The sequence below is a fragment of the Chitinimonas sp. genome (genome assembly GCF_036568685.1).
In the GTDB taxonomy this organism is placed as follows: Bacteria; Pseudomonadota; Gammaproteobacteria; order Burkholderiales; family Chitinimonadaceae; genus Chitinimonas.
Genome location: NZ_DATCSC010000018.1, coordinates 1 through 42,065, shown reverse-complemented (window position 1 = coordinate 42,065; position 42,065 = coordinate 1). Strand labels below are relative to the sequence as shown.

The following is a 42,065-nucleotide window of genomic DNA, read 5'->3' as shown; positions in this document are numbered from 1 at the left end:
GTCGATCTGCCCAGGCTCCAGAAACATCTCCGCATACTGCAGATAGACCTTCTCGCGCACAAAGACCTCGAACAGGTCGGCGTCCACATGCTGGTCGCGGGTCATGCGGGCGAGGATGCCGAGCGATTCGGACAGCGTCTTGCCCGGTTTATAGGGACGGTCGCGCGCGGTCAGGGCCTCAAAGATGTCGGCGATGCCCATCATCCTCGCCTGCACGCTCATCTGTTCGCGCGTCAGGCCACGCGGGTAGCCCTTGCCGTCCATCCGTTCATGGTGCCCCCCGGCGTACTCCGGCACATTGAGCAGGTGCTTGGGCCAGGGCAAGGCCTCCAGCAGCCGTATGGTCACTTCGATATGGTGGTTGATCACCTGCCGCTCGGCGGCCGTCAGCGTGCCACGGGCAATGCTGAGGTTCTCCACTTCGTCGGCACTCAGAAACGGCATAGGCTGACAATTTGCGTCAGTCCAGCCGTAGGCCGCAATCTGGCGTACCCGCTCCTGGTCCTCTGGGCGCATGAATTCGCCACCTATATTGGCTCGGCGCAGAAAAGCCTGGTCGTCGGCATAACGCGCCAACAGCGCAGCATGGCCCGGTTCGTCCAGCTCCCCCTTCAGCCGGGCAATCTCGGCATCGCGCCGCAATACCTCAAAGCGGGTGTCGAGCAGCGTCATGCGGTCAAAGATGGTTTCGAGCTTGGTCGCCTTGTCCACCACATGGACCGGGGTGGTGATCTTGCCGCAGTCATGCAGCAGGCCGGCGATCTTGAGCTCGTACCTGTCCTTCTCGCTCATTTGGAAGTCCTGGTACGGTCCCCAGTCCACACGGCTGGTCGCCTCGGCCAGCAACATGGTCAACACCGGCACCCGTTCGCAGTGGCCACCGGTATAGGGGCTCTTGTCGTCGATGGCGGTGTTGATCAGATTGATCAGGGCTTCGAACAAGCTTTCCAGCTGGTTGATCAGCTGCCGGTTGGTAAGCGCAATGGCCGCCTGCGAAGCCAGCGATTCCACCAACTGCTGGTCCTCCGCGTTGAAACCCTCGATCTGTCGCTCGGCATCAAGCGCATTGATCAGCTGCAGCACGCCGATGATCGCGTTCTCGTGGTTGCGCATCGGTACCGTCAGAAAAGACTTGGAACGGTAACCATTGGCCGCATCGAAGCGCCGCGTGCCCGAGAAGTCAAAACCAACCGCTTCGTAGGCATCCGGGATATTGATGGTCTGTCCCAGCAAAGCCGCACAGCCGACCACGGTACTGGTATTGGGCGTACCATCCGGCAGGTGGAGCGGAATAGGTGGCATGGGCGGGCGCTTGCCGGTACTGCCGCCCAGGGCGATGCCCAGGGTATCGGTACGGACGATCTCGAACTCGAGCTGGTCACCGTTCACAAGGTAAAGGGTGCCGGCGTCGGCATCAACCAGGTCCTTGGCCGCGCAGAGGATCAGCTCCACCAGCCGGCCGATATCACGCTCAGCCGACAGCGCCACCCCCACCGCATTGAGCTTGTCGAGCCGCTGCATCAGCTCCGTGGCGTTCGCCATGGCACTCCCATCCCTGGTGGGCCACGTCCTGGCGTGGCCTTATCTATATCATCGGTGCAATATCACTTGATGCACACCGCCCGCACCTGGTGCAGGTCGGTAATGCCTTGCATCACCTTCTCTATACCATCCTGCTTGAGCGTGCGCATCCCCTCATCCAGCGCAACCGCCAGCAATTCCGCCACCCGGGCGTGTTCCTGAATGCGTTTCTTGACCAGGTCGGTCCCAACCAAGAGCTCATGCAGGCCCACCCGGCCCTTGTAGCCGGTCTGGTTGCAGGCCTCGCAGCCCACCGGGCGGTAGAGCGTGAACCGACCGTCCTTGTCGGCAAATTCTTTTTTCCATTCCTCCAGCAGCAGCTTCTGCGCCGCCGCCGGGTCCTTGGCCCAGCTGGCCGTGTGCTTAAGCTCCTCGGCATACTCGGCCAGGATCAACTTCAATTCATCCGCCGCAGGCTGGTAGGCCTCCTTGCACTTGCTGCACAGCCGCTTGGCCAGCCGCTGCGCCAAGATGCCCAGGAGCGCATCCGAGAAATTGAACGGGTCCATGCCCATGTCCAAGAGCCGGATGATGGACTCGGGCGCCGAGTTGGTATGCAGGGTCGCCAGCACCAAGTGGCCAGTCAGCGAGGCCTCGATGCCAATGCTGGTGGTTTCCTTGTCGCGCATCTCGCCGACCATGATCACGTCCGGGTCGGCACGCAGGAACGACTTCATCGCCGTGGCAAAGGTCAGCCCCGCCTTGGGGTTCATCTGTACCTGCCGCAAGCCCTTCTGAGTAATCTCGACCGGGTCTTCGGCGGTCCATATCTTGGTCTCCGGCGTATTGAGGTACTTCAGCACCGAATGCAGCGTGGTGGTCTTGCCCGAACCGGTCGGCCCGCAGACGAAGAACAGCCCATAGGGCTTGCTGATCACCGACTTCAGCGTCGCCTCGTTGCGCTTGGAAAAGCCCATCTTGTCGAGCGGCAGCGGCTCGCCGGAGGCAAGTATCCGCATTACCACGTCTTCCATCCCGCCCGCGGTCGGCACCGTCGCCACCCGCAGTTCGATATCGAGCGGGCCGTACTTTTTGAACTTGATCTTGCCGTCCTGTGGCTTGCGACGCTCCGAGATATCCAGATCGCACATGATCTTGAGCCGGGTCACGATAGGATCGCGGTAGGCCGCCGGTACCTCGATATAGGGCTGCAAGGAGCCATCACGGCGAAAGCGCACTTCCGTCTTGGCCTTGCCCGGGAAGGGCTCGATATGGATATCCGAGGCCCCTTGGTTGTAGGCATCGACGATGATCTTGTTGACGAGCTTCACCAGCTCGTTGTCCTGTGCCGCCGACAAGGCTTCGTGGCTGATCGCCTCGCTTTCCTCGCTATCGTCAGCCATGCCAGAGAGGATGTCGCCAATGGAGCCGGCGTCATAACTACCCTGGGCACCGAAGTAGAGATCCAGCATCTGCGCAAATTCCAGCTGGCTGCAGACCCGGTACAGCACCTTGCGGCCGGGCAGCACCTGCCCGACCATGCCATTGCTGCGCGCCCGCTCCGGGTCCGGCGTCACCACCAGGAGCCCCTCCGGCACTTCTTCCAGCGGCAACCATTGCGCCATCTCGGCAAAGTCGCGCTTGATGGTCTTGAGCAGATCGGTGGGCTTGAGCCGTTCCGGCTTGTAGGGCTCGTATTCCACGCCAAAGAAGCGCGCCAGCGATGCACCGACTTGGCTGGCCGCCACCTTGTACTCCTTGAGCAGCACCTCCTCGATCTCGCAGCCGCGCTCGCGCGCCCCCTTGATCGCGAGCTCCAGCTCGGCCGCGGTCAGCACCCCATCGAGTACCAGGTGGTCGTACTTGGTCCGAGCCAGCAACGGCCCCCCGGGCGAACGCTGGCGCAGCGCGATCGCCAAGGTCTTGCACAGGTCCACCGCCCCCTTCTCGCTCAGTGGCGGGAAAGGCCGGCCAGCACGGTTATTGATCAGCTGCATCACCCCCACCAGCTCGCCGGATTTCTCGTCGACGATGGGGGCCACCATCATCTGCTTGGTGCGGTAACCGGTGCGTTTATCCACCTCCTGCAAAAACGCCAAATGCGGGTGGATGGCCTGCAGCTCGTTCAGATCGTACACATCCTTGATATTGAGCAGCCGTTTACTCATGGCCACGAAGCCCGCCACGCTCTGCTCCGACAGCGGCAGCTTGATGTCCTTGAAGGAGTGCAACCCTGTCTTGACCTTGGAGACAATGGCGTTGCGATCCTCGTTGAGGACATAGACCGTCAGCCGGTCGGCATTGAACAACTCGCAGATCGGCTGGCTCACCTCCAGCATGATCTCATCGAGGTTGCTGGTGGCATGGATGCGATTGGTCACCGCCTGCAGATCGCGGATCAGTTGCAATTCCAGGGTCAGTTCCGGCGCACCGGCCGCAGCTTTGTTCATGATGGTCCGCTTAACTCGTTTACGGTCTTGGGTAATTGAAGTAATTCAGCCAATTCAAAGCACTTACGAGCGTCAGCGAGGCTCCCCGCAGCGGCGGGGCGGGGGTGGATTAAAACAGGGGAGAGCTACTGGATCAGCCATCCCTGTCGCCTGTACCGCCCTACACTACCCGTCACTGACCCAAGTTCATAACAGGCTCTCGCTCTCAAAATTCCAGGATCTGGCCGTTCTTGAGCATGCGGGGGTGGAAGGCGGCGGCATCCTCGCCTATCTCCTGCATGGTCAATTCGACCTCGCCAGGCTTGAGGTGGGTGATATAGATCTCGGCCGGCCGGGTCATACGCGAGAGCTCGCTCGCCAGCATGGCCGGGCAGAGGTGGCGCGAAGCTTCTGCCAGCGCGCGCTCGCGGTTGCAGAAAGCCGTTTCGATGATCAGCGTCTTGAGGTTGGCTATTGCATTGAGCGCCGGCCAGAAGTCGTCGTTGATGGTGGTATCGCCCGAAAACACCAGGCTGTGCTGGCCCGAATCAAGCTGATAAGCCACCGCCGGCACCGTGTGCAGGGCCGGTAGCGCGGTCACCGTCAGGTTGGTCTCCACCTGCAGCGTATCGCCCAACTCAAACGGCACAAAGCGCATCCAGGGCGAGGCCGGGTCGGGAATCTCGCGGAAGTCGGGCCAGATGTGCCAGTTGAAGACATGTGCGGTCAACATCGCCAGTGTGGCGCTGGTCGCGTAGACCGTCAGCGGCTTACTGCGCATGGCACCGACCGTGTCCACCATCAAGGGCAGCATCGCCACATGGTCCAGATGGGCATGGGTCAGAAAGACCTGGTCGATCTGGGCCAGTTCAGCCACCGACAGGTCCCCCACCCCGGTACCCGCGTCGATCAGGGTATGACGGCCGACCAGGAAGGAGGTCGTGCGCATCCCCGCGCCTATCCCGCCGCTGCAGCCCAGTACTTTCAGACGCATCGCCATGGTTCCGCCTCGCGCCCTACTTGCTGTCGAACTCGTGGACACCATCCCAACCGGGCGGTGGCGGTACCTTGCGGAACTGGGCGATGCGCTCCAGATAGACCTGGTACAGCCGGCTCGGTCCGGCCTGCTTGCTGAGGTTGATCAGCTGCAGCTCAGCCAGATCCCAATCCTGCGCCCGGTAGTGCTTAAGCGCCATATGGAATAGCTCGACCGAATTGCGTAGCGGCTTCTCTACCGCGCCGGTTTCGCCTATGGGTTCATAGATGGTGACGGGGTCGTCGCGCCCCTTGACCTTTACCCGGTCCAGCTCGCGGAACAGCACCCCGTCCTTGACCGCCTGGCGAGTATGCTCGCCCACGATCATACCCACACCGTAGTGCTTGGTCAGGCTCTCCAGCCGGGCCGCCAGGTTGACCGAATCGCCCATCACCGTATAGGCCTTACGGATCTGCGACCCCATATCGCCCACGGTCATCCGCCCAGTATTCACTCCCACGCCGATAAAGACCTCAGGCCAGCCCTTCTCCTTCATCGCCGGGGCGATCTCACGCATCGCCCGCTGCATATCAAGGCCGGCGAGCACGGCATTCTTGGCATGGTCGGGGTCGTGGATGGGCGCGCCCCAGAAGGCCATCACGCAGTCGCCCATATATTTATCGATGGTGCCGAGGTAGCGGGTACGGATCACATTGGACAACGTGGTCAGGAACTCATTCATGAAGCGCGTCAGCTCCTTGGGCTCCATGCTCTCGGAGATGGTGGTGAAACTGCGCACGTCAGAGAACAACACGGTCAGCTCCCGGCTCTGCCCCTCCATGGAATATTTTTCCGGCTCCTCGCTCATGCGCTCCACAAGCTCGGGCGGCACGTACTGGCCGAACAGGCTGGCCATCTGCTTCTTGTTGCGCGATTCGAAGAAATAGCCGTAGGCCATCGAGATCGCATATAGCAGCATGATAGTCAGCAGCGAAGCCGCCAGCGGCAACGCCAGCCGTGAATATTTCCACAGGGCAAAGTCGGCCAACGTCACCAGCAGCACGAGGCTGGCTGCCAACAGGGTCGCCGGTAGCGGATTGAGCCTGATCAGCGCCACTGTCATGACACCGCCCAGGCAAATCAGCAGCAGAAATTCCGCCCCGATCAGATAGTCCGGCTTGCCCGGCAGCGTGTCGCCCAGCATGCCAGCGATCAGGTTGGCGTGAATCTCCACCCCAGGATAGACCGCATCCACCGGTGCCACCCGCAGGTCATTCAGACCTGGCGCCGTCGTACCTACCAGTACCATGCGGCCGGCCAGATCCTCAGCCCGCACCCGGCCATTGAGCACATCGCTGGCCGAGAGGTATTTGAAACTGCGCTGCCGGCCACGGAAAGGCACCAGAGCGCTGACCTCCTCGTCCACCGGCAGCATCAAGGGCCCGACCTTGAGCCACTCCAAAGGCGCATAAGCTCGGAGCGGCGATTCCACATACTGTGGTTCGATCTTGGGGAAGTTCAGATAGGCCCGCACCATGGCCAGCGACAAGGACTCGTAGTACTTGCCATCATGTTCCACCAGCAGCGCCACCCGCCGGGTCACGCCGTCCGGGTCAGGGCGCGGATTGAAGTGTCCGGCCGAAGTCGCCTGGGCCATCAGTACCGGCAGATTGGCGCCAAAGCCGGTGGCCTGCACCGGTCGCACATTGCGGCCCTTGAACATGCCGGCCGGCAATACCGCTTTGGGCAAGACGCCAGCACGCGGTGCATTGGGCTCAAAGCTGAAGTAATAGCCCAGCACCACCGGCCGGCCGGCAAGGCTCTTGGCCAGCACGCCGTCGTAGTCCAGGCTTTGCTGCAGGGTATCGAGCCGGGCCAGGAAGGCCGGATCGTCCTTGAACTCGGTCGCTGCCAGTTGCTTGAGCACAGGCAGGCCGGAGCTCACGTCCCTCTCGGCAAAAACGATATCAAAGCCCACTGCTGCGGCCTTATAGTCCTGCGTCAGCCGCGTCACCAGTTGCGCCACCGTCTTGCGTGGCCAGGGCCACTGGCCCACCTCGGCCAGGCTCTTTTCGTCCACGTCGACGATCACCGTACGTGGATCGACACCACCTTGCATGGTCAGCGCCACCCGGGCGTCGTACAGCCAGAGGTCGATCTGCTCCACCAGCCGCGGCCGCCAGGCATAGGCGGCGTAGCTCAGGAAGAACACCAGGACCGCCAAGCTCAAAAGCAGCTGCAGCCAGTATTTGCGCAGGGTCTTCATACCAGCCTGGCGGCGCCTTCGATCACTTGTAGAAGAATTCCATCTTCACCCCAGCCAGTTCGATCACCGCCTTGTCCGCCAGCAGCTCGGCATGCACGCCGATCTCGCGGCCATTGACCAGCGGGTGGCTCGGCCCTTCCACATGGGTAATGAAATAGCCGGTCGGCCGTTTGGTGATAATGGCCACCTGCACGCCCGGCTTGCCCAGGGAGGTCAGATTCTTGACCAGGTCCAAGGTCTTGCCGGCATTGCCGCCGCTAAGCACCTTGATCGCGCCGGGGCGTACTTCGCCCGCCGCCGGCGCGGCGGCTTCGGCAGCGGCTGCCTGGGGAGCGGGCGCCGGGGCCGGTCGCGCAACCGGGATCGGCATCTGCTCGGTATGCGCAGTCAGCGGCGAAGTCCCCGCCGGCGCCGTGGGCTTGAGCGCACCCGGCTTGATCACCATGGTCTTGTCGAAATCATCCGGCAGGCCTGGCTTGGTACCCTCGCTCACATACTTGAGCTTGTACTTGCCCATCTCGATCATGTCGCCGTTTTGCAGCATCTGTCGCTTGACGGTCTGACCGTTGACCAGCGTGCCATTGGTGCTGTCAAGGTCTTCCAGGAACACGTCCGAGCCGATCACATCGACCCGGGCATGGTTGCCCGACACCGCCAGATTATCGATCTGCAGATCGTTGTTCGGCTTGCGGCCGATGCTGACAGCGTTCTTTTCCAAGGTGTACTCGCGCAGCACCGTGCCGTCGAGGCTAAGTATCAGTTTGGCCATCCCAGTGTCCTTCCCAAATCAGCGCGCCAACCAGCCAAACAAGCGGGACCGGAGGCTGCGCTCTGCAGCAAAGCTGCGATTGATGCGTATCAGTATGACGGAAACATTGTCCCGCCCACCATTGTCATTGGCCATCTGCACCAGTTGCTCTGCCGCCAGCGGAAGGTTGTTCGGCAGGGTACTGAGCACCAGTGCGATGTCCGGATCGTCGATCATGTCGTTGAGGCCGTCGGAGCAGAGCAGATAGATGTCGCCGGATTTGACATCGAAGTCATTGAGCTCCGGATCAAGCTGCGGATCTATGCCCACAGCGCGCGTCACGAGGTTCTTGTTCTGCGAACGACGGGCCTCTTCTTCCGTGATCAGACCGTTGTCGAGCTGCTCCTGAAGCAAGGAATGGTCCCGCGTGAGTGATTTGAACTCACCGTCTCGCATCCGATACAGCCGCGAATCCCCCACATGGGCCACCGTGACCCGGTTGTCGTAGAACAGCGCCGCCACCAGGGTGGTACCCATGCCAGCGCATTGCGGCTGGCTTTGCGCAGTCTGGAAGATCGCCAGATTGGCCTTTTCGATCTCCAAGCGCAGGATGCGGTGGGCCGCCGGCTTGCCGCTCATGGCCTCGGGCACATGGGGCGGCACCACCTCCAAGGCGGCAGCGATACCCTGCGCCAGCAAGGTGGTCGCAATCCCGCTGGCCACCTCGCCAGCGTTGTAACCCCCCATGCCGTCGGCCAGGATCGCCATGCCGCGGGCTGCGTCGAAGGAGATCGCATCCTCATTATGTCCGCGCACCATGCCAGCGTCGGTCATGCCATGCATTTCTATCGAGTGGGCCAAGGACTTCACGACTTTGCCCCCTCGGTACTCGGCTTGGCCAACAAACGCCTCAGCGCGTCAGCAAACTCCTGCCCGGTCTGGAAGCGCTCATCGGCGTTCTTGCGCAGCGCCTTGTCGATCACCGCCACCAGGCGGTCCGGCAGATTGGGGTTCAGTTCCTTGGGGTTGGTATAGGGTTCGTTGGCAATCCGGAACATCAGCTCGGCCATCGATTCACCCTTGAACGGCAAGGTGCCCACGCACATCTGGTACAGCATGACCCCCAGGCTGAACAGGTCGGAGCGGCCATCCACCTTCTTGCCGCTGAGCTGCTCGGGCGACATATAGCTGGGCGTGCCCAGCACCATGCCGGTCTTGGTCTTGCTGGAATCGGTGATCCGCGCGATGCCGAAGTCGGTCACCTTGACCACCTTGGTATCGAGCTCGTACATGATGTTGGCCGGCTTGATATCCCGGTGCGCCACATGCTGCTTGTGAGCATAGTCCAGCGCCTCGGCGGTCTTGATCACGATATGCACCACCTCGGCCGCCGGCAGCAGGTGGCCCGCCTTGGTGTAGGGGCTCAGATCCTTGCCCTTGAGGAACTCCATGGCGATATAGGCCAGGTCGTGCTCCTCGCCCGCGTCATAGATGGTCACGATATTCGGGTGGTTGAGCCGGCCGGCGGTCTCTGCCTCGCGGAAGAAGCGGCTGCGCGCCTCGGCCAGCTCGTCCGGCTCAAACTCCTCGCTGAGCGCCATGGTCTTGATCGCCACCACCCGGCCGATCTTGGGATCGCGCCCGAGGTAGACCACCCCCATCGCCCCCTTGCCCAGCTCCTTCTCCACCTGGTAGCGGCCCAGCATGGGCTTCTCTACCGCCTCGTTGTCCAGCACCAGGGTGCTGGCATTGCCACGGCTGGCACCGCCCCCCAGGATCACCGTTTCCGACATCTGCTTGGCGCGGCTGAGCTTGCTGGAGAGATCGCGGTACTTGGGGTCGTAGTCGGCCATATGGCGGTAGACCGCCTCGGCCTTGTTGAACTGCCGCTTGCGCTCGAAGTCCAGCGCGAGGTTGTAGAGGGCGTCCATCATGCTGGCGTCCATCGGCACCTTGCGGAACTTGTCGAAGGCCATGTCGAGCTGCCCCTGGCCCTGGAAGGCCAGGCCCAGCATGCGGTTGGATTCGGCCGCACCCAGCTCCGACTCCTCCTTGCCGCGCTCGGTCAAGAGGAAGCGCTTGGTGGTCAGCACCAGGTGCCCCACCAGCAGCAAGGCAGCCGGCGTCATCATCTCCAGCCAGATGAGCTTGCTGCTCATCAGCACGAACTGGGTACCGATCAGCAGCACGAACAAGCCAGCGGTCAACATCGCTGCCTGGCCGGCACGCAATCGGGGCAAAAGGCCGATCAGATACGCGGCCACCAAAAGGCACAACAGCATCTTGAACCAGGGTGCCCAGCCCGGTTGGGTGAAGTAGTCCTGCTGCAGAATGCTGGAGAGCGTATGCGCCAGCACCTCCACGGGCGCCATGGCCGCAGAGACCGGGGTCACGAAGCTCGAGCCCACACCTGCCGCGGTCGCGCCAATCAGCACGATCTTGTCCTGATACTTGTCGACCGGGATCTTGCCGCTGGCCACGTCGTAGAAGGCGTCGATGGGAATGACCGATTTACCGTCGCGCGGCTTGTAGTAGTAGGGGTAGAAGGAAGCGTAAGCGGTAGTCTGCAGCTTCACCTTGCCAAACTGCACCGACTGACCAAGCTGGGTCACCACCTGCGCCGGCGCCACATTCAGGCTGCGCGCCGCCGCCAACAGGGCCAGCGAGGGATAGAACTGGTCGACATAGCGCATGACCAGGAATTCCTCGCGTACCACACCATCCACATCCGGCACCGCAGTCAGGTGACCAATGCCGGCCGCCTTCTCACCGATCCGCGCAATAGGCGCGATCATCTGCCGGCTGGCCACCGGCAAGCCGCTGTTGGCATCGCCACCGGTCTCCACCTCGTTCTTCTTCACGAAGGGTGGCGTTTCCTTGTCCGGGTTGCCCTGCAGCTCGCCCTTCTCCAGCAGCATGGGCAGCAGCACATTGCCGGCCTTGCCTACGCTGTCGGCCAACTGTGCATCCACGTCCAGCTTGACCGCCGCCTCTTCCAGCAGCGAGCCGAAGCGGTCGCCCGGACCGGCCTCGGCACCGCCCTGCTGCCTGCGGTACAGGTCAAGCAGCTGCTTGATATAGGCCGCGCCCTTGTCCTGCTGGGGCTCTGTGAAAAATACCGTGCTGACGATCAGCTTGGGATTGGCGGCTGCCAGCTTATCGATGAACTGGGCATGGATATCACGCGACCAGGGCCAGCGACCGATATTGTCGAGGCTCTGCTGGTCGATGGCGATGATGGCGATGCGGTCACTGGGTGTGCGATTGGTCAGGCTGACGCCACTGTCGTAGGCCTTGCGTTCCAGTCCTGCCAGCAGGTTGGTGCTCAGCCCGGCAAAGGCGAACAGCACGACAACCACGATGCCGACGAACCAATCGGCCTTCCAAAAAGCACGTTTCATTCTTTCTCCCTGGCCCGGACAAGCTGCGGGTTGTTGGAAGAGTAGTTGGCAATACCGCCCGACGCTAGTCCACAGGCCGTTTTAGGCGCAGGATAGTCCGCTTTTGCCGACATCATCATTCGGCCGCAGAAGCCAGAAAACGCAGCACCGCCACCTTGCGGCTGAACTCGCGCCAAGCGTCAGGGTGGTACTCCTCCAGATGGCGATGGTCACGCTGCCAGCCGAACAGGCGAATCGCATGGGCAGCGAGCCCGGTTGGCACCGGATCGAACTCCGACAAGCCCACCATCAGTTCGGCCTCGAACAGATGCCGCACATCCACGCTGACCAAGAGCTCGCCATCGGCCAACTGGCTCAACTGCTCGGCTGCCTGCCGTTCGTTGCCAAGTTCGGCCAGGTCCAGCAGGCGATCCACCGCCTCCAGCGCCTCGGCCTCCTGCAAGCGCAGCTGCAGCCACTCCACCGTCTTGGGGTCCCGCTCCAGCAGCCAGTTGCCCGGCTTGGTCCAGCCAAAGAGCTGTACCGCCGCGCGCAGAAAGTCATCGTGGTTGGCGGCAATATCACAGCACACCCACAGCATGCCGTCCTCGAACAACCGCCATAGCACCGGGTCGCGGGCCGCTTCGTCGCGCAGACCAAACTCGGCCAGCACCAGCTCCAGCGCCGCCATGGCCTCGTCGCGCGTCCCCTGCTCATTGAGCTCGGCCAACTTCTCGATATGGGGCCGCAGGCGCGCCTCGGCCTCGATCTCGGCCGGGTCCCGCTCCCCCGGCACCACGACCGGTGCGGGCGGTTGCTGGTTCAGTTCGTCCAATTTCCACAGCGCCGCCTCAAAGGCTTCGCGCAAACGCTGGAAGGCCACCGGATCATCCTCGGGCCGGGTGGTCTTGAGCAGGCGGGCATAGGCGCGCTTCACCTCGCGCTCGTCTGCGGTTGGCGCCATGCCCAGCACAGCCCAGCAATCGTTCTCACTCACAGCCAACCCTCGCCTTCCAGTTCGTCCAGCAGCTGCTTCAGCTCCTGCCGGCCGGCCACAATCGCCGCCTCATCCTGTTGCTCCAGCAGGGCCTGGAAGTGCGCACTGGCCTGCGAGACCCACTGCCGCTGCTCACCCAGAGTCTGCTGGAACAGCCGGTCGGCACGCGCCAGCAGCTGGGCATTGGGCAGCAATTCGCGCGGGTGGATCTTGAGCTGGGCCAACGCAGCCAGCCGCTCCTCGATCTGCGCCGGGGTCAACACGCCCGGGTTGTCTTCAATCACCAGCCGGTGCTTCTCACCGGTCTCGCCCACCGTCATCTCGGCCTCCAGGAGGCCGTTCACGTCATAGGTAAAGCGTACTGCCACGCTGATCTGGCCGGCCGGCCGCGGCGGCACCGGTATGGTCAGTTCGCCGAGGAAGATATTGTCCTGCACCATTCGGCTCTCGCCCTGGAAGATGCTGACATGCAGCGCGCTCTGGTTGTCGGCAATGGTATTGACCGTCTGCTCGCGCGAGATCGGCACCACCGAATTGCGCTCAATGATGGGCAGGTAAAAGCCCGGCTGGAAGCGCCCCGGCGCAATCTGCTCGCTGACCTCGATGCCCAGCGAATAGGGGCTGACATCGGTCATCACCACTTCGTTGAGCGTCACGTCCCGCACCTTCAGGCCCGCCATCACCGCCGCGCCACGCGCCACCACCTCATCCGGGTTGAGGTTCATGGCCGGCATGCGGCCAAACAGCTTGGCCACCAGCTTGCGTACCATGGGCATACGGGTCGCACCACCAGCCAGCACAATCTGGTCAAGGTCTATCGCCTTCAGCCGTGCATCGCGCAGCGCCTTCTCTATCGGTTCGCGCAGGCGCTTGAGCAGGGGCTCGCACAGTTTCTGGAAGGTCGCCTCGTCCAGCACCCAACGCAGGGTTTCACCCTCATGGTTCAGCTCGAATGCCACCTGCTCGTTGCCGCTCAATGCCCGCTTGACCTGCTCGGCCTGCTTGCGCAGCGCCTGGTAGCGCACCGGATCGGCCATCTTGTCGGTAATGCCGTGGGGCTTGCCCACCTGCTCGATAAAGCCATCGATCAGCACTTCGCTGAAATCCTCGCCCCCGAGGAAGTTGTCACCGGCCGAGGCTCGCACCTCCATCACCCCCTCGAAGAGCTCAAGGATGGAGATATCAAAGGTCCCGCCGCCCAGGTCAAATACCAGAAAACGACTCTCCGGCTCGTTCTGGTGCAGGCCATAAGCCAGTGCTGCCGCGGTCGGCTCGTTGACCAGCCGCTCCACCTGCAGCCCGGCCAGTTGCCCGGCAATGCGGGTGGCCTTGCGCTGGGCATCGCTGAAATAGGCCGGTACCGTGATCACGGCCTCACTCACCGGCTCGCCCAGATAGCGCTCGGCGTCTTCCTTCAGCGACTTCAGCACCAGGGCCGACAACTCTTCCGGCCGGAAGCTCTGCGCGCCCAACCGGGTCTGCCGGTCCGAACCCATATAGCGCTTGAACACCGAGGCCGTCAGCTGCGGATGGGTAATCAGCCGCTCACGCGCCGCCAGACCGACCAATACCGCCCCCTGATCGTCGAGACCGACAACCGAAGGCGTCAGGTGATGGCCCAGCGCGTTGGGGATGATTTCCGCCTGCCCGTCGCGCCAGACGGCAACGAGGCTGTTGGTGGTACCCAGGTCTATACCGATGATCATGTCGCTCAATGCCTGAAATCCGGAAACAAGCCAGCTATTTTACGTCATGACGACGTAAACCCGCCTGCGTGAACCATTTTCACGCACACGGGCATACACCGCAGCGGGCCGGCGCAGGAAATTGCACCAACCACTCGTTCGCTTTTTCTGAATGAAATCTTGAAAAACCTCCGCTATCGTCATGCGGAACTCGGCTCAATAATGCATGCCAACTAGCAGTGCCATTGATCAACCGCAAAGAAAGGCACCCTCCAACATGGTAACCAAGTACACGCTTCCCGCCCGCCTGCTGCATTGGCTGGTGGCGCTGGGCATCTTTGCCGCCTTTGGCTTGGCGCTGGTCGTCGACGATATGCCGCTGAGCCTGACCAAGCTCAAGCTGATCAACTACCACAAGTGGATAGGTATCACCGTACTGGGCCTGGTCGCCCTGCGCCTGCTCTGGCGCCTGGGCCATAAGCCGCCGCCGACCAATGCGCAGATGGCGGGCTGGGAAAAGACGGTTGCCGCCATCACGCAAGGCCTGCTCTACCTCCTGATGTTCGGTGTGCCGCTCGGTGGCTGGCTGTACTCCTCGGCCAAGGGTTACCCCGTGGTCTGGCTGGGCCTGGTACCGCTACCCAATCTGATGGAAAAGAACGAAGAGCTGGCCGCCACCCTCAAGGAGGTCCATGGTGCCGGCGGCTGGGCCATCATCGTCCTGTCGGTACTGCATGCCGCTGCAGCGTTCAAGCACCATTTCATCCAGCGCGACGACACCCTGAAACGAATGCTCTGATCCGGCGTCCTAGTCTGCCGATCCCGTCTTGCCAAAGTTAACTGGAGCCCTCTGCCCATGAAGAAACTGCTCGCCCCCCTCGCCCTGCTCGCCGCCGCCGGCCTTGCCCAGGCTGCTCCGGCCGATACCGCCAAGAGCTCGGTCAAATTCGTCTTCACCCAGATGAATGTGCCGGTTGAGGGCCAGTTCAAGAAATTCAGCGCCGACGTCGCCTTTGATACCGCCAAGCCCGATGCCGGCAAGGTCAGCATCGCGGTCGAGCTTGCTGCCACCGACGCCGGCAGCGGCGATGCCAACCAGGCAGTGCAGATGAAGGAATGGTTCAACACCGCCGCCTTCCCCAAGGCCACCTTCACCGCCAGCCAGTTCAAGCCCCTGGGCGGTGGCAAGTTCCAGGCTATCGGTCAGTTCGGCCTCAAGGGCAAGAGCGCCAGCCTGACCGTGCCCTTCACCGTCCGCCCCGAGGGCAACGGCCAATGGTTCGAAGGCGCCTTCCCGCTGTCCCGCCTCGCCTGGAAGGTCGGCGAGGGCGAGTGGGCTGATGTTGGCGCCGTGGCTGACGTCGTCCAGGTCAAGTTCAAGCTGTTCGTACCCAAGTAAGTCCGCAAACCGGCCGGCGCCCTTGGGCGTCCGGCCTGCAAACCCAACCCTGCTGCAAACCCAGACGGAGTAAACACCCATGCAAACCAAGCTGATCGCCACCCTGATCGCCGCCGGCCTGTCGGCCGCTTCCTTCGCTGCCACCGAGAAGTTCGTGCTGGACAGCACCCACACCTACCCCAGCTTCGAGATCAGCCACCTGGGCTTCTCGATTACCCGCGGCATGTTCAAGGACACCGAGGGCACCCTGGAGCTGGACCGTGCCGCCAAGACCGGCAAACTGGAAGCCACCATCAAGACCACCTCGCTGGAAACCGGCTTCGACAAGCGCGATGAGCACGTGAAGAGCAAGGACTTCTTCAACGTGGCCGAATTCCCGACCGCCGTGGTCAAGGCCGACAAGTTCAGCTTCGACGGCGAAAAGCCGGTCAAGGCCGAAGGCACCCTGACCCTGCTGGGCGTGACCAAGCCGGTCACCCTCAACATCACCCCGCTCAAGTGCGACATGCGCATGGGCAAGGACTTCGTCTGCGGCGCCGACGTGGCCACCGTGATCAAGCGCAGCGAATGGGGCATGAAGGCCTATGTGCCCTTCATCGGCGACGACGTGAAGATCGCTGTGCAGGTCGAAGCGATCAAGCAGAAGTAAGCCGGCTACGGCCCGACAAAAAACCCGCCATCGGCGGGTTTTTTGTTGTCCTGACACAGGTCGGTCAGATAGAAAAATCCTCACTGAACACCCGCACCGAACGCGGCCGGATATACACCCGCTCACCCGCCGCATAGCGCTGGCCGGCATAGGCCTCGCGGCTCAGCTCGGCCTCTACCGGGTCGCCGTTTTCCAGGCTCAGCTCCAGTCGAACTACCGAGCCTATGGCACGGACATGGTCCACCTTGGCCGGCAGGGTCTGCACGGCCGGCTCGCGCAGGAGCTCGATATCGTGCGGTCGCACATAGGCGATCGCCCCGTCGCCCCCGGGGGCCGCGTGGCCCACGTCGGCAAAGCCGCCATGCACGCGGCTGTGGAACAGGTTCACGTCACCCAGGAACTGGTACACAAAGGGGGTGGCAGGCGTGTCGTAGACCTGTTCCGGCGTCCCCACCTGCTCGATCCGGCCCTTGTTCATCACCACCACCCGGTCAGCCACTTCCAGCGCTTCTTCTTGGTCATGGGTCACGAATACCGAGGTCACATGCACTTCCTCGTGCAGGCGCTTGAGCCAGCGGCGCAACTCCTTGCGCACCTTGGTATCGAGCGCGCCAAAGGGCTCGTCCAGCAGCAGTACCTTGGGCTCCACCGCCAAGGCCCGCGCCAGCGCAATCCGCTGCCGCTGGCCGCCGGAGAGCTGGGCCGGGTAGCGGTCCGCCAGCCAATCGAGCTGTACCAGATTCAAGAGTTCGTGCACCCGGCGCTTGATCTCCTTGTCGCTCGGGCGGGTGTGCCTGGGCCGCACCCTGAGGCCAAAGGCCACGTTCTCGAACACGGTCATATGGCGGAACAGCGCATAGTGCTGGAACACAAAGCCGACCTGGCGTTCACGCACATGGGTGTCGGTGGTGTCCTCGCCATGGAACAGGATCTGGCCGCTGTCCGGCGTCTCAAGGCCCGCAATGATGCGCAGCAAGGTGGTCTTGCCGCAGCCCGAAGGCCCCAGCAGCGCCAGCAACTCGCCAGTTTCCACCTTGAGGTTGACATCGTGCAGGGCGGTAAAGGCACCGAACTGCTTGGCAATGGCGTTGATTTCAATGCTCATGATCTATCTCTCTGGCCGGCCTAGCAGCCGCACTCGTTCTTGCGGCTCACTGGTCGAACACGGCGGCGCGGTCCGCCGCCATCTGCCGTTCGGCCTGCCATTCCACCCAGGTCTTGGCCACCAGGGTCACCAAGGCCAACAACGCCAGCACCGAAGCACAGGCAAAGGCGGCCACGAAGTTGTATTCGTTGTACAGAATCTCCACATGCAGCGGGATGGTGTTGGTCAGGCCGCGGATATGGCCGGACACCACGCTCACGGCACCAAACTCGCCCATCGCCCGCGCATTGCAGAGGATCACCCCGTACAAGAGGCCCCACTTGATATTGGGCAGGGTGATCTTCCAGAACATCTGCCAACCACTGGCGCCCAGCACCATGGCGGCCTGCTCCTCCTCGGTACCCTGCGCCTCCATCAGCGGAATCAGCTCACGGGCCACAAAGGGGAAGGTCACGAACACCGTGGCCAGCACGATGCCCGGCACGGCAAAGATGACCTTGATATCGTGGTCCTGCAGCCAGGGGCCTATCCAGCCCTGGGCGCCGAAGATCAGCACATAGATCAGGCCCGCCACCACCGGCGAGACCGAGAAGGGCAAGTCGATCAGGGTGATGAGCAGGCTCTTGCCGCGGAAGTCGAACTTGGCAATGGACCAGGCCGCCGCCACCCCGAACACCAGGTTGAGCGGCACCGCGATCACCGCGGTCAACAGGGTCAGCTTTACCGCCGCCAGTGCGTCCGGGTCCTGCAGCGACTGCCAGTAAAGGTCCCAGCCCTTCTTCAGCGCCTCGGTAAAGACCGAAGCCAGCGGCACCAGGAGGAAGAAGGCCAGGAACAGAAAGGCTGCGGCCAAGAGGGTCCAGCGCACCCAGCGGGGCTCGGTGGTCGCAATCGAACGGGTTCCGTTATTTACTTGATGCATGACGGCCTCACTTGCGCATGCCGTGACGGCGCGCATGCCACCACTGGATCAGGTTGATGACCAGGATCAGGGCGAAGGAGATCAGCAGCATCACCGTCGCAATGGCGGTCGCCCCTCGGTAGTCGTACTGTTCCAGCTTGCCGATGATCAGCAGCGGGGCGATCTCCGATTCAAGCGGGATATTGCCGGCGATAAAGATCACCGAGCCGTATTCGCCGATCGCCCGGGCAAAGGCCAAGGTAAAACCGGTCAACAGCGCCGGCAGCGCGGCCGGGAAGATGATCTTGCGGAAGGTCTGCCAGCGATTGGCACCCAGGCAGGCAGCTGCTTCTTCCAGCTCGGATTCCAGATCCTGCAGCACCGGCTGCACCGTCCGTACCACAAAGGGCAGACCGATAAAGGTCAGCGCCACCACCACGCCCAGCGGCTTGAAAGCCACCTGTATGCCCAGCGGCACCAGGAAGCTGCCTATCCAGCCATTGGGCGCATAGAGGTTGGTCAGGGCAATCCCGGCCACCGCGGTCGGCAGGGCAAAGGGCAGGTCCACCAGCGCATCCACCAGCCGCTTGCCCGGAAAGGTGTAGCGCACCAGTACCCAGGCTACCAGAAGGCCCGCGAACAGATTGATCAAGGCCGCGATCAGGCTGGCGCCAAAGGTCAGCTTGTAGGCCGCCAGCACCCGCTCGGTTGTTACGACCTGCCAGAAATCGGCCAGCGTCAGCCCGCTGGTCTTGATGACCAGTGCCGACAACGGGATCAGTACGATCAGGCACAGATAGATGAGCGTGTAGCCAAAGGCCAGGCCGAAGCCCGGCAGCACACTGGGTTGTTTGAAGCGCATCGTGGCAGCAGACGAAAAGTTGAAGAACCGCGGGCAGCCAGGGCCGCCCGCAGGTCAGAATCAGTGCTTCTTGTTGAAGATCTGGTCGAAGGTGCCGCCGTCGTCGAAGTGGACCTTCTGCGCATTGCGCCAGCCACCGAACACCTCGTCCACGGTGAAGAGCTTCACCGCCGGATATTGGGCAGCGTACTTCTTGGCCACGGCCGGGTCCTGCGGGCGCAGATAGTTCTGCGCGGCAATCTCCTGGCCTTCCGGCGTCCACAGGAACTTCAGGTATTCCTCCGCCAGCTTGCGGGTACCCTTCTTGTCCACCACCTTGTCGACCACACTGACCGGTAGCTCGGCGCGGATGGACAGGCTGGGGTAGACCACCTCGAACTGGCCGCGGCCGAATTCACGGGCAATCATCTCGGCCTCGTTCTCGAAGGTCAGCAGCACATCACCAATCTGCCGCTGCATAAAGGTCGTGGTCGCGGCACGACCGCCGGAATCGAGCACCGGCACATTCTTGAGGATGGCGCCGACAAACTCGGCCGCCTTCTGCGGATTGCCGCCAGGCTGCTTGAGCGCATAACCCCAGGCCGCCAGATAACTGTAACGACCATTGCCGGTGATCTTGGGGTTGGCCATCACCACCTGCACACCCGGCTTGGCCAGGTCGGACCAGTCCTTGATGCCCTTGGGGTTGCCCTTGCGCACGATCAGCACCTGCAAGGAGGTAAACGGCAGGCTGTTGTTGGGCAGACGGCTGGCCCAGTTCTCCGGCACCAGCTTGGCCTTGTCGTACAGCGCGTCGATATCCGGCGGCATATTCATGGTGATCACGTCAGCTTCCAGTCCGTCGATCACCGCCCGCGCCTGCTTGCCCGAACCACCGTGCGACTGCTGGATGGTCACATCCTGGCCGGTCTTGGCCTTGTAGGCCTTCACAAAGGCCGGGTTCAGGTCCTTGTAGAAGTCGCGCATCACGTCGTAGGAGACGTTCAGCAGCTCTGGGCCAGCCAAGGCGGCAGCGGAAAGGCCAGCGGCCAGCGTGGTGGCGATCAGGCGGGTAAGCTTGGTCATGTGAGGGCAACTCCGGATGGAAGTCTTGAGCGCGACAGGATAGCAGTCGCCTTATATAGCCATTAAGAATGGTTAATTCAGAACTGAGAACTGGGGCAGCTATAGGGTGCACCGAGATCTGTGAGTACAACGCCCCACCCGGCGAAGCCGGGTGTTAACCGACAACAGCGGCTCGACGGCCCCTTCGCTTTTTTTAGCCCACTCCCCCCGCCCTCGCCGCCGCGAGGGGGCCTCGCTGACGCGAGTCAGTGAGTTTTTATAGACGTCGCCAGATGCGCCAAACCTGTCAGAGCGTGCTTACTCGGTGGCAATACGCACTGCAAAGCCCTCGCCCAGGTAGCCGTCGAGGGTGGATTGAGGGAGGCCGGCGGGGAGTTCCAGGACGACGTTGGCGGGTTGCAGGTCGAAGTGGTGCAGCATGCGGGCGAAGGTGCTGCCGTGGGCGGTCTTCACGTAGTCGAACAGGCGCACGTGGATGGGCAGCACCAGCGGTGTGCGCTGGCCCTGCACCACGAAGTGGTTGAGGGCGTGGATCAAGCGGCATAGCCGGTCCAGCTTGAGCAGGCCATCGGCCCCGCTGGCCAGGCTGAACAGCTTGTCGGCCGGGAAAGGCTCACCGTCCGGCCCCAGCACGTCCAGCTCGGCACGGGCCAGCCTGGCGCCACCCACCTCCACCGGCCGGTAGTGGCTACGCAGTTCGCACTTGAAAAAGCGCCCCAGCACGCCCGCGTCGTCGAGCCCCAGCGGAAAGCCGGCCACCCACTGCGCCGGCAGGCTGGCCACGCGCTCGCTGAGCAATTGCAGATCGTGCTCGTTCATCGATTTCCTCCGTAGCGGACCCATCCGGCAATAACGAAAAAAGCCCGGGCATACCGGGCTGAAGAGACAGGGGTCCGGTCTTACTTGTTCGGTTGTGGCGTCAGCCGCAGATAGGGGCGCAGGGCGCGATAGCCTTTAGGAAAGCGGCGCTGGATTTCCTCAGTATCGGTCAGGCTGGGCACGATCACCACATCATCGCCATCCTGCCAGTTGGCCGGCGTTGCCACCTTATGGTGGTCGGTCAGCTGCAGCGAGTCCAGCACGCGCAGGATCTCGTTGAAATTGCGGCCGGTACTGGCGGGGTAGGTCAGGGTCAGGCGGATCTTGTGGTCAGGGTCGATCACGAACACCGTGCGCACCGTCAGGTTGAGCAGCGAATTGGGGTGGATCATGTCGTACAGCGTCGCCACCTTGCGGTCCGGGTCGGCCAGGATGGGGAAGTTGAGGGTGACCGACTGGGTCTCCTCGATATCCGCCACCCAGCGGCCGTGTGAATCCAGGGTGTCGACCGACACCGCCAGCGCCTTGGCATTGCGGCGGGCCAGCTCGTCCTTGAGCTTGGCGGTATAGCCCAGCTCGGTAGTGCAGACCGGCGTGAAATCGGCCGGATGGGAGAACAGCACCACCCACTGGCCGGCAGCCCAGTCATGGAAATGGATGGTTCCCTCGGTCGATTCCTGGCTGAAGTCGGGGGCAATATCGCCCAGTCGCAACGTCATGGCATTCCTCCTCGCGCTGACTCTCGCCGCCGCAGAGAGAAATTGAAATTTGTACTTCCACACCCGCCGCCATTTCAATGCGCCGACGAGCGCAGCGAGGTTCCCCGCCGGCGGGCGGGGCGGAGGGGCAGGGACTCAATCAAGGAAAGTGAGTACTGCCTCAGTATCTTTTGCCGTTAAGCGCACTGGTGAGCGAAGTCGTTGCCACCTGCAAGGTGGCTTACTACTTCGGCCCCCTCCTTGCGGGGACTCCCGTGCGCCTTATCCACCATATGGTGCTCGCAAGCGTTGATCAGCCAGCCCACTCACTTGCTCACATATATCTGGTCGAACACGCCGCCATCACCGAAGTGGGCCTTCTGCACCTTGCCCCATCCGCCGAACACCTCGTCGATGGTGAACAGGTTGACCTTGCCAAACTGCTTGGCGTACTTGGCCGCCACGGTCGGGTCGATGGGACGGTAGTAGTTCTGCGCGGCAATCTCTTGCGCTGCCGGGCTGTACAGGTATTCGAGGTAGGCCTGCGCCACCTTGGTGGTGCCATGCTTGGCAGCGTTCTTGTCCACCAGCGAGACGGTGGGCTCAGCCAGGATGGAGGCCGAAGGGGTCACGATGTCGAACTTGTCCGGACCCAACTCCTTCACCGACAGATAGGCTTCGTTCTCCCAGGCAATCAGCACGTCGCCAATGCCACGCTCGACAAAGGTCACGGTCGAGCCACGGGCACCGGTATCGAGCACCTTCACCTGCTTGTAGAGCTTGGTCACATAGTCGCGGGCCTTGGCTTCGCTACCGCCAGGCTGCTTCAGCGCCCAGCCCCAGGCTGCCAGGTAGTTCCAGCGGGCGCCGCCCGAGGTCTTGGGATTGGGCGTCACCACCTCCACACCCGGCTTGAGCAGGTCCGGCCAGTCCTTGATCTGCTTGGGGTTGCCCTTGCGGACCAGGAACACGATGGTCGACTGGTAAGGCGCGCTGTTGTGCTTCAGGCGCTTTTGCCAGTCGGTGGGCAAGAGCTTGGCCCGCTCGCTGATCTCATCCACATCGCCCGCCAGCGCCAAGGTCACCACGTCGGCTTCCAGGCCGTCGATCACCGAACGCGCCTGCTTGCCCGAACCACCATGCGATTGCTTGACCGTGACGTTGTCGCCAGTCTTCTGCTTCCAGTACTGGGCAAACGCCTTGTTGTAGTCCTGGTAGAGCTCGCGGGTGGGGTCGTAGGAGACATTGAGCAGGTTGATGTCCGCCGCAATGGCAGACAGGGGCAGCAGGGCGGCGGCGAGCAGGCTGGCCAGAGGCAGGCGTTTCATACAGGGCTCCATCGGTTTGGATTGGTATGGCGCCACTCTAGCCAGCGTTCAAAATTCCACAAATGAATTTGAAATTAGATTGTTATTCCATAAACAACTATTGAATGAGTAGCGCATGGCCGCCCGGCCCCTACCCCTAGCAGCAGGCATCAATACCGCTACAGCCCAGCTCTCCCCTCATTACACACCGCCCATACCCTCAGGTTCGGCCAAGCAAGTGCAAGAGTTTGCATAAAGCACTGACGAGCGGCGGCGAGGTTGCCACCGCGCTTGGCGCTTTGGCGCCTAGAAAATGTGCGTGTAAAGCTCGGGAGGAAGTGGACTAAAACATAGAAAGAGCTGGGACGCCGAGTTCGAACCAAGTAAAGCGCTCGGGTTTCCCAAGCGCCTGCGCTGCACTCGGCATCCGCATGCAAGGTAAACGGGCTCTTGCCATACCGACCAGCACGTTTACTTTTATAAACATCTCTATCATCTTCCCGTGATGAACCGAATGCTAAACTCGATTGATTATGGGACCGGCTTGCAGACGCCGTTTGCACTGCCTCCCACCGTGCCATCCGATATTCGTACCGAGGAATTCCATGTCTCGCCGTCTCGTCTTCTGGCTGATCGGTGGCGGTGTCGTCGCCGTCGTCGCCTGGGCTGCCTTCAAACCCGCTGGAGCACAAGCCGACAAGAGCGGCCCAGGCGGCCGCCCCACGGTCGTTGCCCTGGTCGACAGCAAGCTGCAGGACGTACCGGTCCGCTATGAAGCCCAAGGCACCGTCACCGCCCTGAACTCGGTCGAGTTGCGCCCGCAGGTCGCCAGCACCATCCGCGAAGTCCACCTCAAGGAAGGCCAGGACGTACAAAAGGGCCAGCTGCTGTTTACCCTGGATGGCCGCAACGACGTCACCAAGGTCGACCAGTCGGCCGCCGACCTGGCCCAGGCCGAGGCCCAGTTGGCCGATGCCGAGCGCAACCTGGTACGCGCCAAGGAGATGGTGCGGCAGAACTTCGTCTCGCAAAGTGCGGTCGATACCGCCCAATCCACCGCCGACAGCCAACGCGCCGCCGTGGTCGCCAAGCGCGCCGCACTCAATTCGGCCAAGGTCGGCCTGAGCTACCAAAGCCTCACCGCCCCCTTTGCCGGACGCGCCGGCGCCATCGACGTCCACCCAGGCTCGCTGGTGCAACCGGGTAGTACCGCCCCCCTGGTCACCCTCACCCAGCTCGATCCCATCGCCGTCAGCTTCACCCTGCCACAGGCCGAGCTGCCGCGCCTCTTGGCCGCCCAGCAGAGCGGCAAGATCCCGGCCCAGGCCCTGCTCGACCAGAATGGCACCCTGGATGGCAAGCTGACCTTTATCGACAACACGGTCGACGCCGCCAGCGGCACCATCCGCCTCAAGGCCGAGTTCGCCAATCCCAAGCGCCAGCTCTGGCCCGGTGCCTACGTGCGTATCGCAGTCGATCTCGGCACCGACAAGAACGCCGTGATCCTGCCGGTCGGTGCCTTGCAAACCGGCCCGGAGAAGCAGTTCGTCTACCAGGTCGGCCCCGACCAGACCGTGCAGCCACGCGATATCCGCCTGTCGCGGATCTTTACCCTCGAAGGCAAGCAATACGCCGTGGTCGCCGGCCTCGAAGCCGGTGCCAAGGTGGTGGCCGAAGGCGGCCAGAACCTGCGCCCCGGCGGCAAGGTCACCGAAGCCAAGCCCGGCGGCAAGAATGACGGCAAATCCGGCGGCAAAGGCGGCCCGCAGGCCCAGGTAGCCGACGCCCAAGCCAGCCACTGAGGCCGGAGGTCGCCCCCAGTGCGGCCCGTACGCAGACCCGGCGGTCGCCCCTTGCGGCCGCCCCAGCCTGAATTGAAGCCATGCATATCTCCGAACTCTGCATCCGCCGACCGGTCATGACCACCCTGCTGTCGATCTCGGTGGTCCTGCTCGGCCTGTTCGCCTACCAGAAGCTGCCGATCGCAGCCCTGCCTTCCTTCGATACGCCCACCATCAACGTCTCCGCCAACCTGCCCGGCGCCTCGCCCGAGACCATGGCCGCGTCGGTGGCCACCGTGCTGGAAAAGCAGTTCTCCACCATCGCCGGCCTCAACACCATCACCTCCACCTCCACCCAGGGCTCCACCTCCATCACCCTGGAGTTCGCCGACAACCGCGATATCGACAAAGCCTCGGTGGATGTGCAGGCCGCGCTACTGCGCGCACAGCGGGCCCTGCCGGACGACATGACCAGCCCGCCGGCCTACCGCAAGGTCAACCCGGCCGACCAGCCCATCCTCCTGATCGGCCTGACCTCGCCATCCTTGCCGCTGTCCGACCTGAACGACTTCGCCGACAACCTGATCTCGCCCAACCTCTCCACCATCGAGGGCGTGGCCCAGGTCAACGTGTTCGGCCCCAAGAAGTTCGCGGTCCGCATCAATGTCGACCCCGACAAGCTGGCAGCCGTCAACCTTTCGCTCGGCGACGTCAGCACCGCCATCCGCAACGCCAACGCCAACTCCCCGGTGGGCACCCTCGATGGCCAGCGCCAGACGCTGATCATCGAGGCCAACAAGCAGATGAAGACCGCCGCCGAGTTCCGCGAGCAGGTCATCGCCTCCTACAAGGGGGCACCGGTTCGCCTGCGCGACATCGCCCGGGTCGAGGATAGCGTCGAGACCGTCTATTCCGGCGCCTGGATCCAGGGTGAGCGCGGCATTGTGCTGGCCATCCAGCGCCAGCCCGACGCCAACACCGTGGCCGTGGTCGACGCCATCAAGGCCATCCTGCCCAAGCTCAAGGCGCAGATGCCCGACTCGATCAAGATCATCCAGGTGAACGATAGATCGGTCTCGATCCGCGACTCCATCCACGACGTCAACTTCACCCTGCTCTTGACCGTCGGCCTCGTGGTGATGGTGATCTTCCTGTTCCTGCGTCGTGCCAGCGCCACCCTGATTCCCACCGTCACACTGCCGATCTCGCTGATCTCCACCTTCGCGCTGATGGCCTGGCTGGGCCACTCGCTCAACAATATCTCGCTCCTCGGCATCACCCTGGCCGTGGGCCTGGTGGTGGACGACGCCATCGTGGTGCTCGAAAACATCGTGCGCTACCTCGAGGAAGGCATGAAACCCTTCGAGGCCGCCATCAAGGGCGCGCGCGAAGTCGGCTTCACCATCATCTCGATCTCGCTGTCGCTGGTGGCGGTGTTCATTCCCATCTTCTTCATGCCCGGCGTGATCGGCCTGTTGTTCCACGAATTCGCCGTGGTGGTGTCGCTGGCCATCATCGTCTCGGGCATCTCCTCGCTGACGCTGATCCCCATGCTGTGCGCCTATTTCCTGAAGCCGGAAAAGCACGACGACCCGGACCACCCCATCAGCCGGATGTTCGAGCACGGCTTCAATGTCACCCTGGGTGCCTACCGCGACACCCTGGACGTGGCCCTGCGCCACCGCGGCCTGATGCTGCTGGTCGCCCTCTCCACCGTGGTACTGACTGGTTGGTTCATTGCCATCAGTCCCAAGGGCTTCTTCCCGGAGGAAGACATCGGCCAGATCCAGGTCGGCACCGAGGCCGCCCTCGATATCGCCTACCCGGCCATGCAGGAGCTGCAGCGCCGCGCCGAGGCGCAGGTGCGAGCCAACCCCTACGTCGCCTTCCTGGTTTCCAGCGTGCCCGGTGGCAACAACGGCCGCATGTTCATCACCCTCAAACCCAAGGGCGAGCGACCCAAGATGGCCGAAGTGGTGGATAGCCTGCGCAAGTCGGTCGCCGGCATCCCTGGCCTCAAGGTCTATTTCAACCCGGTACAGAACCTGCGCCTGGGCGGCCGGCCCGCCAAGAGCCGTTATCAGTACACGCTGCAAAGCGTTCAGGCCGACGAGCTCAATACCTGGGCCGACAAGCTGACCACTGCCCTACGTGATGACCCGCAGCTGCGCGACGTCGCCACCGACTCCCAGCTCAATGGCCTGCAGGCCACCCTGCGGGTGGACCGTGACCGCGCCGCCGCGCTGGGCATCGATATGCAGAACCTGCGCGATACACTCTACGCCGCCTTTGGCGATCGCCAGGTGGGCACCATCTATACGCCGATATCGGACTACGCGGTCATCATGCGGCTTGATGAACCCTTCCGTACCGACGAAACCGCCTTCGACCGTCTCAAGCTGCGCGGCAAGGGCGGCGAGCTGGTACCGCTCAAGTCCTTCGCCCGTATCGAGCGTACCGCCGGCCCCACCTCCATCAACCACCAGGGCCAGCTGCAGGCGGTGACCATCTCCTTCAACCTCGCCCCGGGCGCGGTCCTGGGCGATGCCATCAAGCACATCGAGGCCAAGAAGGCCGAGCTCAATATGCCGCCCTCGGTCATCACCAGCCTGGGCGGCGACGCGGCCGTGTTCCAGCAGAGCCAGGGCAGCCAGACGGCCCTCTTGATCCTCGCCGTGGCGGTGATCTACGTACTGCTGGGCGTACTGTACGAGAGCTATATCCATCCCATCACCATCCTGGCCGGCATCCCCTCGGCCGCGGTCGGCGCCCTGCTCACCCTGCGCCTCTTCAACGTCGACCTGACCCTGATCGCCGTGATCGGCATCCTGCTCCTGATCGGTATCGTCAAGAAGAACGCCATCATGATGATCGACTTCGCCATCGAAGCCCGCCACAAGGGCGAGACCGACCCGGTCAAGGCCATACGCGAAGCCTGTCTGCTGCGCTTCCGCCCCATCATGATGACCACCCTGGCCGCCATGATGGGCGCCGTACCCATCGCCCTCGGCCTCGGCGCCGGCGCCGAGCTGCGCCAGCCGCTGGGTCTGGCCGTGGTCGGCGGCCTCTTGTTCTCGCAGCTGATCACGCTCTACATCACCCCGGTGCTGTATCTGTTCTTTGACGGCCTGCAGGAAAAATTCAAAGGCAAGAAGGCCACCGCCGCCTGAACCAACACAAAGACCAACAAAAAAGGGCCGGCTCCATAAGGAGTCGGCCCTTTCCTATTACTTGCTACTACCTGTCGCCTTGCGGCGACCGGCACTTACCAGCTCAGCTTGAGCGTGTACTTGCCGTTGGTGGCGCCAGTGCCACCCGAGTAGTAGATCACCTTCACGTAGCGGGCGGAGGTGGTGCTACCAGTGTTGCTGACCGAGGCGCTATCGACCTTGCCTGCACTCAGTTCGCTCTTGGCGAGCTGGGTGCTGCTGGCGTTGTAGATATACAGGTCGTAGTCGGCGCTGCTGCTGCCCGGGGTCATGGTGGCGGTCAGGGTCTTGCCGGCCGGCAGGTCCACCTTGAACCAGTCAGCATCGGAGCTGCTGGCCATGGTGGCATTCAGCGTAGCGGGCGCGGTCACAGCGTTGGCGGTAGCCAGCGTGTTGTTCGGCTCGGTTTCGCTGCCGGTGGTCGGCGGCGTGGTGCCACCGATCGCAGCCTGCACCGCGGCATAGGCGTCCAGCATGCCGGCGCCGCAACCGCTACACGAAGCCACGAAGGGACGAGCCGACGACTTCAACAGGCTTTCCACCTGGTCCGGGGTCAGCGAAGGCTTGGCCGAGATCATCAGCGCTGCCACGCCAGCCACGTGCGGGGTGGCCATCGAAGTACCCTGGTAGTAGGCATAGCTGTCGGCGCCCGGAGCCGAGGCGCCGGCATTCAGGGTCGACAGAATGCCGTTGGCGCTACCCGAACTCTGGTCGCCGCCAGGGCCGGCAATGTCCACACCCGTACCGTAGTTCGAGTAGTAGGCACGGGCGCCGGTCTTGCCGTAGGCCGCCACCGCCACCACACCCGAGCAATTGGCCGGGCTGGAGTTGCTGACGTTCTGGCTCTCGTTACCAGCGGCCACGATCACCACCGTGCCGTTGGCGCGGGCAGTATTGATCGCGTTCTGCGAGGTCGTGTCACAAGCGCCACTGCCACCCAACGACATATTGATCACGCGTGCCTTGTTGGGGTTGGCCGGCACGCCGCTGACGGTACCGCCCGAGGCCCAGATCATGGCATCGGCAATATCAGAGGTGTAGCCACCGCACTTGCCCAATACCCGCACCGGCAGCACCTTGGCGTTGTAGGCAATGCCCGCTACGCCGACGCCGTTGTTGGTCACCGCGGCGATGGTGCCGGCCACGTGGGTACCGTGCCAGCTGGAGGTGGAGGCCGGCTCGCCCGAACCGCACTCATTGGCAGCGGTGGCGTCGCCCGGATCCTTGGCGTCGCTGTCGCGACCGTCGCCATCGTTGGAGATAGCAGTGTCATTGATCATGTCGTAGCCGCCCACGATATTGGCGGCCAAATCGGCATGCGGACGGTAGCCGGTGTCGATCACCGCCACCACCACGCCTGCACCGGTCGACAGATCCCAGGCTGCCGGCGCATTGATACCGGCGGTCGAGTTCTGCAGATCCCATTGGTCGGTCCAGCGCGGGTCGTTCGGGGTTGCAGCCATGGCATGCATGATGCGGTCCGGCTCGGCGTACTCGACGTTCGGGTCGTCCTTGGCGATCTTGGCAGCCATGGCGGCCACATCCTTGACGGCGTAGCGGCGGTCCAGCTTCCAGATCTGCGTACCCAGGCCGCCGGCACGCAGGAACTTGACGGTACCGCCGTAAGCATTGAGCGCGCCCTGCAGCGTGCTCTGACGCTGAGCCTGCACGGTAGCCTGCGCGGTAGCGCCGCTGACGCTCATGGCCTGCATCGGCGTAACGCCGCTGTCACGGTACTTCACGATAATGCGGTCGGTATCCACGATGGGGTGCACCGTGGACCCAACCTGTGCCGCCATGCCATAGCCGGCCGCCATGGCCAGCGCTGCAGCGACACCGCCCTGCTTAAGCAGGAACACCCATTCTTTGTTGCTTCTCATCTCTCTATTGCTCCGTATTGAACTGCTTGCATCGCGCCGGGGCTCCACCAACGCTGGAAACAAACCACCCGCCGCCCTCCGCAGGTACGGAGGCCGACAAGGGAGCCTGGGGGGTACGGGACGGTCAGCCCGAAGCGGGGCTGAACGGAATGGGGGGCGGGAAGAAACGACGGGGCGGCAGTCCACCGCGCGGCGAATGCCGACGGCAAAGAAGACGAGCACGAGCAAACCAGGACATGCCTTACCCTCCAAAAGCAGGAAAGGCGCGAACGCCCGTCCTACCGTAAGGAAAACGGTGCGCCGAGCTCTAGAGGCCCGGTGGCTTGTACAGCAGCAATGCTTGGGTGATGCCTAGGGAACACGAACCACGTGGCAATGAACACTCACGCGGCGGGCAATACCGTTATCAGCGGTAGGCGCGAAGGCAATGTAGACATATTTGCACGTCATAACAATATATTTGTAAGTCGTGTCAAAAAACTACAACAACGCCCCTACCAGCTCACCTTCAGTTGCTCGCCTTCGACCACGACATGGCAGGCCAACCGCGGCAGATCAGGATGGTCTGGCAGGCTGGGCGCCAGCCGCTCAGCCTCGCTCAAGAGCCCCTTGCGCGCCAGCACATTGCGCTCCTTGCCCACCATCACCACCGGTTTAGACTCGTTGCCGGCGCGATGCAAGTGCACGAGGCAGGCCCCGCATGTCCCTTGCCCACAGCGCCAATAGAGCGGCAGCCGGCCCTCGCGCGCCAGCTCTCGTACGGCGTCGATCAAGAGGCTACCGGCCGGCGCCTCGACATCGAGGGGCTCGGCCATGCCGCCGCCCTGCAGGATCAATCGGGTCATACCGTCATGGAACGCCAGCAAGGCCGATCTGGCAAGCCTTGCCGCCAGCCTGTGTTAGAGTCCGCTTGATGTTGCACCGTACCTCCCATCGCCCATGAAACGACTGCTGCCCTCCCTGCTGTTCGGCCTTTGCGCCACCCTGGCCCAGGCTTCCCTGCTGGACGACATGAACGCCGCCCGCGAAGCCGCCCGTACCGGCCGGCTGGAGCAGCTGGTCGAGATCAGCAACCGCACCGACGGTACGCCGCTCGAGATGTACCCCCGCTATTGGCTGCTGAGCGCCCAGATCGACCAGTTGCCCGAGAACGAGGTCATGGCCTTTCTCGATCGCTACGCCGGCAGCGTGATGGCCGACCGCTTGCGTGCCGACTGGCTCAAGAGCCTGGGCAAGCGCGGCCAGTGGCCGTTGTTCGAGCGCGAATGGCCACGCCTCTCGCAGTGGGAGACCGGCAGCGAACTGCATTGCTACCGGCTGCAGCTGGCGGTGGCACAGCGCGACCGTGCCATGTTGCAGCGCGAAGCCCGCCCGCTCTGGTTCAATGCCAAGGGTCTGCCCGAGGCCTGCGCACCGGTATTCGATACCCTCTTCAGCAGCGGCCAGCTCAATAGCGACGACGCCTGGGCCCGTGTACGCCTGGCGCTGGAGGCCAACAATCCCGACTTCGCCGCGCAATTGCTGCCGCGCCTGAACAACCCCGCCGGCTTCGATGCCAAGCGCCTCAAGGCCATCGCGGCCAAGCCCGAGAAGGGCGTCAACGGCCTGTCTCTGACCGGCCGCGGCGGCCGCGAGCTGGCGCTGTTCGCCATCGAACGCGCTGCCCGCAGCGACCTCGACGCCGGCCCCGCCCTGCTGGAAAAACTGGCCACCAAACTACCCGAGGCCGACCGCAAGCACGCCTGGCGCCAGTTGGGCTACCAGGCCGCGCGCAAGCTCGACGACCGGGCGCTGGGCTGGTTCGCCAAGGGCGAACCGCTCTCCGAACTCGATGACGACGACCGAGAATGGTATGTACGCGCAGCCCTGCGCGCCGGCGACTGGCAGGCCGTGGCCAACGGCATCGATGCCATGGGCGAGGACACCCGCAAGCAGGCGGCCTGGCGCTACTGGCGGGCCCGTGCCTGGCAACAGGCCGGCCAGGCGCTGGAGGCCAGCAAGCGGTTCGTCGAGCTGGCTGGCGAGCACCACTTCTACGGCCTCCTGTCGCGCGAGGAGCTGGGCAGCGTGGCCGACGTCACCGCCGGTCGCTACAAACCCAACAACGACGAACTGCAAGCCGCCCGCAACCTGCCCGCCGTACAGCGGGCGCTCGCGCTCAACAACCTGAACTGGCGCATCGAGGCCAATCGCGAGTGGAACTGGGCCATGCGCGGACTCAGCGATCAGCAACTCCTGGCTGCTGCCGAAGTAGCGCGCCAGGCCAACTGGTACGACCGCGCCATCTACTCGGCCGAGCGTACCCGCGAACTGCATGACTTCAGCCTGCGTTTCCTGGCTCCCTATCGCGATGTCACCCAAAGCTACGCCCGCGACATGGCCCTCGATGAAGCCTGGACCTATGGCCTGATCCGCCAGGAGAGCCGTTTCGTCAGCGTCGCCCGTTCCGGCGTCGGCGCCCAGGGCCTGATGCAACTGATGCCGGCCACCGCCCGGTGGGTGGCCAAGAAGATGGGGGTCAGCTACAACCCGGTCTCGGTCAACGAGATCGGCACCAATGTCCAGCTTGGCACCTACTATCTCAAGCACGTGCTGGAGAGCCTGGGTAACCAGCCTGTCCTCGCGACCGCAGCCTACAATGCCGGCCCCGGCCGTGCCCGCGCTTGGCGTGCCAACCGCCCGCTGGAAGGTGCTGTCTACGCCGAGAGCATTCCCTTCAGCGAGACCCGCGACTACGTCAAGAAGGTCATGACCAATGCGGTCTACTACGCCCAGGCTTTCGGCAAAGGCGAGACCTCGCTCAAACGTCGCTTGGGCGTGATTGCCGCCAAGGGTAGTAACGAACCGCCACCGGATGACACCCCTTAGGTAGCCAACCCTACGGCCGCTTGGCGGTGACCTCGTGATAGCCGGTCAGGACGGAGAACTGGCGCAACGATCAGACAAGGACTAGAACGGGATACCGATCACTCCCCGTCGCTGCCATGCCCATCCCCCGCTGCGCCCCCATTCTTGTTCTTGGTGGTACCGGCTTCGTCGGCACCGCGCTGGCGGCCCAGCTGGTGACGCGGGGCCATGAGCTTACCCTGCCCAGCCGCGACCGCGAGAAGGTCAAGGAGGACCTGATCCTCTTGCCCGGCGTCACGGTCATCGACGCCGACATCCACGACCCCGCCGTGCTGGCCGAGCTGGTGCCCGGCCATGCCGCCGTGATCAATCTGGTCGGCATCCTGCACGGTACGCCGGCGGCCTTCCGCCATGCCCATGTCGAGCTGACCGGCAAGATCATCGCCGCCGCCCAGGCTGCCGGCGTCCGCCGCTACCTGCATATGAGTGCGCTGGGTGCCGATGTGGCGGGTACCTCCAGCTACCAGCGCAGCAAGGGCGAGGCGGAAGCCCTGGTGCGTGCCAGTGGCCTCGATTGGACGATCTACCGCCCCTCGCTGATCTTTGGTCAGGGCCGCTGCTTTGTCAGCCTGTTTGCCAACCTGCTCAAGCTCGCACCGGTCGTGCCATTGGCCGGCGCCAACGCGCGCATGCAGCCGGTGTGGGTGGAAGACGTCGCCCGCGCCTTTGTCGCTGCCCTGGAGGACGATGCCCTGCTGGGACAGAGCCTCAACCTGGTCGGCCCCGACATCTACACCCTGCAGGCCCTGGTCAGCCGCATCGGTGCCGCCGCCGGTCATCCCCGGCCGGTATTCGGCATCCCCAACTGGCTGGGCAAATTGCAGGCCGGCGCACTGCAGATCCTGCCACGCCCCCCCATGAGCCGCGACAATGTCGACAGCCTCAAGCGCGACAATATCGACCCTGCCGGCTTTCCCACCGTCCTGGGCTGGCAGCCCACTGCCCTGGAAGCCATCCTGCCCACCCTGCTGGCCGGCGGCCGTGTGCGCGACCGCTTCCTGTCGCTGCGCCGTCGAGTCTAAGCGGCGAATTTCCGATGCGGCCGACGAACGGAAGACCTCCGCCGTCTTACTGACCGAACCAAGCAGGCGGCCTCAGGTCGGAGCACGATGCAACTGATCATCGGTAACCGTTCCCGCTCGTCCTGGTCGCTACGGCCCTGGATCCTGCTCAAGCATTTCGGCATTCCCTTCGAGGAAGTGCGGACGCTGCCGCACGAGCTCGCGCCCAGCGGCAAATTCCCCTGCCTGCTCGATGGCCCTACCCAGGTCTGGGAATCCCTGGCCATCTGCGAATACCTGGCCGAGTCTTTCCCCGAGCTCCCCTTCTGGCCGCAGGACAAGGCCCTGCGCGCCGAGGCCAGGGCACTGGCCGCGGAGATGCATGCCGGCTTTGATGCCCTGCACCGGCACTACCCCATGGCGGACCGGCAAGGCGCACGCCGTCCCCACCCGCCCGAAGTGGAACGCGATCTGACCCGCTTTGCCGTACTGGTGGAAAGCCTGCGGGCCCGCCATGCCGCGCACGGGCCCTTCCTGATGGGTACCTTCGGCATCGTCGACGCCATGTATCTACCACTGGCCGCCCGCTGCCAGGCCTATGGCCTGGCACTGCCGGTACGGACCCACGCCTGGATGCAGACGGTACTGACCCTGCCACATGTGCGCGAGTGGTATGGCGCGGAAGCCCCCCGCTAATCCCTTAGGCCAAGCTTCCCGGGCGCTCTGCCGGGGCAGGCTCGTTCTCCCTGGCCTCCCCCGCCTGGTCCGATTCAAACAGGCTCTCCAGCTCCGCCATCGCCTCGCGTGAGGTCTGGATCAGCTGGGTCTCGTCATGGTGGACGGCATGCTGCCGCTCCAGCAACGCTTCGTCGTGATGGCGGAAGGTCTGCAGGGTGTGCTGCGCCACCTCGGCCGGTGTGCCCAGCCCGGTCAGCACCCCGCGCGCCATCTCCAGGCTGGCGGCAAAGGTTTCGCGCACCACCACCTGCACCCCCAGGTCGCGCAAACGGTAATAGTGGAAGCGGTTGCGCGCGCGGGCATAGATCAACAGGTGCGGAAAGTGTTCGCGCACCGTCTCGGCGGTCTTGATCGAGGCCTCCACGTCGTCGATGGCCAGCACAAACACCTCGGCCTGCGCCGCGCCGGCCGCCCTGAGCAGGTCCAGCCGCGAGGCATCGCCATAGTGGATGCGGTTGCCAAAGCGGCGCACGAAGTCCACCTGCTCGAAGCTCACTTCCAGCACCGTGCTCGGTATCTTGCGCATGCGCAGCACCCGCGCCACGATCTGGCCAAAGCGGCCGAAGCCGGCAATGATCACCCGGTGGTTGTCCGATTCAATCTGGTCGAATTCACGCTTGGGGCCGGCTTCCAGACGCGGCACGATCCAGCGGCTATGGACCCCTACCAGCAGCGGCGTCAGCGCCATGGACAGGGTCACCACCATGGCCAAGAGGTCGGCCGTCGGCTCGTCCATCAACTGCTGGCTGGCCGCCAGGGTGAGGAGCACGAAGGCGAACTCACCGCCCTGCGAAAGGTAGATGGCAAAACGCCGCCGCGCCCGCCCGTCCTGGCCCGCCAGCGAGGCGATCAGATAGAGCACCACCATCTTCACCAGCATCAGCCCCAGAGCCAGCGAGAGCACCTGCAGCGGGTGGGCACGCAAGAGGCCCAGGTTGGCAGCCATGCCCACCGCCACAAAAAAGAGCCCCAGCAGCACGCCCTTGAAGGGCTCGATATTGGCTTCCAACTCGTGGCGGAATTCCGAATCCGCCAGCAGCACGCCGGCGAGGAAGGCCCCCAGCGACATCGACAGCCCGGCGGCCTCCATGGCCCAGGCCGTACCCATCACGATCAACAGGGTCGCCATCACAAACAGTTCATGGCTATTGGCCCGCGCCACCCGGCGCAGCACCTTGCGCAGCAACAACCGCCCACCCAGCACCACCGCCAGTACCGCCGCGATCGACACCCAGGCCGGCGGCCGATGGATGGAGACCGCATCGGGCGAGAGCAGCGGCAGGATGGCCAGCAAAGGGATCACCGCCAGATCCTGGAACAGCAGCACCGCAAAGCCATCGCGGCCATGGCGGGTCGCCAGCTGGCGCTTCTCGGCCAGCATCTGCAGCACAAAGGCGGTAGAGGACAGCGACAGCGCCAGGCCCGCCACCGTGGCCGCCAGCGGCGGCAAGCCCAGCAGCCAGCCTATGCCACCAAGCAGCAGCGCACTCAGCAGCACCTGCGCCCCGCCCAGGCCAAATACCACCCGCCTGAGCACCCACAGCCGGGCCGGCTGCAGCTCAAGACCAATGATGAACAGCAGGAGCACCACCCCGAACTCACTGGTGTGCAAGATGGCCTCGGGCTGGTCGATCAGGCCCAGCCCCCAGGGGCCGATTGCCACCCCGGCGGCCAGAAAGCCCAATACCGAGGCGAGTCCAAAGCGCTTGAGCAGGGGTACGGCGATGACGGCGGAAGCGAGCAGGACAACGCCTTGCGAGAGCAGCGACATAGCAGGAGACCAAAAAGCAGAGCCCCGATGATGGCACGCAGGGTGGCGCGCTGTGAACCGGAGCGGCGGGCTGGAGGCAATAAAAAACCCCGCCGTGGCGGGGTTCTTCGGGGCGGTGAAGGCGCTTAGGCGTTCACGGCGTCCTTCAGGGCCTTCAGGGCGCTGAAGGCGGGCGACTTGCGAGCAGCGATCTGGATCGCTTCGCCGGTCTTGGGGTTACGGCCGGTCTTGGCAGCCTTGGCCTTCACGGAGAACTTGCCCACGCCCGGCAGAACGGCTTCTTCACCCTTGGACAGGGTGTCGCGCAGGGCATCGCCCAGAGCGTCGACGAAAGCTTCGGTCACGGTCTTCGGTTGTTGGGTGCGCTCGGCCAGCGCGTCGATCAGCTCTTTTTTGGTCCGCATAGGAATCTCTCAGAATGGATGTCTTGGAAAGCCCGATTGGGCTCGGTGCGCATCAAACCACGCTGTGCCGGCGAAGGCAACAGCCCCAGGCCTCGATGATCAGCGCGAACCCTAACCCAGAGCGGTGCAGCAACACAATACTTGACGTGCAGTTTAACTATCAAAATTGGGTTCCACGCCTTTTTCGCCAGTCGTGGAACCATTTCCAGGGGTGAGCACCAACAACAAAGGGCCCTTAGGCCCTTTGTAGCGACAGCAGCGAGCAGCGCTCAGTCTGCAAAAATTACTTGGTCTCGACCGCTATTCTTGGCCCGGTACATGGCCTCGTCGGCGCGGATCAGCATCGAGTGACCGTTCTCCTCGGCCTTGATCTCGGCCACCCCGGTCGAGAAGCGGATGTCGATATGTTGGCTGTGGTGGAAGAACGGCGTCTTGGCATTGACCTGGCGCAAGCGGTCGATCAGGAAGCGGGCGCCATTGAGGTCGGTTTCCGGCAGCAGCACCAGGAATTCCTCGCCGCCATAACGCACCAGCACGTCGCTCTCGCGCAGCACCGCCTTGGCAATGCTGGCAAAGTGCATCAGCACCTTGTCGCCTACCAGGTGACCATGCCGGTCGTTGACCTGCTTGAATTCGTCCAGGTCCAGGATGGCCACGGTCAGCGCATGGGCGGCGCGGCGTGCGCGCTTCACTTCGCGGGTCAGGAGGTGCTCCAGGCCCTGGCGGTTGAGCGCCCCGGTCAGCGGGTCCTGCTCCAGTGTCTTGCGGTTGATCGCCAGGTCCGACTGGATCTTGTCCATGGTGGACTTGAGTTCCTGCAGGTCGCGATGCGAGGCCGATACCGTCTGGCGTACAGTACCGGTCGATTCGATCAGGGTATTGAGCACCTGCTCCAACTGACGCGGGTCGTTGCTGCTGCGCAGGGTATCGAGCGAGCGATCCATCACCTCACTACCGCGCAGCAGGTCCTCCAGCAGCGTCTCCGAGGTCTCGTTCATGCCTTCGAGCACGTCAGAAACCCGGAACAACACCTGGTAGGCACTCTTCAACTCCTCGTCGCTCTTGTCTGTGGGAGACTTGATTGCGGCAATGGCGTTGTAGAATTTGGCGTAATTCTCTGGCGTGGGCGGCAGACCCAGCTCGGCAAGGCGCTTGAGCGCGATGCGGGCGATGTCCGACGGCGTCAAGGAGGGCGATTGCGGTGGCGTCATCGAGCGTTCGTTCATTATCTCAACCACTTATGGTACCAGAGCTTCGCGACTGCGGCAGTCTGCTTCCGGCCGTGTAAGCGCAAACCCAACGAAGCAAACAACGTATGCATATCCACATTCTCGGCATCTGCGGCACCTTCATGGGCGGCATCGCCCAACTGGCCCGGGCCTGCGGCCACACTGTCACCGGCTGCGACGCCAACGTCTATCCGCCCATGAGCACACAGCTCGAAGCAGCCGGCATACAACTCATTGAAGGCTACTCGCCTGAACAGATCAAACTCAATGCCCATATTTACGTTATCGGCAATGTGGTGACGCGCGGCAATCCACTGATGGAGGCCATCCTCGACGCCGGTTTGCCCTATGTCTCCGGCCCGCAGTGGCTGGCCGAGGAAGTACTGCGCCGGCCGGAGCATCCGCTATGGGTACTGGCCGTGGCCGGCACGCATGGCAAGACCACCACCACCGCCATGCTGAGCTGGATACTCGAATACGCCGGCCTCGCACCAGGTTTCCTGGTTGGTGGCGTGCCGGAGAATTTTGGTTTATCCGCTCGTCTGCCGGGCGAACCGCGGCAGGAAAAGGGCGGCCGCTCACCGTTCTTTGTCATTGAAGCCGACGAATACGACACCGCCTTCTTCGACAAGCGCTCCAAATTCGTCCACTACCGGCCGCGCACCGCCATTCTCAACAACCTCGAGTACGACCACGCCGACATCTTCCCCGATCTCGGCGCCATCGAGACCCAGTTCCACCACCTGGTGCGTACCGTCCCCAGCCAAGGCCGGCTGATCGTCAACGGCCGCGAGCAAAGCCTGCAGCGGGTGCTGGCACGTGGCGCCTGGTCCTCGGTCGAATACTTTGGCGGCGAACAAGGCTGGCAGGCCGGCACGCCGTACGAAGACGGCTTCGAGGTCCTGCTGGACGGCCAGCCGCAAGGCCGTTTGCGCTGGTCGCTCCTGGGCGAGCACAACCAGCACAACGCCCTGGCCGCCCTGGCCGCCGCCCGCCATGTCGGCGTCACCCCGGAGGTCGGCATCGCCGCCCTGGCCGAGTTCCGCAACGTCAAACGGCGCATGGAAGTACGCGGCGTTGCCGGCGGTGTCACCGTCTACGACGACTTCGCCCACCACCCCACCGCCATCGCCACCACCGTTGCCGGCCTGCGTCGCAAGGTCGGCGGCGCACGCATCCTGGCGGTGCTGGAACCACGTTCCAACACCATGAAACTGGGCACCATGAAGGAAGCGCTACCCGGCAGCCTGGTCGACGCCGACCGCGTCTACTGCTATGGCGCCAAGCTGGGCTGGGACCCGGCCGAAGCGCTGGCCCCCTTGGGTGCCAAGGCCCAGAGCCACCAGGATATCCAGCAACTGGTGGCCGCCGTCGCGCTTGAGGCCAAGCCCGGTGATCATGTGCTGGTCATGAGCAATGGCGGCTTCGAAGGGGTACACCAGAAGCTGCTCGATGCCCTGGCCCGCTAAGGCCCGCTTGTGAACCCAGGCAAGCCATGTCGGAAAGGCCATCTTTTCAACAGCTTGGGTTCATAATAGCGGCAAGAACAAGGAGGAAGCGCCATGCAGAGCAACGAAGCATTGCTGCTGAAGCTGATCCAGTCGGTACGGCTGTTCGGCGGTTTCAGTCAGGACGAAGCACGGCTCTTCCTCTCCGCCAGCCAGTTCGAGCAGCACCCGGCCGGCAAGCGGCTGCTGACCGAAGGCGAAGACGGCAGCGAGCTCTACGTATTGCTGTCAGGCCAGGTCAGCGTGCGCCGCTTTGGCGGCGTCAGCGAGCATGAGTTGGCGCGGCTCGGACCTGGCGAGACCTTTGGCGAGCTATCCCTGGTCGATTTCGGCTGGCGTTCGGCCAGTGTCGAAGCCCTGGAAGAGGTAAGGGTGCTGGTCTTCAAGCGCGCCAGCCTAAGCCGCTTACCAGCGCTGGAGACCAAGCTCTACCGCAACCTCGCCATACTGCTGGCCAGCCGTCTGCGCGAGACCGACGCCCGCCTGACCGAGTTGGTCGAACAGGCCGCCGACCAGGATGCTTTCCAGAAGCTGGCAGAAACGACCCACCGTAACGCTTATCTAGGATGAAGTCGCTCGGCCTTCCCTGAGTATGGGCACGTCATTTCTCCGCCCGGCGGAGCCGGGCGTTAACCAGCACCCGATGTTCCGGCGCGCTTCGCTTGATCTACTCCTACTCCCCCCGCCCTCGCCGCCGCGACTGCGTGGTTGTTGCCCCTTCAGGGGCTTACAACCACGGCGTCCTCCTTGCGGGGGTGGAGCCTCGCTGACGCTCGTTAGGGGAATCTGCGATCAGTCGCGGCAGCCATAGCGCCCACCTGCCTAGTTAGGCCGCCATCTCCGCCAAGGCCAGCTGGGTCACGGCCTGCTCATCCAGGCGCCACCAGGCTTCCGCGGCGGGCGGAGCCTCAATGTCGACGCGCTGGCCCATGCGCGGGGTGGCGATCGCCACGCCGTGGGCATGCGCCAGGGCGGTGATGCGTTCGAAGGGTTCGAACCAGTTGTGCAGGGCCAGATCGAAGGTACCGTTGTGGATGGGCAGAAGGTGCTTGCCGCGCAGGTCCAGGTGGGCCTGCAGGCTGTGCTCGGGCTGCATGTGCACGTCCGGCCAGTTCTCGTTGTAGGCGCCGGTTTCGACCAGGGTCAGGTCAAACGGGCCCAAGCGGTCACCGATCGCCTTGAAGCCATCGAAATAGCCCGAATCACCGCTGAAGAAGATCTTCAGCTCCAGACTCTGGATCACCCAGGATGCCCACAGTGTGCTGTTGCCGTCCGTCAGGCCGCGACCGGAGAAGTGCTGCGACGGGGTCGCGGTCAGCTTCAGGCCGCCGACCTCGGCGACTTGCCACCAGTCGAGCTGCTGTACCTTGTCGGCCGCAATACCCCACTGCACCAAGGTATCACCCACGCCCAGCGGGGTGATGAAGTGCTTGACCTTGCCATCCAGCGCCAGCACAGCTGCCTTGTCGAGGTGGTCATAGTGGTCGTGGGAGAGGATCACCCCCTCGATTTCGGGCAGCTCGGCAATGCTCAGCGGCGGCTGGTGGAAACGCTTGGGGCCGGCCCACTGGAAGGGCGAGGCGCGCTCGGAAAAGACCGGATCGGTCAGCCAGAAGCGCTGCTGCAGCTTGAGCAGCAGGGTCGAGTGCCCCAGGCGGTACAGGCTGTTGTCAGGCGCGGCCAAGAGCTGCTCGCGGCTCAGCGGCTCCACCGGCACTGCTGACTTTGGCGTCGCCTCGGCCGGCTTGTTGAACAGAACCTGCCAGATGATACCCAGCATCTTGCCCAGCCCCTGCTTCTGCATGGGCGCCACATTACGGAACTTGCCGCGTTGGAACTGCACCGAGTGGCTGTGGCGCGAGGGTTTGCTGGCAGGGGTGGTCAATTTGGCCATGTAAGGGCTCCGGCAAGGTAACGGTGAGCAGCATGTCAGCAGCAAAGACGCGCGCCACGCTGGCAAGTTCAAAATTACACTACACAGTGTAGTTTTATAAAAAGCAAAAGTAAACTACCCAGTGTAGAATTTGCCCGTCACGATAGATCAGCCCACCATGAGCACCGCGCCCCGCCTTACCGACCAGAAACGCCAGGCCATCATCGACGCCGCCATCGCCGAATTCCGCCAGGGCGGCTTCCAGAGCACCAGCATGGACCAGGTCGCCGCCCGCGCCGAGGTCTCCAAGCGCACGGTATACAACCACTTCCCCAGCAAGGACGCCCTGTTCGCCGAAATCCTGCTGCAGCTATGGCAGCGCAGCATGAGCGGCGCCGAGCTGGTCTACAGCCCCGAACGACCGATACGCGAACAGCTGCTGGAGCTGATAGGCCGCAAGCTCGAACTCTTGGCCGACGCCAGCTTCCTCGACCTCGCGCGGGTCGCCATCGCCGAAGCCATCCACGCCCCGGAGCGCGCCCAGTCCATGATCGCCCGCTTTGGCGAGAAGGAAGAAGGCGTACTGATCTGGTTGCGCGCCGCCGTAGCCGATGGCCGGCTCGCCCTACCCGACCCGGTCTTTGCCGCCCACCAGCTGCAGGGCCTGGTCAAATCCTTCGCCTTCTGGCCGCAGATCGCCATGGGCCAGCCCTCCCCCAACGCCGCCGAACGGCAGCAGATCGCGGCAAGCTCGGTCGACATGTTCCTGGCCTACTACCAGCCCCCACAATCTGACCAATGAGCAATGGTCTAACGGTGACCTGCACCCCGCGTTTAGTACGGTAACGATGTAGAGTCCGTTCCATCAAAGGGAACGGCAATGAAGAAGCGATTCACGGAAGAGCAGATCATCGGTGTCCTAAAGGAAGGCGAAGCAGGCATGAAGCCTGCAGAGCT

At 63.4% G+C, this 42,065-nt stretch carries 33 protein-coding genes; 11 read left to right on the top strand and 22 right to left on the bottom strand.

Annotation, left to right across the window (positions count from 1 at the left end):
• The 9 genes from VIM95_RS03125 to VIM95_RS03085 all read right to left on the bottom strand — a co-directional run.
• The coding region (locus VIM95_RS03125) for an HD domain-containing phosphohydrolase (protein WP_331982903.1) at positions 1 to 1,542 on the bottom strand (1,542 nt) is incomplete at its 3' end.
• A gap of 62 nt (positions 1,543 to 1,604) precedes the next feature.
• Positions 1,605 to 3,971, bottom strand: coding sequence for a GspE/PulE family protein (locus tag VIM95_RS03120; protein ID WP_331982901.1), 2,367 nt, complete (start codon positions 3,969 to 3,971; stop codon positions 1,605 to 1,607).
• A 205-nt stretch (positions 3,972 to 4,176) separates the two neighbouring features.
• Positions 4,177 to 4,944, bottom strand: a complete 768-nt coding sequence (locus VIM95_RS03115) for a 3',5'-cyclic-nucleotide phosphodiesterase (RefSeq protein WP_331982899.1) — start codon at positions 4,942 to 4,944, stop codon at positions 4,177 to 4,179.
• A 22-nt stretch (positions 4,945 to 4,966) separates the two neighbouring features.
• Positions 4,967 to 7,192, bottom strand: a complete 2,226-nt coding sequence (locus tag VIM95_RS03110; protein WP_331982897.1) for an adenylate/guanylate cyclase domain-containing protein — start codon at positions 7,190 to 7,192, stop codon at positions 4,967 to 4,969.
• A gap of 22 nt (positions 7,193 to 7,214) precedes the next feature.
• Positions 7,215 to 7,961, bottom strand: a complete 747-nt coding sequence (locus tag VIM95_RS03105; RefSeq protein WP_331982895.1) for an FHA domain-containing protein — start codon at positions 7,959 to 7,961, stop codon at positions 7,215 to 7,217.
• An 18-nt stretch (positions 7,962 to 7,979) separates the two neighbouring features.
• Complete coding sequence (locus VIM95_RS03100) at positions 7,980 to 8,810, bottom strand: Stp1/IreP family PP2C-type Ser/Thr phosphatase (protein WP_331982893.1); 831 nt, start codon at positions 8,808 to 8,810, stop codon at positions 7,980 to 7,982.
• Positions 8,807 to 11,341, bottom strand: a complete 2,535-nt coding sequence (locus VIM95_RS03095) for a serine/threonine-protein kinase (RefSeq protein ID WP_331982891.1) — start codon at positions 11,339 to 11,341, stop codon at positions 8,807 to 8,809. Before VIM95_RS03095 ends, VIM95_RS03100 begins: the two co-directional genes overlap by 4 nt.
• Positions 11,342 to 11,456: 115 nt before the next feature.
• Positions 11,457 to 12,317, bottom strand: coding sequence for a hypothetical protein (locus VIM95_RS03090; RefSeq protein ID WP_331982889.1), 861 nt, complete (start codon positions 12,315 to 12,317; stop codon positions 11,457 to 11,459).
• Positions 12,314 to 14,023, bottom strand: a complete 1,710-nt coding sequence (locus tag VIM95_RS03085) for a molecular chaperone HscC (RefSeq protein WP_331982905.1) — start codon at positions 14,021 to 14,023, stop codon at positions 12,314 to 12,316. The genes VIM95_RS03090 and VIM95_RS03085 overlap by 4 nt, the downstream gene beginning before the upstream one ends.
• Positions 14,024 to 14,279: 256 nt before the next feature.
• Here VIM95_RS03085 and VIM95_RS03080 point away from each other — a divergent pair, with 256 nt between their 5' ends.
• From VIM95_RS03080 to VIM95_RS03070, 3 genes are all read left to right on the top strand, one after another.
• On the top strand, positions 14,280 to 14,801 hold the full coding sequence (locus VIM95_RS03080; protein WP_331982887.1) for a cytochrome b: 522 nt from the start codon (positions 14,280 to 14,282) through the stop codon (positions 14,799 to 14,801).
• 57 nt (positions 14,802 to 14,858) lie between these two features.
• The gene (locus VIM95_RS03075) at positions 14,859 to 15,401 is read left to right on the top strand and encodes a YceI family protein (protein ID WP_331982885.1); all 543 of its coding nucleotides are present in this window, start codon (positions 14,859 to 14,861) and stop codon (positions 15,399 to 15,401) included.
• Positions 15,402 to 15,480: 79 nt separating this feature from the next.
• A complete protein-coding gene (locus tag VIM95_RS03070; RefSeq protein ID WP_331982883.1) occupies positions 15,481 to 16,050 on the top strand; it encodes a YceI family protein in 570 nt (189 codons plus the stop codon).
• A gap of 64 nt (positions 16,051 to 16,114) precedes the next feature.
• Here the strand turns inward: VIM95_RS03070 and VIM95_RS03065 are convergent, their stop codons facing one another.
• The 7 genes from VIM95_RS03065 to VIM95_RS03035 form a co-directional block, all read right to left on the bottom strand.
• A complete protein-coding gene (locus tag VIM95_RS03065; protein WP_331982881.1) occupies positions 16,115 to 17,155 on the bottom strand; it encodes a sulfate ABC transporter ATP-binding protein in 1,041 nt (346 codons plus the stop codon).
• Between the two features lie 46 nt (positions 17,156 to 17,201).
• A complete protein-coding gene (cysW, locus tag VIM95_RS03060) occupies positions 17,202 to 18,077 on the bottom strand; it encodes a sulfate ABC transporter permease subunit CysW (protein WP_331982879.1) in 876 nt (291 codons plus the stop codon).
• A gap of 7 nt (positions 18,078 to 18,084) precedes the next feature.
• The gene (cysT, locus tag VIM95_RS03055) at positions 18,085 to 18,918 is read right to left on the bottom strand and encodes a sulfate ABC transporter permease subunit CysT (RefSeq protein WP_331982877.1); all 834 of its coding nucleotides are present in this window, start codon (positions 18,916 to 18,918) and stop codon (positions 18,085 to 18,087) included.
• 60 nt (positions 18,919 to 18,978) lie between these two features.
• The gene (locus VIM95_RS03050) at positions 18,979 to 19,983 is read right to left on the bottom strand and encodes a sulfate ABC transporter substrate-binding protein (RefSeq protein ID WP_331982875.1); all 1,005 of its coding nucleotides are present in this window, start codon (positions 19,981 to 19,983) and stop codon (positions 18,979 to 18,981) included.
• 297 nt (positions 19,984 to 20,280) lie between these two features.
• Positions 20,281 to 20,802 carry a hypothetical protein gene (locus VIM95_RS03045; protein ID WP_331982873.1) on the bottom strand — a complete coding sequence of 174 codons (522 nt, stop codon included), beginning with the start codon at positions 20,800 to 20,802 and terminating at the stop codon, positions 20,281 to 20,283.
• Positions 20,803 to 20,882: 80 nt separating this feature from the next.
• Positions 20,883 to 21,521: a peroxiredoxin gene (locus tag VIM95_RS03040; protein ID WP_331982871.1), complete on the bottom strand. Its 639-nt coding sequence runs from the start codon at positions 21,519 to 21,521 to the stop codon at positions 20,883 to 20,885.
• A 305-nt stretch (positions 21,522 to 21,826) separates the two neighbouring features.
• Positions 21,827 to 22,828 carry a sulfate ABC transporter substrate-binding protein gene (locus VIM95_RS03035; protein ID WP_331982869.1) on the bottom strand — a complete coding sequence of 334 codons (1,002 nt, stop codon included), beginning with the start codon at positions 22,826 to 22,828 and terminating at the stop codon, positions 21,827 to 21,829.
• A 584-nt stretch (positions 22,829 to 23,412) separates the two neighbouring features.
• On the opposite strand from VIM95_RS03035, the gene VIM95_RS03030 reads away from it, so the two are divergent.
• Positions 23,413 to 24,609, top strand: a complete 1,197-nt coding sequence (locus VIM95_RS03030) for an efflux RND transporter periplasmic adaptor subunit (RefSeq protein WP_331982867.1) — start codon at positions 23,413 to 23,415, stop codon at positions 24,607 to 24,609.
• Between the two features lie 80 nt (positions 24,610 to 24,689).
• Positions 24,690 to 27,758, top strand: a complete 3,069-nt coding sequence (locus VIM95_RS03025) for an efflux RND transporter permease subunit (RefSeq protein ID WP_331982865.1) — start codon at positions 24,690 to 24,692, stop codon at positions 27,756 to 27,758.
• Between the two features lie 95 nt (positions 27,759 to 27,853).
• Here the strand turns inward: VIM95_RS03025 and VIM95_RS03020 are convergent, their stop codons facing one another.
• Both VIM95_RS03020 and VIM95_RS03015 read right to left on the bottom strand, forming a co-directional pair.
• Positions 27,854 to 29,677: a S8 family peptidase gene (locus tag VIM95_RS03020; protein ID WP_331982863.1), complete on the bottom strand. Its 1,824-nt coding sequence runs from the start codon at positions 29,675 to 29,677 to the stop codon at positions 27,854 to 27,856.
• Between the two features lie 494 nt (positions 29,678 to 30,171).
• On the bottom strand, positions 30,172 to 30,522 hold the full coding sequence (locus VIM95_RS03015) for a 2Fe-2S iron-sulfur cluster-binding protein (protein WP_331982861.1): 351 nt from the start codon (positions 30,520 to 30,522) through the stop codon (positions 30,172 to 30,174).
• A 94-nt stretch (positions 30,523 to 30,616) separates the two neighbouring features.
• On the opposite strand from VIM95_RS03015, the gene VIM95_RS03010 reads away from it, so the two are divergent.
• The 3 genes from VIM95_RS03010 to VIM95_RS03000 all read left to right on the top strand — a co-directional run bounded on the left by VIM95_RS03010 (position 30,617) and on the right by VIM95_RS03000 (position 34,281).
• Positions 30,617 to 32,545, top strand: a complete 1,929-nt coding sequence (locus VIM95_RS03010) for a lytic transglycosylase domain-containing protein (RefSeq protein WP_331982859.1) — start codon at positions 30,617 to 30,619, stop codon at positions 32,543 to 32,545.
• Between the two features lie 116 nt (positions 32,546 to 32,661).
• Entirely contained in the window at positions 32,662 to 33,606 is a 945-nt protein-coding gene (locus VIM95_RS03005) for a complex I NDUFA9 subunit family protein (protein WP_331982857.1), read from the top strand.
• Positions 33,607 to 33,693: 87 nt separating this feature from the next.
• A complete protein-coding gene (locus VIM95_RS03000) occupies positions 33,694 to 34,281 on the top strand; it encodes a glutathione S-transferase (protein WP_331982855.1) in 588 nt (195 codons plus the stop codon).
• A gap of 4 nt (positions 34,282 to 34,285) precedes the next feature.
• On the opposite strand, the gene VIM95_RS02995 is transcribed toward VIM95_RS03000, so the two are convergent.
• The 3 genes from VIM95_RS02995 to VIM95_RS02985 all read right to left on the bottom strand — a co-directional run bounded on the left by VIM95_RS02995 (position 34,286) and on the right by VIM95_RS02985 (position 37,709).
• Positions 34,286 to 36,094: a monovalent cation:proton antiporter-2 (CPA2) family protein gene (locus VIM95_RS02995; protein ID WP_331982853.1), complete on the bottom strand. Its 1,809-nt coding sequence runs from the start codon at positions 36,092 to 36,094 to the stop codon at positions 34,286 to 34,288.
• Between the two features lie 125 nt (positions 36,095 to 36,219).
• The gene (locus VIM95_RS02990; protein WP_331982851.1) at positions 36,220 to 36,498 is read right to left on the bottom strand and encodes an HU family DNA-binding protein; all 279 of its coding nucleotides are present in this window, start codon (positions 36,496 to 36,498) and stop codon (positions 36,220 to 36,222) included.
• Between the two features lie 269 nt (positions 36,499 to 36,767).
• Positions 36,768 to 37,709, bottom strand: coding sequence for a diguanylate cyclase (locus VIM95_RS02985; RefSeq protein WP_331982849.1), 942 nt, complete (start codon positions 37,707 to 37,709; stop codon positions 36,768 to 36,770).
• A gap of 104 nt (positions 37,710 to 37,813) precedes the next feature.
• Here VIM95_RS02985 and mpl point away from each other — a divergent pair, with 104 nt between their 5' ends.
• Complete coding sequence (mpl, locus tag VIM95_RS02980; protein ID WP_331982847.1) at positions 37,814 to 39,196, top strand: UDP-N-acetylmuramate:L-alanyl-gamma-D-glutamyl-meso-diaminopimelate ligase; 1,383 nt, start codon at positions 37,814 to 37,816, stop codon at positions 39,194 to 39,196.
• Positions 39,197 to 39,289: 93 nt separating this feature from the next.
• Positions 39,290 to 39,805 carry a cyclic nucleotide-binding domain-containing protein gene (locus tag VIM95_RS02975; RefSeq protein WP_331982845.1) on the top strand — a complete coding sequence of 172 codons (516 nt, stop codon included), beginning with the start codon at positions 39,290 to 39,292 and terminating at the stop codon, positions 39,803 to 39,805.
• A gap of 256 nt (positions 39,806 to 40,061) precedes the next feature.
• Here VIM95_RS02975 and VIM95_RS02970 read toward each other — a convergent pair whose 3' ends face one another.
• On the bottom strand, positions 40,062 to 41,129 hold the full coding sequence (locus VIM95_RS02970; protein ID WP_331982843.1) for an MBL fold metallo-hydrolase: 1,068 nt from the start codon (positions 41,127 to 41,129) through the stop codon (positions 40,062 to 40,064).
• A gap of 157 nt (positions 41,130 to 41,286) precedes the next feature.
• On the opposite strand from VIM95_RS02970, the gene VIM95_RS02965 reads away from it, so the two are divergent.
• The gene (locus VIM95_RS02965; protein ID WP_331982841.1) at positions 41,287 to 41,910 is read left to right on the top strand and encodes a TetR/AcrR family transcriptional regulator; all 624 of its coding nucleotides are present in this window, start codon (positions 41,287 to 41,289) and stop codon (positions 41,908 to 41,910) included.
• The last annotated feature ends 155 nt before the right edge of the window (positions 41,911 to 42,065 follow it).

What these genes read in the sequence shown, in the direction of transcription:
- VIM95_RS03120 (WP_331982901.1), bottom strand. Translation starts at nt 3,971, where the DNA reads ATGAACAAAGCTGCGGCCGGTGCGCCGGAACTGACCCTGGAATTGCAA.
- VIM95_RS03115 (WP_331982899.1), bottom strand. Translation starts at nt 4,944, where the DNA reads ATGCGTCTGAAAGTACTGGGCTGCAGCGGCGGGATAGGCGCGGGGATG.
- VIM95_RS03110 (WP_331982897.1), bottom strand. Translation starts at nt 7,192, where the DNA reads ATGAAGACCCTGCGCAAATACTGGCTGCAGCTGCTTTTGAGCTTGGCG.
- VIM95_RS03105 (WP_331982895.1), bottom strand. Translation starts at nt 7,961, where the DNA reads ATGGCCAAACTGATACTTAGCCTCGACGGCACGGTGCTGCGCGAGTAC.
- VIM95_RS03095 (WP_331982891.1), bottom strand. Translation starts at nt 11,341, where the DNA reads ATGAAACGTGCTTTTTGGAAGGCCGATTGGTTCGTCGGCATCGTGGTT.
- VIM95_RS03085 (WP_331982905.1), bottom strand. Translation starts at nt 14,023, where the DNA reads ATGATCATCGGTATAGACCTGGGTACCACCAACAGCCTCGTTGCCGTC.
- VIM95_RS03080 (WP_331982887.1), top strand. Translation starts at nt 14,280, where the DNA reads ATGGTAACCAAGTACACGCTTCCCGCCCGCCTGCTGCATTGGCTGGTG.
- VIM95_RS03075 (WP_331982885.1), top strand. Translation starts at nt 14,859, where the DNA reads ATGAAGAAACTGCTCGCCCCCCTCGCCCTGCTCGCCGCCGCCGGCCTT.
- VIM95_RS03070 (WP_331982883.1), top strand. Translation starts at nt 15,481, where the DNA reads ATGCAAACCAAGCTGATCGCCACCCTGATCGCCGCCGGCCTGTCGGCC.
- VIM95_RS03065 (WP_331982881.1), bottom strand. Translation starts at nt 17,155, where the DNA reads ATGAGCATTGAAATCAACGCCATTGCCAAGCAGTTCGGTGCCTTTACC.
- cysW (WP_331982879.1), bottom strand. Translation starts at nt 18,077, where the DNA reads ATGCATCAAGTAAATAACGGAACCCGTTCGATTGCGACCACCGAGCCC.
- cysT (WP_331982877.1), bottom strand. Translation starts at nt 18,918, where the DNA reads ATGCGCTTCAAACAACCCAGTGTGCTGCCGGGCTTCGGCCTGGCCTTT.
- VIM95_RS03050 (WP_331982875.1), bottom strand. Translation starts at nt 19,983, where the DNA reads ATGACCAAGCTTACCCGCCTGATCGCCACCACGCTGGCCGCTGGCCTT.
- VIM95_RS03045 (WP_331982873.1), bottom strand. Translation starts at nt 20,802, where the DNA reads ATGAACGAGCACGATCTGCAATTGCTCAGCGAGCGCGTGGCCAGCCTG.
- VIM95_RS03040 (WP_331982871.1), bottom strand. Translation starts at nt 21,521, where the DNA reads ATGACGTTGCGACTGGGCGATATTGCCCCCGACTTCAGCCAGGAATCG.
- VIM95_RS03035 (WP_331982869.1), bottom strand. Translation starts at nt 22,828, where the DNA reads ATGAAACGCCTGCCTCTGGCCAGCCTGCTCGCCGCCGCCCTGCTGCCC.
- VIM95_RS03030 (WP_331982867.1), top strand. Translation starts at nt 23,413, where the DNA reads ATGTCTCGCCGTCTCGTCTTCTGGCTGATCGGTGGCGGTGTCGTCGCC.
- VIM95_RS03025 (WP_331982865.1), top strand. Translation starts at nt 24,690, where the DNA reads ATGCATATCTCCGAACTCTGCATCCGCCGACCGGTCATGACCACCCTG.
- VIM95_RS03020 (WP_331982863.1), bottom strand. Translation starts at nt 29,677, where the DNA reads ATGAGAAGCAACAAAGAATGGGTGTTCCTGCTTAAGCAGGGCGGTGTC.
- VIM95_RS03015 (WP_331982861.1), bottom strand. Translation starts at nt 30,522, where the DNA reads ATGACCCGATTGATCCTGCAGGGCGGCGGCATGGCCGAGCCCCTCGAT.
- VIM95_RS03010 (WP_331982859.1), top strand. Translation starts at nt 30,617, where the DNA reads ATGAAACGACTGCTGCCCTCCCTGCTGTTCGGCCTTTGCGCCACCCTG.
- VIM95_RS03005 (WP_331982857.1), top strand. Translation starts at nt 32,662, where the DNA reads ATGCCCATCCCCCGCTGCGCCCCCATTCTTGTTCTTGGTGGTACCGGC.
- VIM95_RS03000 (WP_331982855.1), top strand. Translation starts at nt 33,694, where the DNA reads ATGCAACTGATCATCGGTAACCGTTCCCGCTCGTCCTGGTCGCTACGG.
- VIM95_RS02995 (WP_331982853.1), bottom strand. Translation starts at nt 36,094, where the DNA reads ATGTCGCTGCTCTCGCAAGGCGTTGTCCTGCTCGCTTCCGCCGTCATC.
- VIM95_RS02990 (WP_331982851.1), bottom strand. Translation starts at nt 36,498, where the DNA reads ATGCGGACCAAAAAAGAGCTGATCGACGCGCTGGCCGAGCGCACCCAA.
- VIM95_RS02985 (WP_331982849.1), bottom strand. Translation starts at nt 37,709, where the DNA reads ATGACGCCACCGCAATCGCCCTCCTTGACGCCGTCGGACATCGCCCGC.
- mpl (WP_331982847.1), top strand. Translation starts at nt 37,814, where the DNA reads ATGCATATCCACATTCTCGGCATCTGCGGCACCTTCATGGGCGGCATC.
- VIM95_RS02975 (WP_331982845.1), top strand. Translation starts at nt 39,290, where the DNA reads ATGCAGAGCAACGAAGCATTGCTGCTGAAGCTGATCCAGTCGGTACGG.
- VIM95_RS02970 (WP_331982843.1), bottom strand. Translation starts at nt 41,129, where the DNA reads ATGGCCAAATTGACCACCCCTGCCAGCAAACCCTCGCGCCACAGCCAC.
- VIM95_RS02965 (WP_331982841.1), top strand. Translation starts at nt 41,287, where the DNA reads ATGAGCACCGCGCCCCGCCTTACCGACCAGAAACGCCAGGCCATCATC.